The following is a 57,671-nucleotide window of genomic DNA, read 5'->3' as shown; positions in this document are numbered from 1 at the left end:
ACCCGGAATAAGCCGACTTGCGGGATCCGAGATATCGGACAAGCGCCATTGATCCCCGAGAATATACGACCCGGAGTTACCGCCATCCCAAAACGGGCGGCTCAGCTCGTAATTGATGTTATAGGTTCCGAACGCACCGCCCGTAAAATCCATTGCGATGTCGATACCTTTCCAATCAGCTGTGAAATTCAATCCGAAATTGAGGTTGGGCATCGACCCGCGGGCATACCCGATCGGACGCTCGTCCTGATTGTTTATTACGCCGTCCCCATTGAGGTCTTTGTACTTTATATCGCCCGGGCGCAGTGTGGTATTACCCTGCCCGTCTATGTCTACCGGATAACCGGCGATCTCTTCCCACGAACGGAACTGCCCATCGGAAAGGTAACCCCAGGTAATATTTGCGAAACGCTCGTTGAGCGAACTGCGGTATTCGTGCCAGGAGTTTCCGAAACGGGGCAAATATTGATGCCAGTCGTATTTTCGCGAATAGGTAAAGGTAGCGCCGATAGAATAATTGAAGTCCCGCACTTTGTCGTGCCATGTAATCTGTCCGTCGAAACCTTTGAACATGTCGGAGTTGAGATTCTCTTCCGGCAGGCTGAATCCAGCCTCATTGGGAATAAGGACATCGTAGCGGCTCGCTTTCAGACCGTCGGCTTTACGCTGGAAATAGTCGATCGATCCGCTCAGCCGATTGTCGAAGAACCCGAAGTCGACACCGACGTTGAAGAGCTTGATCTTCAGCCAGGAAATATTGGTTACCGGTAATCCGCGCGGGGCCGCACCGACGATATTGGCTCCGTCGAGAACAGCACCGCCCGAACCGTAATTGTAGCCGGACAAGTATTCAAACGGCCCGATCAGGTCATCCTGGCCGACCATGCCGTATGACACACGGAATTTGAGGTTACTGAAAACTTTCGAAAAACCGGCATTTTTCCAGAAATGCTCCTCGGAAACGTGCCATCCGAACGAACCCGAAGGAAAAAAGCCCCAGCGATTGCCCGGTTTAAACCGCCACGAACCGTCGTAACGTCCTGCGAATTCGAACAGATACCTATTGTCATAGTTATAATTGAGCCGCGTGGCAAAGCCCACTCGTGCCGTTTCCCGTTTCCGGTAGTCGTCGTATTTTTCCAACGAATTATAATCTATATAGGTAATTGAATTAGCTGCCGGGCGCGACCATGTAAGGAACCCGGGATTTTCCGTCCGGAAAAATTCACCGACCAACACGCCACCGACGGTATGTTTTCCAAAGGTTTTTCCGTAGATAAGCTGTGCCTGTCCTGTTACCTGCTCTTCCATATTGACGATACGTTCACGGAAGGGATTCGTCAACTCATAAGCCACGGGATAAGTGTTCGTCGCCGGATCGTAGGAGTAGAGTTTATACAGGTACTCCTGATTGTTATAGAAGCGATCTCCAAGATAATACCCCAACATACCGGTCAGTTTCAACCCGTCGACAAGTTCGTACTCGGCGTTGAGAGCCAGTTGCCCGACACGGACTTTGTCCGAATAATACCCCGAAATATCATAATTGAGAATGGCGAAGTTCGATGACATGACATTCGACGTGATCTGCGGATACATGGGATTGTCATTCGCATACGGCCCTTTGGTCGGAATATTACGGTAGATGGCAAAAATGGCCTGCCACACATCGTCGCCCCCCGGTACGCCGGGATGCTTATCCTGCTCAATACGCCCGTTGAAGCGAGCACCCACCTTTAATTTCTTAGTCAGCTGGATATCGACATTGAACTGTGCATTGTAACGCTCGAACTCCCCGTAATTATGAATCGTATTCTCATCGTATGTCCGGCTCAGGGCGATATAATAATTCACCTTCCCCGATTTGCCGGAAACATTGACCCCGGCGTAATTCTGCGGAGCATGCTTATTCACCACCATGTCGTACCAGTTGTAACTGCGCTTGGTACCGTTGCGGTATCCCTCCAGGTCTTCGAGGGTATAGGTCGGGGTGCGTCCCTGGATCACATCCGACTGGATATGCGCCCGCACGAATGTTTCGGCATCGGCCGGCTTGGGGAACCGGAACCACGATTTGCTGCCGTAATAGCCGTTGAACGATACGGTATGCGTATCGGTAGCATTCTTTCCAGACTTGGTTTGTACGACCACGACTCCGTTTCCGGCCTCGAGTCCATAAATGGCAGCTGAAGCGTCCTTGAGTATGGATATCGACTCGATATCGTTGAAATCCAAATTATTGAAGGCGCCTTCATTAGAATGCAAACCGTCGATAATGTACAACGGGGTTCCCAGTCCGCGGATACCGATCGTAGTACCCCGTCCGGGACGCCCGTCCGTCTGCCTGAAATTCACCCCGGCAATTTTCCCGGCCAGGGCAGTCGTCGCATGCGTCGCAGCACTCTGCCCAAGCTTCGAAGCTCCGATCGATGAAATAGCCCCCGTCAGCGATTGTTTCTTTATCGGATTGCCATATCCGGTGATAACAACGTCTTCGATGAGCGTCTTATTCTCGACAAGTTCGATCGTAAAATCCGTCTTTGCCCCTACAACCAATTCCTGCATTTCATATCCCAGGAAAGAGATCTGCAACACGTCTCGGGGAGCTGCATCAATGGAAAAGTTCCCCTCTGAATCCGTCAAAGTACCGCGCGTCGTCCCCCGAACGACAATACTGGCTCCGACAGCAGGAAGGCCATCCGGTGTCAACACATGCCCCGAAACTTTCTGCGCAGGATTTTGCACTTCATACGCAGAGGATTCGGATGGAGATGCGGATACCCGGACAAATACCGTCCCGGGTATACCTCCTCCAAACAAGAACAGAAATAAGATAAATGTTCTTTTCATAAGTGAAGTTTTAGGTTGGGTTAATAAAAGGAGTTCTGGTATTCAATCCGGCTCTGCCGGAAAGTATCATATAAGGTTCGGTTTTTCCCGCACAAACGACAAGATAACATATCGTTCCTGATTCGGGCATATGTTTTTTCAGTTTGCTAAGGCAAATGTAAATTATTAAATTTATATATGCAAATAATTTCTAATAAAAATGATTGTTTTATTTTTACAATTACATCAACAATAAATTTACAATAATATGAAACACCCTTATGAACACACCTGTAATTAACACACAACAGCCCATATATGGCATTATCAATCATCGCAGTGCTAATCCCATCAACACAGCGACACAAGGAACACGCATCAACATTATTTACATATATATTACATTTTACCACTTCCCAAGTATCACAAAACTTTTCATTTACATTTTTTTTACTACCTTTGTAAAGTTTTTAAAACAATCTGAATGGAACCAAAAGCAAATTTCAAGAACATTCTCGAAGCAGTCCGCCATGACATCCGCAACAACATGCCGGCAGGCACCCTTCTGCCGACTGAAACTGAACTTGCGGCACGCTACAATGTGTCACGACCAACGATCGCCAAAGTATATAACACCCTCCAAAAGGAGGGATATGTCTTGAAAAAACAGGGTATCGGGACTACGGTGATCTACCAAGGGATAAACCATAAAACAACATTCGGACTGTTATTGCCGGGGCCAGGCGAGTCGGAGATTTTCGCAACGATCAGCGACCGATTCATGGAACGGTCGCAAAAAGGGGATTTCGAGTGCATCTGGAATGGGGCGACTTCGGGCAATGCGGAAATCAGGCGCGACCTGACGGAGAAAAGTTGCGAAGAATATATCGAACAGAAAGTCGACGGGATCTTTTTCGCACCGCTGGAACGCATTCCGCAAGGCAACGAACTTAATAATGAGATTTGCCGCAGGATCCGCGAAGCTGGCATTCCGCTCGTGCTGATCGACCGGGATATTGTAGAGTTCCCGGACAGAAGCGAATTCGACCTCGTCAGCCTCGACAACCTCAATGCAGCTTACACCATGGCTGAACATCTGATTTCTGCCGGGTGCGACCACCTGCTGTTCTGCTTCCGGCCGGATTCGGCGGGATCGGTGCGTATACGGCAATTCGGAGTTTCGGCTGCTGCACAAAAACAGGGATTCCATTTCGGTTCCGAAAATGTATGCTGCGGCAATCCGGAAGACATGGATTTCGTCCGTGAATTAGACATCCGTCCCGGACATACAGGCATTGTATGTGCAAACGATGCAACCGCTGCCGTGCTGATGTCATCCCTCGGTGCCCGTGGCATTAAAATAATGTCAGACGCCCTTCTTTGCGCATTCGATGACATGAAATATGCCAAGCATCTGAAATATACACTGACCTCCTACCGCCAGCCTTGCGAACAAATAACGGATGTCGCCATTGAGCTGATGCTCCGCCGCATGAAAACGCCCGACGCACCGGCACTGACCATCAATCTACAGGGGGAAATATGCCCGAGAGATTCCAGCCGGTTCGCAGAAATCGAGTAATACCCACTATAATCAGCTACAAACAGGTATCTCAAGGAACAACCGTACAACCTACAACCTCATGATTCGCTTTCAAAAAATCCTCGTCTGTTCTTGCCTCATAGCCGGGCTATGGAGTTGCAAGACAAAATCGGAATGCATTCCCAACACGCTCCGCCCATCGGCTTACCCTTTGATCACGATCGACCCATACACAAGCGGATGGTCTTTCACGGATAACCTCTATGACGACGTAACCCGCCATTGGACAGGCGATAAATTCCCACTGATCGGAGTCGTAAAAGTCGACGGGCAGCCATACCGATTCATGGGACAGGAAGAGCCCGCCTTCAGCATCCTTGTCCCGACAGCCGAACAGGGGGCATGGGAGGGAGCTTACACCAAGACGCAACCGAGCGGGAAATGGATGGAATCGGATTTCAATGACAGCAGCTGGCTCCGGGGCAAGGCTTCCTTCGGCACCCACGCAAGCGCTTCTTCGGTACAGACCGAATGGGGCGGCGGCGAAATCTGGGTGCGGCGTACGGTAGATCTCCCCGAAGACATAGCCGAACACACAGTCTACCTGCAATATTCCAACGATGACGATGCAGTAATCTACGTCAATGGCATCGAAGTTGTCAACACCCCGGATTGCCATTTGCGAAATAAAATAAAATTACCGGACACAGCAGCGGCTACCCTACACCCAGGACGCAATGTCATAGCTGGATATTGCCTCGACAGGGGCGGGAATGCACTGTTGGATTTCGGATTGGCCACCGAACGGGACGAAAAGGCCTGTTTCCCGGAAACAGCCATGCAAAAATCTGTCGACGTACAAGCCACACAAACTCATTATACCTTCAGCTGCGGCAGTATCGATCTTAAAGTGACATTCACGGCACCCTTGCTCACAGATGACCTCGATCTTTTGTCGCGCCCGGTCAATTACATTACCTACGAAGTCGTATCGAACGATGGCACTGCCCATGACGTGGCTCTTTATTTCGAAGCGTCGCCCGAATGGGCCCTGCATGAGCCTGCAGAATCTTCCAGCGAGGGGTTCGTGCGGCAAGACCTGTGTTTTCTGAAAACAGGTTCGGTATCGCAACATATACTGGGTCGCAAAGGCGACCACGTGACCATCGATTGGGGTTATTTCTACCTCGCCGCAGACAACATCCGGACGGCATACCGCATAGGCGAAGCAGCACAGATACGCAAGGCGTTCCTCGCCGGCAATATGGAGTCATCGGCCGCAACGCGCACGCATACGACCCAAAAATTAGGACTGACACGTGACCTGGGACGCACAAAAGCAGCTTCGGGATATATAATGGTCGGATACGACGATCTGTACTCCATCCAGTACTTCGGAGAGAATCTACGTCCATATTGGAATCGCACAGGAAACCTTACGATCACGGATGCATTTGCGGCAGCAGGGAAAGCCTATCCGGAATTAAAAATCCGCTGTGACGAATTCGACCGCAGATTGATGGAAGAAGCCATAAAAGCAGGCGGGCGAGAATATGCCGAATTGTGCGCTACGGCATACCGCCAAGCTATTTCCGCACATAAACTCGTCGAAGCACCAAACGGCGACCTGCTACTGCTCTCGAAAGAGAACTTCAGCAACGGGTCTATCGGCACTGTGGACATCACTTATCCGTCGGCACCGCTCTTCCTTTACTACAATCCCGAACTGGCAAAAGGGCTTCTCAACCACATTTTCTATTACAGCGAAAGCGGACGATGGACAAAACCGTTCCCGTCACACGACATCGGCACCTATCCACTGGCCAACGGACAAACCTATGTAGGGGACATGCCTGTCGAAGAAGCCGGCAATATGCTCATCCTTACGGCCGCCATCGCCCATACCGAAGGAAATGCGGCCTATGCAAAGAAACATTGGGACGTCCTGACTACCTGGACAAACTATCTCGTAGCGAAAGGACTGGATCCAGAGAACCAGCTCTGCACCGACGATTTCGCAGGACATTTCGCACACAATGCCAATCTTTCCGTCAAAGCCATTCTGGGAATCGCCTCCTACGGTTATCTGGCACACATGCTGGGAGACACACAAACTGCCCGGAAGTATACGGACAAAGCCAGGGAATTAGCCGGTTACTGGATGGAAATGGCTGACGATGGCGACCACTACCGCCTCACTTTCGACAAACCGGGCACCTGGAGCCAGAAATACAACCTTGTCTGGGACAAACTTTTCAAATGGGAAGTTTTCCCAGAAAGCGTCCGCAAGAAGGAAATCGCCTATTATCTTACAAAACAAAACCGTTACGGCCTTCCGCTGGACAATCGCGAAAGCTACACCAAGACCGACTGGATCGTATGGACAGCGACACTGGCCGATGACCAGGAAGCATTCCGTGCGCTCATTTCGCCAATATGGAAGTTCGCAAACGAAACCACCGACCGCATCCCAATGTCAGATTGGGTTTATACAGAAAAACCGCAACACCGCGGATTCCGCGCTCGTTCGGTCGTCGGAGGCTACTGGATTAAGTTATTGGAAACACAATACGGGCAATAGCTCCGTATTGAAATCTGGATGAAACCATTCAAATAGAGCCGGGGCGGGGTTACTCCGCCCCGCGCTCGTAGGCGTCGATCATCGAGCCGCGGGTGCGGTTGACGATCCGCGCACCGAGCGACGCGGCATAGTCGCGCAGTACTTCATGCCCGCGGAAGAGTTCGGCGACCTCGGCCAGGTATACCGACATCGTATAGGGCACGTGCGGCACCTTCATGTAGATGGGCTGCGGAGCCGGGGGAAGGGTATCGTAATAGTGGCGGTCGGCACGGCACAGGCGGTTCGCATCGTCGACGCAGAGCCCGTCGAGCAACGTATGATCCACCCCGTAGAGCTCGATCCGCCGGTAACCCAGTAACAGGGCGACGTATTCGCCCACCTGCACGACCGTGCCGAAATTGGCGCTGCCCAGGCCGTGGCGGAAAAGCCAGAAGCCGACGCTGCCAAAACCGCGGTAGACCTGCGTATGGAAGCGAACGATGCGGATACGGGGGTTGGGCAGCGCGGCGCGGTAGTCGAACTTTTCGGGATTATAGAACTGTACGTAGAGCGTCATCGGCCACGTGACCTTGCTATCGAGTGTGCGGTAGAGCGCGGCCACGCGGTCGCGGCATTCGCTGTCGCGGAAGAACATCGGGTCGGAAAGGACGTAATAACCCGGTCTGACCACCTCGAAGCGGTCGTCCTCGGCAAAAAAGTTGACCGCCATGAAATCCTTCGCCTCGTATTCGCGGCGCGCGATCAATCGCGGCAGGTCGTCCGACAACGAAGGGCCGTTGCCCAGAATGACCATCCCGCGCGACGGGTCGCCCGTCGGGCCCGCACGGCGGATATAGTTGCGGAAATTCTCCTTGACGGCCATCACGGCGAAGTAAAGCGCCGTGTCGAACGTATTGCGGATGAATGCGATGAGCTTCTCGGATGCGGTCATGAACAGGGTTTTATTTGCAAATGTAGCAAAAGATCGGTATCTTCGCAAGAAACCAAACCGTAACAAATGGCATCGGCAACCATCTCGGTCATCATACCCCTCTACAACAAGCAACGCGAAATCGGCGACACCCTACGCTCGGTGCTCGCACAGACTTTGCAGCCCACGGAGATCGTCGTCGTGGACGACGGATCGACGGACGGGAGTGCCGGCGCCGTGCGTGCCATCGCATCGCCGCTCGTGAAGCTCGTCACGCAAGCGAACGCCGGGGTCTGCGCGGCACGCAACCGCGCCATCGCCGAGTCGACGGGCGACCTGATCGCCCTGCTCGACGCCGACGACACGTGGGAACCGGGATTCCTGGAGGAGATCGCTTCGATGGCGGCCGAATTCCCGGGCTGCGGGATTTATTCGACAGCCTTCAACATCGTCAGCCATGACGGGCGGTTCCCCGCCCCCACCCCCACGGAGCGCGGCGTGGTCGCCGACTTCTTCCGCGACTCGGCGCACCGTTATATCTCGATCCCGTCGGCCAGCGTCGTCCCGCGCGCGGTATTCGAAACAGTGGGCGGATTCCCCGAGGGAATGAAGATCGGCGAGGATCTCTACATGTGGATCAAGATCGCCCGGCGCTACAAGGTCTGCTTTTCGCCCAAGCCGCTGGCAAACTATTCGAAGGTGGCCTCGAACCGGTCGTCAGCCATCTACACGCCCGAGCGGACGCGCTACTCGTTCGAGGAGCTTTACGACCCGGCGGCGGCAGACGGATACAACGAGTTTGTGGCCCGCGCAGCCCTGGGAAAAGCGCTCATCATCAGTGCAAAGGGGGGCACGAAGGATGCGGCGAGGGCTATCCGGTTCTTCGGCTACACGAAGACTTACCGCCGCACGCTGCACAAGGTACGCATCCTCAACGCCCTGCCCCGCAGCTGGCGGGGGCCGCTGATCGGGCTTTACAACAGCCTGGCCTGGCGCATCGCCCGGAAAGGGCTCTGAGCCCCGAAAATTCCGACAGCATGAAATACCTTTCGAACCCCTCCGTCGTAAAGGGTCTTTTTACGGCACTCCTCCTGCTGGCAGCATCCGTCGCCCGGCCCCAATCCGCAAATCCGGACACCCCTTCCTACACGATGCGCTCGGGCGGTATCGAACGCAGCTACAAGCTCCACCTGCCCCAGGGGCTGCCCCAAGGCGCCCCGCTGGTGGTCGTCCTGCACGGTTACGGCGGTAACAACGACCCGGGCCGCTTCGGGCTGAACGCCGCGGCCGACCGCCACGGCTTTGCCGTCTGCTACCCGCAGGGCGCGAAGGACGGCCGGGGCAAGACATGCTGGAACGCAGGCTACCCGTTCCAGGCGGACATGGCCGTCGACGACGTGAAGTTCATCGCACAGCTGGTGCGCCACCTGCAAAAACGACACGGGCTGAGCCGCCGCAACGTATTCTGCACGGGCATGTCGAACGGCGGGGAAATGTGTTACCAGCTCGCGGCGCAGCGCCCCCGCCTGTTCGCGGCTGTGGCACCCGTATCGGGGCTGATGCTCGAATGGCTTTACAAGGCCGACGATTCCACGCACCCCGTGCCCCTGTTCGAAATACACGGCACGGCCGACCGCACGTCGGCGTGGGAGGGCGACCTCGACAATAAAGGCGGCTGGGGCGCCTACGTCGCCGTGCCGATGGCCGTACATTACTGGGCAGCCAAGAACAAATGCACCGGCATGCAGACGGACACTATTCCCGGGCGCACGCCGGAAAACGGCCGCAAGGTCATCACCCACCGCTTCACGGGCGGCACGGGCGGCAGCGAAGTCTGGCTCTACGAGATCGTCGGCGGGAAACATTCGTGGGGCGAACAGGACATCGACACGGGCGAGGAGCTCTGGAAATTTTTCAGCAAGTTCGTGAAATAGACGGGACGGCAGCCGGCAGGGGTAAGGGGCTTGTGCAACACCTCGCAGGAGGAGATGGTCTACATATGTATCCAATCCCGGGAAAATTCGCTGGAAGAACACACCTACGACGACGGAACCCGGGTCGCATGCACTCCCGGGTGGGAAACCCGCTAAAAAAACACCCGGCTTTACGTCCATGCGTAAAGCCGGGTGCCGGTTTACCTCTCCCCCCCCTCACGGGGCCGGGTCGTTGCAGATCAGTTCGCGAAGGTCAGCCCCTTGTCGTCGGCGTCGATGCGGATCGGCTGCTCACGGTTGACGTCGCCCGCAAGGATGCGCTTCGACAGGTCGTTGACCACATAGCGCTGGATGGTACGCTTCACGGGACGCGCACCGTAGAGCGGGTCGTAACCGGCGGCAGCGATCCATTCGCGTGCCTTCTCGCTGTATTCGAGGCGGATGCCGTTTTCGGCAAGCATCCTGCGCACGACACCGAGCTGGATGTCCACGATGCGTTCGATATCCTTGCGCGTCAGCGGCTCGAACATCACGATCTCGTCGATACGGTTGAGGAACTCGGGCTTGAGCTGCTGCTTGAGCAGGTCGATCACATCCCGGCGGGTCTTCTCGACCACTTCGGGGGCGAGTTTCTCACCGTTGAACACCTCCGCGAAATTCTCCTGGATGACCTGCGAACCCATATTCGAGGTCATGATGATGATCGTATTGCGGAAATCCACCGTACGGCCCTTGTTATCGGTCAGACGGCCGTCGTCGAGCACCTGCAACAGGATGTTGAAAACGTCGGGATGGGCCTTCTCAATCTCGTCGAGCAGCACGACCGAATAGGGTTTGCGGCGCACGGCCTCGGTGAGCTGGCCGCCCTCGTCGTAACCGACATATCCCGGAGGCGCCCCGACCAGACGCGACACGCTGTGACGCTCCTGGTATTCGCTCATGTCGATACGCGTCATCATCGAGTCGTCGTTGAAGAGGAACTCGGCCAACGCCTTGGCCAGCTCGGTCTTGCCGACACCGGTGGTGCCGAGGAAGATGAACGAGCCGATCGGTTTGCGGGGGTCGTTCAGCCCGGCGCGCGAACGGCGCACGGCGTCGGAAATGGCGGCGATGGCCTGCTCCTGCCCGATGACGCGCTTGTGCAGCTCGTCCTCCATGTGCAGCAGTTTTTCGCGCTCGGAAGCCAGCATGCGCGTCACGGGGATGCCCGTCCAGCGCGACACCACCTCGGCGACGTCCTGCGCATCGACCTCCTCCTTGATCATCGAGCCGTTGGCCGACGCCAGTTTGTACTCCTCCTGGAACGCGGCGATCTCCTTCTCCGCCTCCTGGATCTTGCCGTAGCGGATTTCGGCCACCTTGCCGTAATCGCCCTGGCGCTCGGCCTGCTGCGCCTCGATCTTCAGGGCTTCTATTTTGTCCTTGTTCGACTGAATCTTTTTCAAAAGGTCGCGCTGCCCCTGCCACTTGGCACGCATCTCGGCGTCACGGGCCTTGAGCTCCTCGATCTCCTTGGTGAGGTGCTCGACGCGCTCCTTGTCCTTCTCGCGGCGGATCGCTTCGCGTTCGATCTCCAGCTGGCGCACACGCCGGTCGAGGGTGTCGATCTCCTCGGGCACGGAGTTCATCTCCAGCCGCAGCCGCGAGGCCGCCTCGTCCACCAGGTCGATGGCCTTGTCGGGCAGGAACCGCGAGGTGATGTAACGCGTCGACAACTCGACGGCGGCCACGATCGCCTCGTCCTTGATCCGCACCTGATGGTGGTTTTCGTAACGATCCTTCAGGCCGCGGAGGATCGAAATGGCATCCTCGGGACTCGGTTCGTCGACCATGACTTTCTGGAAACGGCGTTCGAGGGCCTTGTCCTGCTCGAAATACTTCTGGAACTCGTCGAGCGTCGTGGCGCCGATCGTCCGCAGCTCGCCCCGCGCAAGTGCAGGCTTGAGGATGTTGGCGGCGTCCATCGCACCCGACGACTTGCCGGCGCCCACGAGGGTGTGGATCTCGTCGATGAACAGCAGGATGTCGCCGTCGCTGGCCACGACTTCCTGCACGACGGCCTTCAGACGCTCCTCGAATTCACCCTGGTACTTCGCACCCGCGATCAGGGCACCCATGTCGAGCGAGTAGATCACCTTCGACTTCAGGTTCTCGGGCACGTCGCCGTCGACGATCCGGTGTGCGATACCCTCGGCGATGGCGGTCTTGCCGACACCAGCCTCACCCACGAGGATCGGGTTGTTCTTGGTACGCCGCGAGAGGATCTGCAACACGCGGCGGATCTCCTCGTCACGGCCGATCACCGGGTCGAGCTTGCCCGAACGGGCCTGTTCGTTGAGGTTGATGGCATACTTGCCCAGCGCATCGAACTGCTGCTCGGAGGTCTGGGAATCGACCGTAGCGCCCTTGCGGAAGGTGCGGATCGCCTCAAGGAGTTCCTTCTCGGTGGCGCCGCTGCGCTTGAGGATGTCGGCGGCCTGCCCGCGCTCGGCGATAAGCCCCAGCAGCAGGTGCTCGACCGACGCATATTTGTCGCCGAAGTTCCGGGTAAAGTCCACGGCACGCTGGATCACCTTCGAGGAGTCCTGCGAAAAGAACTGGTCGCCGCCGCCTTCGACCCTCGGAAGGGACGCGACGGCACGGTCGGCCTCGTCGCGCAGGCCGCGGACATTCACCCCGACACGCCCCAGGAGGAACGTAGCGAGCGAATCGTCCTCGCGGACAAGCACGCTCAGAATATGGAGCGGCTCGACAGCCTGCTGTCCGCGCTCCCGGGCAAGAGTCAATGCACTTTGCAGAGCCTCCTGCGCTTTTACAGTTAACGTATTGATGTTCATATCTCTGATAATTTGTTTTCTAACTTTCGCAGATTATCTCCGCAAAACGCCTGCCAACCCCGATTTCCGGCCAATGTGTCATTCTTTGTCACTCCCGGGACTGACACGAGGCGCCAAAACGGCAGCTGTTTTGCAGAAGAGTTACACAATACGGCATAAAACAGCAGAACATCGCCCGAAATGTATTATCTTCGCAACACCTAACTCTCACTCTTCACGTTCATGACATATCGTAAACCCCCGTTCCTGCTGCGCAAATGGCAGCAGTTGCAGATGCGCTATTATGCATACCGCAATCCGGAAAAGCTGGTCAGGATACGCTACCGGCAACGATTCGGCACCGACCCCGACCTCGAAAACCCCCGAACCTTCAACGAAAAAATCCTCTGGATGATGCTCCATGCCGACACCACCCGCTGGTCGCAACTGGCCGACAAGTACCGCGTCCGCGAGTATGTCGAGCAATGCGGGCTGGGATGGATGCTCAACGAATTATACGGTGTATGGGAATCCGCAGAGGAGATAGACTTCAGCGGGGGGGGGAATCTCCCCGACACGTTCGTGCTGAAAACCAATAACGGCTACGGACAAGTTATCATCGTGAACGACAGGCAAAAAGCCGACATCCGGTCGATCCGCCGTACACTCAACCACACCCTGCGAAAGAAATTCGGCCGCATGACGGCCGAACACCACTATTTTGGTATTAAACCCCGCATTATCGCCGAACGCCTCCTTCCCTCAGAACCAGCATTCGGCAATTCGCTCATCGACTATAAATTCTACTGTTTCGATGGCAACCCCTATTGTTGCATGGTCTGCTACAACCGTAAATCGCCATCCGACGTCAAAACAGGATTGTACGATGCCAGGACATGGAAAAACATAGGTCATTACGTCACCGGAAAATATTACGACCCACATCAGTGTGATATCCCGCGTCCGGCATCCCTCGACCGGATGCTCGATGCGGCCAAACGGCTCTCATCAGGATTCCCCCAAGTACGGGTCGACCTTTACGAAGTCGCCGGCAACCCCGTATTCGGGGAACTGACATTCACCTCATCTGCAGGTATGGATACGGGATTCAGCCAGGAGTTTCAGGAATTGATGGGATCGCAAATATCCCTGCCGCCCGCCAAGCGGACGCAACCGTCGCACCCGGGACTGCTCGGGCTCCTCGGACTGCGGAAGGCCGCCGCCAAATAAAAACGGCAGGCAGCCCGGAGAGGCGGCTGCAACAGGCTGCCCGGCCCGCCATGCACAGCCCTTCGCCCGGGTATGGGGAGAGGGCTGTCATTTTGTAGGCGGGTTTCATTTTTAATTTAATTCTTAATTCGTATCTTTGCGCTACTATGAGTGATTTTATCGTCAGCGCACGGAAATACCGCCCCGCGACCTTCGCCTCGGTCGTCGGACAGAAACATATCACCTCCACGCTTAAAAATGCGATCGAGCGCGGGCAGTTGGCTCACGCCTACCTGTTCTGCGGCCCCCGCGGCGTAGGCAAGACCACTTGTGCCCGCATCTTCGCAAAGGCCATCAACTGCCTGAACCCCAACGGATCGGAGGCCTGCAACGAATGCGAATCGTGCCGTTCGTTCAACGAAGGGCGCTCGTTGAACATCCACGAGCTGGACGCCGCGTCAAACAACTCGGTGGAAGATATCCGCACACTGATCGAACAGGTGCGCATCATCCCGCAGGTAGGGCGCTACTCGGTATTCATCATCGACGAGGTGCACATGCTCTCGGCGGCGGCGTTCAACGCCTTCCTCAAAACGCTCGAAGAGCCGCCCGCACATGCGATCTTCATCCTCGCAACGACCGAAAAACACAAGATCATCCCGACCATCCTCTCGCGGTGCCAAATCTACGATTTCAACCGCATCCGCGTCGAGGACGGCGTCGAATACCTCAAATACATCGCCTCGCAGGAAGGCATCGCGGCCGACGAAGAGTCACTCAACCTCATCGCCCAGAAAGCCGACGGGGGCATGCGCGACGCCCTGTCGATGTTCGACAAGGCCGTGTCGTTCTGCGGCAAGGCGCTCGATTACCGCAACGTCGCCCAGACGCTCAACGTCCTGGACTACGACACCTACTTCGGCGTCACGGAGATGCTGCTCGCGGGCAACTATGTCGACACGCTGGTGACGTTCGACAGCGTGCTGTCGCGGGGTTTCTCGGGGCAGACCTTCATGGCGGGGCTGAACCGCCACATGCGCGACCTGCTGATGGCCAAGCGCCCCGAAACGCTGCGGCTGATCGAAATGACCGGGACGCTGCTCGAACGATACCGGACGCAGGCGGGCGCCTGCGATGTCGAGTTCCTGTTCGGAGCCATCTCCTGCCTGACGGAGCTCGACGGGAAGATCCGGCAATCGTCCAACCAGCGGTTGCTCGTCGAGCTGGGCCTGATGAAGATCGCAGGGCTCGGCCAAAAAAAAAATGACTCTCTGACATCTTCCGGGGAATACCCCCTTCCTACCCTCACCCCCCGCACGGCGGGCTCCGCACCTGCGGCGGCTCCGGCAGCGGCCGGGCAGCCGGCACCGCGTCCGGCGGCAATTGTCTCCGGCAACCCCGGAGCCCCGGCAGCCGCAACGGCTACGGCACAACCAGCAGGGGTTTCGGCGACCGGAAATCCGGCAACGAACGCCCCGGCGGCAAATGCCTCCGGCAACCCGGAAGCCCCGGCAGCCGCAACGGCTACTGCACAAGCGGCAGAGGTTTCGGCGACCGGAAATCCGGCAACGAATGCCCCGGCGACAAGCGCCTCCGGCAACCCCGCAGCCCCGGCAAGCGCAACGGCACAACCGGCAGCGCAAGCAGCAGGAGCCGCAACGGCACCCCCTTCCGCAGCGACGTCCGCAGCAATGCCTGCCGCGTCCCCGGCCGGAAGGCCGGCAGCGGGTACATCCGCCGGCCCGACTGCACAGGGAACACTCCCGGCACAGCCTGCGCCGGGGATGAAACGGCGGCCGCTGATCTCGGGCGCGTCGCTCTCGGAGCTGCTCGCCTCGGCAGGCGGCGATCCCGACGAGGAGCCGTCGGACGGCGAGACGCCCGACGAACCCGAAACCGTGCGCATAGACCCGGACTGTGCCGAAAAGTTGGAGCACGCCCGCAGCAGGATACTGAACCTCATCAAGGAGAAACGCCCGCGCTTCGTGCCGGCCTTCGAGTTGATGACCTTCCGCGACAACACGATCTCGGTGAGCGTACCGACGACGGAGCTGCGCGAGGAGATCCTGCGCAGCAAGACCGGGATGCTGATGCGCATCGCCGAACTGGCGGGCATCGAGGGTATGATCGAACTGGAGGTCGCAGTGAACGAAGAGATCCGGGCGGCACGCCCGATCAAGCTCGAAGACCGCGTCCGTTACATCACGGAGAAGAACCCGCTCGTCGCGGAGCTCCGCAAAGCATTGGACTTGGAAGTAGAATAAAAAGAACGAACAATAAAAATGGCAACAAAGAATTTCATCGAAGAACTCGAATGGCGCGGGATGATCCACACGATCATGCCCGGCGCGAAGGAACAACTCGAAAAAGAGATGACGACGGCCTACCTGGGCATCGACCCCACGGCCGACTCGCTGCATATCGGCCACCTGGTGGGCGTAATGATCCTCAAGCATTTCCAGATGTGCGGGCACCGTCCGCTGGCACTCATCGGCGGTGCGACGGGCATGATCGGCGACCCTTCGGGCAAGTCGCAGGAGCGCAACCTGCTCGACGAGCCCACGCTGCGCCACAACCAGGAGGCGATCAAACGCCAGCTGGCCAAACTGCTCGACTTCGAGTCGGACGCCCCCAACGCGGCCGTGCTGGTGAACAACTACGACTGGATGAAGGACATCTCGTTCCTGGAATTCATCCGCGACATCGGCAAGTGCATCACCGTCAACTACATGATGGCCAAAGACTCGGTCAAGAAACGGTTCAGCGGCGAGGGCGACGGCATGTCGTTCACCGAGTTCACCTACCAGCTGGTACAGGGCTTCGACTTCCTGCACCTCTACCAGACGATGAACTGCAAGGTGCAGCTGGGCGGCGCCGACCAGTGGGGCAACATCACCACCGGCACGGAGCTGATCCGCCGCAAGCTGGGCAACGAGGCCGAAGCGTTCGCCATCACCTGCCCGCTTATCACCAAGGCCGACGGCACGAAATTCGGCAAGACCGAGAGCGGCAACGTATGGCTCGATGCGCGCTATACCTCGCCCTACAAGTTCTACCAGTTCTGGCTCAACGTCAGCGACGAGGATGCCAAGCGTTACATCCGCATCTTCACGCTGTTAGACCGTGAAACCGTCGAGGCACTGACCGCCGAACACGAAGCCGCACCCCACCTGCGCATCCTGCAGAAGCGGCTGGCACAGGAGATCACCACGATGATCCACTCCAGGGAGGAGTACGAAAAGGCGGTCGAAGCCTCGGCAATCCTCTTCGGCGGCTCGACGTCGGAGGCGCTGCGCAAAATAGACGAAGGAACCCTGTTGCAGGTGTTCGAAGGCGTGCCGCAGTTCCGTATCGCCCGCGCCGAGCTGGGACTGCCGTTCGTCGATCTGTGCGCCGAGAAGACGCAGGTGTTCCCCTCGAAGGGCGAATGCCGCAAGATGGTGCAGGGCGGCGGCGTGTCGCTCAACAAGGAGAAGGTCGCCGACCCGGCACGTACGGTGGGCGAGGCCGACCTGATCGCCGGCAAATACCTGCTCGTACAGAAGGGGAAGAAGAATTACTACCTCGTAATCGCCGAGTAGCATGGAATACCGCATCGTTCTGACGCGCATGGAATTCCACGCGCTGCACGGCTGCTACGAGCTGGAACGCAAGGTGGGCAACCGCTTCACGGTCGACCTGGAACTGACGGCCGAACTGGGCCATGCGGCCACGGACGACGACGTGCGCAAGACGGTCAACTACCTGACGGCCTACGAAGTCGTCGAGATGCAGATGCGCATCACGCAGCACACCATCGAGCGGGTGGCGACGAACATCATCGAGGCGGTTTATGCCACCTTCCCGCAGGTGCGGCACGTAAAATGCACCGTCTCGAAACTGGCGCCGCCGCTGGGCGGGAAGCTCGAGAAGGTGAGCGTCGTGCTGGAGAAATAGGACGGGTGTGCGCACGCATGCGCACACCCGTTTGCGATAATAAACAGGTTAGGTTATGCATCACAAGAAGAGTCGCGCCACCTTGGGTGGCAAATTGAGCGCCGTGCTGGTCGCTGCGGGCAGTTCCGTCGGGCTGGGCAACATCTGGCGCTTCCCTTATGTAGCCGGGGAGAACGGCGGCGGGGCATTTCTGATAATCTATGTCCTTTGTGTCCTGCTGCTGGGACTGCCGCTCATGATCGCGGAATTCACCGTGGGGCGTGCCTCGCACCGCAACGCCGTGGGTGCCTACCGGGCGCTGAACCCGCGGTGGAGCTTCCTGGGATACAACGGCGTGCTGGCGGCATTCCTGATTCTGGGTTTCTACTTCGTGGTTTCGGGCTGGACGGCGGAATACATGGTACACTCGGTGACGGGCAGCTTCGCCCGCGTCTCGACCGCCGGGGAGTACAAGGATATTTTCGAAACGTTCATCAGCAACCCCTGGCGACCCGTATTGTATACCTGCCTCTTCGTGCTGGCCACCCATTTCGTAATCGCCTTGGGCGTACAGAAAGGCATCGAACGCTCGGCCAAGATCCTCATGCCGCTGCTGCTGCTCATCCTGATCGTGCTGTCGATCCACTCGCTGCTGATGCCGGGCGGGGAGGCCGGGCTGAAGTTCCTCTTCGCCCCGGATTTCTCGAAGGTGACCCCGTCGACGGTGCTCGTCGCACTGGGGCAGGCCTTCTTCTCGCTCTCGATCGGCATCGGCACGATGGTGACCTACGCCTCGTATTTCAAACCCGACACGAACCTGCGCCACACGGCGCTCAACGTCACGATCCTCGACACGCTGGTGGCCGTACTGGCCGGCGTGGTGATCTTCCCGGCCGTGTTCAGCGCCGGTATCGAACCCACATCGGGCCGGGCACTGGTCTTCATCACCCTGCCGAGCATCTTCAACAGTATGCCGCTGAGCATGGTCTGGTCGTCGATCTTCTTCCTGCTGCTGGCCGTCGCGGCCCTGACCTCGACCATCTCGCTGCACGAAGTGGTCACGGTCTACCTGCACGAGGAGTGGCACCTGAGCCGCAAGGCCGCCGCATGGCTCACGACCGCCGCCACGGCCGCCCTGGCATCGCTGGCATCGCTGTCGCTCGGGGCGCTGGGCAGCTGGAAGGTCTGCGGGCTTTCGCTCTTCGACTCGCTCGACTTCCTGACGGCCAACATCCTGCTGCCGGCAGGCGGGCTTTTCACCTGCATCTTCGTGGGCTGGAAGCTCGACCACCACATCCTCAAGGCGCAGATCACCAACAACGGAGAGTTGAAATTCCGTATCTACGGGCTATTCAGCTTCCTGCTGCGCTACGTCTGCCCGGCAGTGCTGCTGCTGATCTTCCTCGACAACCTCGGGGTATTCTGACAAGAGGCGACAAGCGTTTCCCCGGCCCCGGACTTTCCCAAGTCCGGGGATTTTTTATTTCCGCGGCCGGGGCCGGAGGGAGGCCGTGCATTTCGATTCAAAACCATTCTTTCACAAAAAAGCAGATATTTCGTCCAATTTTTTTGTGTTTTATTTTGGAAAATAAAATTAAAGATTTATTTTTGTTTCATAATGAAATTAAAAATATTACACATCACAATTAAAACGCGGACAAAACTGACAAAACAAGAAACCCCCTAAAACGGCACGAGACTCATTCCCGGGCCGTAAAAGGCAAACCGCGGGCAGCACCCGCGGCCTGCATCCGTCCTCAGGGACAAGCTTTCGCAGCGGCAGCCGGCTGCCAGGGTATGAAAAAAGGATTACATTCCGGTGACAACGACGCACGAAGCCAATTATTAAAATATTTTTGCAGCCGGAGCGACACAGGCTCCCACCTATTTAATAAAAAGACAGAAACACCAAGAAACCATCAGCACAAACCCGACCATGAAAAACCTGTTACTTTTCCTGCTGGCCTGCTGCCTCTGTGCCGCAGCCTCCGCCCGCCCGATACGGGGATCGGTCAAATGCGGCGGAAAGCCGATGGGCGGCGTGACTGTAACCGACGGTTATACGTTCGCGCAAAGCGACGAGCAGGGCATATTCACGCTCGATGCCGACGACCAGGCGCTGTTCATCAGCCTGGTGACCCCGTCCGGCTACCTGGCTCCGCTCGAAGGGGGCATCCCGCAATTCTACCGCACATACGACCCGGCGGCCAAACGCTACGACTTCGAATTGCAACCGTGGCCCGGCTCGGGCGAATGCTACGAACTGCTGGCGATCGCCGATCCGCAGCCCAAGACCGAAGAGCATTTCCGGCGGTTGCGGAGCGAGGTCATGCCCGCATTGCAGGCGGCAACCGATAACGGGAGAACGCGGGGCTCGAACCAGGCCGCTATCGTGCTCGGGGACATCGTATGGGACTCCCCGGAACTCTTCGCAGGCGTGAAAGCGGAGTTCGCCAAGCTCGGGGTACCCGTATACGGCGTGATCGGCAACCACGACCATGACCTGAACAAATATACCGACCGCGAGGCGACGGAGAATTACCGCAGCCATTTCGGCCCCACCTATTATGCATTCGACATGGGGCGCACGCACTATATCGTACTCGACGACATCGTTTACCACGGCGCGAAGAAATACGAGGAGCGGATCGACACGATGCAACTGCGCTGGGCAGCCGCCTATGCCGAACGCCTGCCCGCAGGGTCGCGCGTCTGCATCGCGATGCATGCCCCGGCCATGAAATCGTGGCTCGGGAACCGCGTCATGGAGTCGGCCGAAGGGCTGATGGACGCCTTTGCGGGGCACGAACTGCACTTCATCACCGGGCATACGCACCTCAACTCGAATTACGACATCCGCGAGGGGGTCATGGAACACAACGTAGCGCAGGTCTGCGGCAACCTCTGGTGGGATCCGATCAACTGGGACGGTACGCCCAAGGGCTTCCAGCTGTTCCGCGAATGCGGCGGGGAATTCTCGTGGGAATACCGGAGCCTCGGCGAGTCCCCGGCACGGCAGATCCGCGTATGGCACCCCGGCCAGGTGGCCAAGCACCCGGCCAGCGTCGTGGCAAAGATATGGAACTGGGATTCGTACTGGACGGTCGTATGGTATGAGGACGGCCGTTACCGCGGCGCCATGCAGCGTACGACGCTCGACGACCCGGATTATACCGCGCACATCGACTCGCTGAAGGCCGCCGGAAGGAAAATCTCCAAAGTCCAGCGCCCACGCCCGACGAACTTCTATTTCACGGCACGCCCCTCGGCATCGGCCCGCGAGGTGGAGGTGGTCGCCACCAACCGATTCGGCCGCCGCTACTCGGAGCGCATCGCACTCGGGCACACCGACTGACGTACAGGACACCAACACCAAAATCATCAATAGCCTATGAAAAAACTGATTACTTTAATCGCCGGGTTGCTGCTCGTCACCCTGCCGGTCGGACTGGCCGGTTGTGACGACAGCGACAAGGAGATCTACAACGATGGCCGGCTGGTCACCGATGTAGTTATTCCGACCTCGATGACCGTCTACCGCGGGATGGAGGTTTCCGTTTCCGGCTACGGCTTCGCCCAGGGCGACGCCATCGCGTTACGCGCCGGTGAGGATCTCCCGGCAGCGACCACGGTAGCATCGGAAAAACTGCTGACGTTCGTCATACCCGACGGCGCGGCAGACCAGACCGTCTATAAGGTCGTGCTCAACCGGGCACAGGACTACCAGGTGCTCGGATCGAGCAGGATGACCGTACAACTGGCCATCGACGTCGACCTGGGCAAGACCATCTCGGGCAACTGGGGCGGCGACGCCGTGATCCGCGGCCGCGGGTTCATGGCTACGGACAAACTCTTCCTGGAACAAGGGGGGGGGAAATTCGAAGCGCCGGTCAAGGGTGCTGACGATTCTTCGCTGACCTTCACCATTCCCCAGAACGCCGCCGACGGCGACTGTGAATTCACCCTGCAGCGCGGAGCAGAAGAGCAGGCACTGGGCTCCGCCAAACTCAACCTCTCCCTGGGCGGCGTCACCGTACCGGACAAGGAGGGCGCGACGATCAAGGGTATCGTCCACCTGGCAGGACAAGGCATCGCCGACGTCCTGGTCTCGGACGGAGACCTGATCACCAAGACCGACGCCAACGGTTTCTATTGGCTCAATTCCGAAAAACGCAACGAACTCGCCTTCGTCATCCTGCCTGCGGGCTATGACGTCCCCACCGTCAAGGCGATGCCCCAGTTCTGGCAGCCCTGCACGCTCGACGCAAACACCGTCGAACAACTCGACTTCCAGCTGCTCAGGGCCGACAACGACTCCCACACCATGCTCGTGGCCACGGACATGCACCTGGCCAACCGCAACTCCCCGAAAGATTACGTCCTGTTCGCCGACGGCTTCGTCAAGGAGCTGACATCGGCCTACAACTCCGCCGCACCCGGAAAGGTATACTGCCTCAACCTGGGCGACTTCTCGTGGGACGGCTACTGGTACGACAACAAGTGGGCGCTGCCCGAATGCAAGCAGAGCGTCGAGGACTTCAACTTCCAGATGTGGTCGGTGATGGGCAACCACGACAACGACCCCTATGTAGCCTCCGATTTCGGCGCCGAAGGCCCCTACCGCCAACACATGGGCCCGGTTTACTACGCCATGAACATCGGCCGGATACACTACATCATGCTCGACAACACCGAGTACCTCAACACGGGCGGCTCGCAGGGTACGGTCGGTTCGCACAATTACAACCGCCGCTTCGACGACCGGCAGCTGGCATGGCTCAAGGAGGAACTCACCCATGTCGACAAATCGACCCCGATCGTCGTGGGATGCCACTGTCCGCTTTACTCGTACAGCGGAAGCGGCGGCGTGAGCGTAGCGCTCCAGACCCAGGCCGACATCGACAAAATCCTGAGCTGCTTCGCCGGCTTCAGCAACGTGACTTTCCTCACGGGGCACACGCACGTGAACCGCAATATCCAGTCGCCGACCTATGCGAACGTCTACGAGCAGAATATCGCGGCGGTCTGCGGCACCTGGTGGTGGACGCAGCAGTACGGCAACAACAACGTCTGCACCGACGGTTCGCCCGCGGGTTACAAGATCTTCACGGTCGACGGAACCGACCTTAAATGGCAGTACAAAGCCACGGGGCTTCCCATCGAAAAGCAGTTCATCACCTACGACATGAACGAGGTCAAGGAGTACTGGGCCACCGACGCCACGGCACTCAAGGCCTTCGCCGCAGGCAACGACCTCCGAAACCGCGACAAGGATTATTCGACGGTGGGCGAAAATGCCGTCTACATCAACGTCTGGGCCTATGAGCCGGGCTGGACGGTTTCCGTGACGGAAAACGGAACGCCGCTCGCCGTGAAACAGGTCTGGAGCAAGAAAGACCCGCTGCACAGCATTTCGTACGACATCCCGCGCGGCGCGGTCAACAACGGCACGCTCACCTTCCCCTCGACCTCCTGCATGCATATGTTCGAGGTTACGGCCTCTTCGGCATCTTCCACGCTGGAGATCTCGGTTACCGACCGCTTCGGCAACGTCAGCACGGAGTCGATGACCCGGCCCAAGGCGCTCACGACCGACGTGACCAAATAACCCTCAAAAAACCTTAAGACAATGAAGCGTATAATGAACAAATGGTTGTGGTCGTTATTATGCGTCACGCTCCTGGGAGCCGCGGCGTGCAGCGACGACGACACCGAAGGGGATTCGGGGAACCCCATCCCCCCGGCACTCTCCACCGAAAACCTGCCCGATGCAGGGCTGAAGTTCCTCTATTCGGCACTGACCCCGCATACATTTACCATGAGCGTCGACGCGCCCTGGGAGATCACCAAGACCGCAGGCTGGTTCGTCGTCACCCCGAACAAGGGCGAGGCGGGCCAGAATATCCAGGTCACCGTCACCCCGACCCTGAACCAGGGCGAGGCGCGCGACGGCGAATTCACCATCCGCGCCAACAGCGGCAACAACCTCCATCCCTGCCTGACGCAGAAGAGCATCCCGCTTTCGCAGGACGCCTACCTGGCGGCCGGCATCGTGCTCACGGGGCTCGACGAACGCCTGCTGGCATTCGAAGCCGAAGATACGGATCCGGTGGTCTTCACCGTCGAGGCATCCTACGACTGGACGCTCACGGTGGAGAACGAGACCTGGCTGACGGTCGCCCCCAAGAGCGGCAAGGCCGGCTCTGCGGCCGAAGTCACCATCACGCCCAAGGCCAACACCACCGACGAACGCCGTGAGTCGAAGATAACGATCACGGCCGGCGACGCCGAATTCGGGGAGAACACCGCCGAGGAGATCATCGAGCTGGTTCAGGCGCCCTACATGCCCAAGGACACGCATACCGAGGGATACGTCTTCTTCAGCGACGACTTCCAGTGGATTCCCGACAACTGGGTGAGCCCCTACACCAAGTACGGCTGGCCGAGCGTGTCGATCGACGGCACGAACGGCAACGAGTTCGCCCTCTCGACCGACGGGATGAAAGAGGCCGTAGCGGCCAAGGGTTACATCTACACGCCCTCGGTATATGCCCGTTACGAAGGCCATGTCAAGCTGGGTAAGACCGCCAACATGGGCGCCATCACGATCCCCGCGCTCACGGGCATCGACGCCGGCAAGGCCGCGACGCTGCTCGTGCAGTTCGACGCAGCCGCCTATTCGTCGGCAGGCGGCACGGTGGACAACGGCGACGACCACATGGACGTCACGATCAAAGGGCCCGGCACGATCGGCGACCTGGTGGAAACCACCGCGCTGGTCGAGGTGAAGAACGTCTGGGAGTGGACGCGCTACTCGCTGATCGTCTACGGCGCTACGAACGAAACCCGCATCACCTTCGGCAGCGAGCGCGAAGTGAAATGCCGCCTCTACCTGGACAACATCACCGTGACGCGCGCCAAGGACGAGAACCCCGAAGCCCCGGCACCGGAGGCACTCGTCACCCCGTTAGACAAGGAGATCGTCAACACTTCCGATCCGAGTCTCTTCGATGCCAACAGCATGGTGGTCGCCGAAGGCGGCACGCTGACCTGCTCGGTGCGCGTCAACAAGGCCTGGACGGCAGAGACCGACTGCGACTGGCTGACGATCACCACCGTACGCTGCGGCGACGCAGACCCGTCGACGGTAACGGGCGCGAACAACGGCGCATCGCTCTCGAACGGCGTGGCGACCGTCAAGGCCACGGGGCTGCCCTACGTCACCACCAAGGTGGAAGTAGGCAGGAACTCCGGAGGCGAAAGCCGCACGGGCCATATCATCATCAAGTCGGAAGGCGCAGAGATCGAGAAGGTTGCCGTCACGCAGGCTTCCGGGGCACAGATCACCATCGAAGGGCTGACGGACAATACGCTGGAGCTCAGCGACAACCCCGCAGAATCGGGTGCCGAGGTGAAATTCACGGTCAACGCCCCCTATCCCTGGACGATCGCCCCATCGGGCGCTGCGGCATGGTACGAGGTGAGCCCCGGGCAGGGTGCCGCCAACACCGACGTGGAGGTAACGGTCAAGGCGCTTGAGCAGAACCTCTCGTTCCGCCGCTTCGGCGAGTTTACGATCACGGCGGCCGAGGGCGATGCAACCCTTACCGAGAAGATCGCGCTTTCGCAGCAGCCCGTATCGCCCGGAACGGTGAAATGGGACTTGGCGTCTCCCGTACAATGGTCGTTCTCGGAAGAGGATATGGGCAACTACGCCCAGGACTTCAAGGGCGGGCCCGACAGCCCGTACAACACGGTGCTGGCCCAATCGGGGCCGGGGTACCTATCCTATACACACACGGCACCGAGCGATCCCGACAAGAAATGCGAACGCATCGTCGGCAGTACGGGCCATCCGTACATCACGGGCGGCTGGCCGGGCGACTACTGGACGTTCGCCGTCCCGGTGACGAACCTCGACGCAGGCACCAAAGTCCGCTTCACGGCGATCACCCGCACCTCGGCCACCGGCCACAAATTCTGGCGGATGGAGTACAACGACGGCGGCACCTGGAAACCCGCCGCGGCATTGCAAACGACCACGGAAACGGGGGAAGAGGTCTCCTACACCCACGCCATGAAAGCCGACGGGAAGACCAACATCACGGTCGACGTGACGGTCACCTATGCCAATGCGATCTCCGGCGGCAACATCGAATTCCGGTTCGTCTGCGCGGCCAACTGGCAGGCCAGCGGCAAGGGCGCACTCACCAAGCCCAACGGCAGGACGATGCGCTGGGCCGGAGCCGGAACGGCCGACAGCCCGAGAATACAGATTGTTCCCTAAACCGACCTTGACGGCTGCGGCCGCCCGCAGGACGACCGCAGCCGTTCGACAGAAACCCGAATCAAAAAAATCAACAATATGAAGCTTAAAACATACATACGGAATGCTTTGGCAACCGCGGTAATGTTGCTGGTCGCTTCGGCCGCCTGGGCCCAGAGCCGCAACATCACGGGCATCGTGTTCGATACGGACGGCAAAAGCCCGCTCGTCGGGGCCACCGTCATCCTGAAGGGGAGTGCGACGGGTACGATTTCGAACGCAGACGGAACCTATACTATCCATGTCGGCAGCGACAACGACGTGCTGGTCTTCCAGTCGTTGGGTTATGACCCGCAGGAGGTCACGGTCGGAAGCCGCACCACGATCAACGTCACGCTGAAAGAATCGGCGCAGAAGATCGACGAAGTGGTCGTCACGGCACTCGGCCTGACCCGCTCGGAGAAATCGGTCGGCTATGCCGTTTCGAAAGTCTCGGGCGACGAACTCACCAAATCCATATCGAGCAACTGGGTGACGGGGCTCAACGGCAAGGTCGCCGGTATGTCGATGTCCTCGGCGGGCACCGGCCCCGGCGGTACGGTACGTGTGACGCTGCGCGGCGACACGTCGCTCAACTACGGCGCCAACGAAGCGCTGTTCGTCATCGACGGTATCCCGATGAGCAACGGCACGGTAGCCTCCGGTTCGGGCGCCAACTATGCCAACAGCAACGCCCCGGTGGACTTCGGTAACCCGATCTCCGACCTCAACCCCGACGACATCGAGAACGTCTCCGTCCTCAAGGGCCCCGCCGCAGCCGCGCTTTACGGTTCGATGGGCCAGAACGGCGTGGTGCTCATCACCACCAAGTCGGGCCGCGAACAGCGTGGTATCGGCGTTACCTACAACGGTTCGGTGACCTTCGAGACCGCAGGCTTCTGGCCCGAATTCCAGGAGGAATACGGCCCCTCGGCCGTCACCACGTCGCTCACCAACCGCGTCGCATCGGCATGGGGCCTTCCCGGCACGATGACCTACGACGGGCAGCCCGTCCGCCAGCAGATCTCGCGCTACACGTACGGCGAGCATTTCGACTCCAGCAAGCTGCGCTATCTCTACATGTCGAAGAACTGGGAAACCGGGGAGTTCACCCCCCTGCCGTGGGTATACGCCGACGACTGGTTCACCGGCCTCTTCGAAACGGGCGTTACGTGGAGCAACTCGGTGACCATCGACGGTTCGACGGGCAAGGGTACGAGCACGCGCTTCTCATTCACCGACCTGCGTAACGACTGGATCACGCCCAACTCGGGCTACGAACAGCAGACCTTCGCACTGGCCCTGAACCAGAAGATCAGCAAGGCCATCAAACTGGCGGCAAAGGTCAACTACATCCGCAAGAACAGCGACAACATGCCCATGTCGGGTTACAGCCAGGGTTCGCCCATGTACGGCCTGATCTGGGGCTACAACACCAACCCCATCTCGGCTTACCGCGACGAGTACATGCAGGGCCGTTATACCTATGCCAACTACCTGGCAGGCAGCGGCGAAGACAAATACAACACCACTTCGGGGCTTATCTACAACAGCCTCGAGGGCCACAACCCCTACCGCACACTGTACGAGGAGCTGAACAAACTGGATCGTGACCGTTTCTTCGGCAACGTGAGCATCGACTTCACGATCCTGCCCGAGCTGACCTTCACGCTGCGCGGCGGCTTCGATGCCAATATCGAATGGCGCTCGCAGCAGAAACCCTTCATGTCGCTCGACAACCGCTACGGCATGTACCGCGAGAAGACCATCCGCCGCTACGACTACAACTCGGACTTCCTGCTCAAGTACAACAAGCTGTGGGATCGCTTCGGCGTCACGGCGGCATTCGGCGGCAGCGTCCTGCGCAATAAATACTACTCGACCACCATCACCGCCTCGCAGCTGAGCAGCGAAGGCCCCGGCATGTATTCGTTCGCCAACGCCGCGGTAGCCCTCGACACGTCGCCCTACCGCAGCAACCGGCAGACCAACAGCCTTTACGGCTTTGTCAACCTGTCGTGGGACGACACCTACTTCCTCGACGTCACGGCCCGCAACGACTGGTCGTCGACGCTGGCTCCCTCCAACTGGAGCTATTTCTACCCGTCGGTATCGGCCAGTATCCTGCTCGACAAGGCGTTCAAGATCAACTCCCCTCATGTCAACATGATCAAGCTGCGCGGTTCGTGGGCACAGGTGGGTAACGACACTTCGGTCTTCTCGCTCTACGACGACTACTCGACCACGGACTATCCGGGCGGCGTCACGCTGCCTACGGCCAGCAACTACCCGTACATCCTCCCGGAAAAGACCAGCAGCTGGGAAGTCGGCCTGGAAACCAAGTTCCTGGGCAACCGGCTCAATGTCGACGTGGCGCTCTACAAGACCAGCACCCGCAACCAGATCATCAGCGCCGAAACGAGCGCCGAAACCGGCAGTACGTCCCGCAAGATGAACGCCGGCCTGATTACCAACAAGGGTGTCGAGGTCACGTTCCGCATGGTTCCCGTCCGCACGAAGGACATCAACTGGGAGATCAACGGCAACTGGTCGCTCAACAAGAACAAACTCAACGAGCTGCAGAACGGATGGGATCCCGCAACGCCGTTGCAGACCTCGACCTCGACGACCATCGGCAGCCGTATATTCGTCTACTCGTACGTGGGCAAGTCCATGCACCAGCTCTATTCGGCCAGCCACTACGAGTACGCGCCGGAGGGTTCGACCTACACGGACGAAAACGGTAACCAGGTCGACTGCTCGGGCATGCAGATCATCAACGCCAAGACCGGCTACCCGCTGCTGACCAAGGAGACCGACTCCAAGAAGTTCGAGCACCTGGGCAGCGTAATCCCCGACTGGAAGGCAGGCTTCGGCACGACGTTCCGCTACAAGAACCTCTCGCTGAGCGCGCAGTTCACGGCGCAGGTCGGCGGCGTAGCCTACTCGGTGACCAACTTCGCACTCTCGTACCAGGGCAAACTGAAGAACTCGCTCGCCGGACGTGACGACGGCCTGGTTCTGCAGGGCGTCAACGCCGTGGACAACGGCGACGGCACGGTTTCCTACCAGAAGAACACCGCCGTCACGGAGAACATCTACACCTACTACCAGTCCTACAAATGGGTGCGCGACAACGGCCGTGAAAACACGTTCAGCACCGACTTCCTCAAGTTCAAGGAGCTGCGCATCGACTACCAGCTGCCGAAGCACCTGATGGCCAAGACCCGTTTCCTGCAGGGCGCGTCGATCGGGTTCTTCGCCACCAACCTCTTCTGCATCACCGACTGGCCGCAGTTCGACCCCGAGGCGGCAGGTCTGGTCAACGGTACGAACATTTACCCCGGTATCGAAACCGTCACCTTCCCGATGACGCGTACCTACGGTATCAACATCAAACTTCAGTTCTAAAACTGCGAACGCCATGAAATACGCAAAATATATCCTGATACTCGCGCTGCTCGCCGCATCGGGCGCATGTACGAACGATTTCGAGGATTACAACACCAATCCGAACAAACAATCGGAAGGGTCGGTAGCCCCCATCGCGCTGCTCGAACCGCTGATTTACAGCTCCACGAACAGCTATTCGTCCTACATGCTGAGCATCGCCAACGAGATTTCGCAGGTCACCGTGGCCAAGTCGACACCGCGCCGCGAACACTGCTACAACCTTGCCGACGGCAATTTCAAGGCCATCTGGAACCTCGGGTACAAATGGGCCGGCAATGCCAAGCACATGTACGACCTGGCCGTGGCGCAGAACCAGCCCAACTTCCAGGCCATCGGCCTGACGCTGAAGGTCTATAACATGTCGATCCTCACCGACATGTTCGGTTCGATCGCCTACCGCGAGGCGCTCAAGGGCGGCGAGGGCATCAACACCCCGCATATCGACTCGCAGCAGGAGGTCTATACGGCCATGCTGGAGGAACTCGAGCTGGCCAACTCGCTCTACAACGCCAGCCTGGGGCTGGACGACCCCACCAAGGACGGCATCTACGGCGGCGACATCGCCAAGTGGCAGAAATTCACCAACACGCTGCGCCTGCGTCTGCTGATGCGCGTGAGCGGCCGTAACAACGCCTTCACCCCCACGGTCGGCGAGCAGATCAACCAGATCATCTCCAACCCGGGCAAATACCCCGTCTTCGAGTCGAACGACGACAACGCCACCGTGAAGTTCTCCGGCAGCGCGGAGTATTACAAGACCTATTTCAACTCCAGTTCGTTCCCCGACGACAAGAGCCTGTCGAGCGACCACCACATCGCCGCACAGCTGCTCGACCTGCTCTACGACGCTTCGGACGGCTTCGTCGACCCGCGCCTGCGCATCTGGATCAAGCCCCGCTACATCCAGTATCCCAGTGCGACCGAGCCCGACGTGATCCGCGAAATGATCGGCGCCGTCTCGGGCTGTACGATCAACTACAACGGCATCACCTCCATCAGCGAACGCGAACCCTACCTGCATTACGAAACGCTGGTGGGCGACACGCGCCCCAACCACATGCTCGACTACGACGAGCTGCTCTTCATCAAGGCCGAAGCAGCGATGAACGGCTGGATATCGGGCTCCGCCAAGGAGTATTACGAAGCGGCGATCACCGCGTCGTGCCAGAAATGGGGCGAATACGGCATTTACGCTTCCTACCCCGAACTCAACGCGTCGAACAAGATCGAACTCAAGACCGTAGCCATCACGCAGAAGAACATCGCCGCACTGCTGGCGAGCGACCAGGTAAAATGGAACAATACCCAGCAGCGCCTCGCCGAGCAGAAATGGCTCTCGCTGTTCTGGGTCATCGGCTTCCAGATGTACCACGAAATGCGCCGCACGGGGTATCCCGAGTGCAAGACCGGCATGGGAACGATCGAGCTGAACGCCACGGGCGGAAAGTTCATCGCCCGCTATCCCTATCCGTCGATCGCGATCGCCAACAACCGTGCAAACTATACGGCCGCATTCGAGGCACAGGGCGGTACCATCAACGACAACACCATGGTCTTCCCGATATGGTGGAGCGGCCAGGCCGTCGCCAAGGATGCCGGGCAGCCGTGGGAACACTCGTTCCGCAAGAATGTCATCGCCGAAGAGAACCTATAATCTAAAAACGAACGCACTATGAACGCGAAAAACATATTCCGCAACATGAGGGGCCTGGCCATGTCGGCGCTGCTCCTGATCCCGGCGGCCTTCGTCTCGTGCAGCGACGACGACACGGAGGGCGGCAGCCCCTACTTCCGGCTGGAGAATACCGTCGTATCGAGCAAGCTGGTGACCGCCTCCTCCGACCTGGGTTTCGACGCCGAGGCCATCATCGGCGACGCCACGCTCGAACTGATCCGTTACGACATCCGTTCGAACTGCAACTGGAGTGTCGAATGCAACTCCACGGACGGAGACTGGATCAAATTCTACCCCAAGACAGGCCAGGGCGACGGCAAGGTACGCTTCTGCCTGGAGGACAACGATGCCAACACCCCGCGTTCGGCGACGGTCGTATTCCGCTATGCGGACGGCAGGCAGACCGAAACGACCCTCGTCGTCAACCAGAGCGCCAACAAACCTTACATCAGGTTCGTCGTCAACAACATCGAGACGAACGAGATCGTAGCGGGACGCTATGCCGCCCATTACGACATCAAGGTCGCGTCGAACGTGACGCCGTTCTACGAACCCGAAAAAGCCGAATGGGCAACCTTCACCGAGACGGGCAACGGGACTTTCACGCTCGACATCGAGGAGTATCCCGAGCAGCCGGCATCCCTGAGCCGTGATTTCAGCATCGCCTTCAAGGGCAGCGGCCAGTACAAGGACATCAGAGCCGACCTGAACATCCTGCAGGACATCACGCCGCAGATCGAGATTACGAGCGAGGACATCGGCGACGACCTTGCACTGCCCCCGTTTCCGGCCTACCAGCCCAATGCATTCACCTTCAAGGTGAAATCCAACTGGGACTGGACGATTTCGGTTGCCGAGAACGCATGGATCGAGGTCACGCCCTCGGCCGGCGAAGCGGACAAGGAGTATGTCATGACGGTGAAAGCGACCAGCAACCTCTCGCTCGACGAACGCTCCGCTTCGTTCTCGATCATCTCGGACGAGGTGCTCGGCACCAAAGCCGTCAAGGAGATCTTCGTGACACAGGAAAGCCTGGCGGAAGGCGGGCCGCTGGAAGGTCTGGACGCTCCGGTAAAGTGGTTCTTCAACGGTGCATCGGGCACGGACTACACGGTTCCGAAAGAGCAGTTCGAGCAGAACAACAAGCTCATGGCCTCGTCGGGCGTAGGTTATATCTCCTACTTCCACACCTTCAACTCCGACGGCAGCCTGCACCCCAACAGCACGCGCATGATCGGCGGCACGGGACAACCCTACGTCACGGGAGCATGGAAGGGCGACTACTGGTTATTCGAAGTTCCGGTCAAGAACTTCAAGTCGGGAACGAAGGTTCGTTTTACGGGTCTCACACGTATCTCCGGCACCGGACAGAAGTACTGGAGCCTGCAATATATGGACGGTACGAGCTGGAAACCGGCGACCGACACGCAAACCGCAACCGTCAACGGGGAACAGATCACCTACACGCATCTGGTACCGACGGCCAACATGCAGATCGACGTGACGATGACCTTCGCACGCGGCATTAGCGACGGCAGCGTCAAGATCCGGTTCTATTGCGAAGCCAATACCACGGGCGGTACGGAACCCAACGGCGGTACGATCCGCTGGGCAAGTTCCGCCGATAACGGGTACAACGACAGTCCGGTCATTCAGGTTGTCGAATAACACCGGGCAATCTCCACAGGGTACAGGGAGGCCTTCTGGCCTCCCTGTCCTTTTATTCCGGCCCCGGGCGCCCATTGCCGAAGGCCGGGCCCATCAGGCCCAAGGTGAATCAGGCCCAAAGCGCATCCCCATCCGTCCATGCCGTGCGCGGCAACCCGGGGCATATCGGGCAGCAGGAAGGGATGCACGGAAACGGAAACGGGCACACGAGTTCAACGCGCACAGCGTACGGCGCTGGACACACGCGGTTCACGGTACGAGGCTCACCGTCTCTCAGCACACGGCGCACAGTCTACAATTCACAGCGCACAGTTCATGATTTGCAGTTCACGGCTCACGGGCGCAAACGATAGCGATACGCACCACCGGAAAAGCCGCAAAAAAGGGAGCCGTGCGAGGGCTCCCTTAAATGTCTGTATCAAAGTTCGTCAGTTGATGTTCCGCCGGTCGGGTTCGTGGTCGGGGGAAGCGGCTTCCATGTCGATCTGCAACTTGACCATGTTGATGGCCGTCGCAGCCGCTTCATCGCCCTTGTTGCCGTGGCGGCCGCCGCAGCGGTCGAGCGCCTGCTGCATGTCGTTGACGGTCAGCACACCGAATGCGATCGGCATGTTCCACTGGATCTGCAGCTGGGTGATACCCTGCGTCACGCCCTGGCAAATGAAATCGAAATGGCGCGTATCGCCCTGGATGACACACCCGAGCGCAATCACCGCGTCGACATCGGTATATTCGGCGAAAAACTGTGCGCCGAGCGCCAGTTCGAACGTCCCGGGGACATATTTGATCTGGATGTTCAGGTCGGGGCATCCGGCGGCACGCAACGTGCGCACGGCGCCTTCGAGAAGGGCTTCGGTGACCTCGCGGTTCCACTCGGCCACGACGATGCCGAACCGCATCTCGGCGGCCGAAGGCAGGGGTGAATCGAATTGGGAAAGGTTATGATTCTTGGTCGCCATAGTCCCCGGTTATTTTATGCTGCCGAGAAGTTTCTCCGCGTCGCGCGCGTCCATCGACGCAGGGTACGAAGTCAGGATCCGCTCGTAGTATGCGGCCGCTTTCGCGCCGTTGCCCTGAGCCTGCTCGGCCAGACCGGCTTTGCGGAGGTACATCGGAGCGGTGAGGTTGTTGTCGGCAGCCGCTACTGCTTTGTCGTAGAATTTCACGGCCTTGGCGTAGTCCTTTTGCTCGACGGCGATGTCACCCTGCAACCCGTAGTTCTGGGCGTTGATCAGCGCACCCGGGATACCCTTCACGGGCGAATACCTGGCCAGGAATTCGGCGGCATTCTCCAGGTCGCCGGCCTTCAGGTAGCAGATGCCGGCGTAGTGTTTGGCAAGATTGCCCGAAGGGGTCGAGCCGTACTTCTCGATCACTTCGAGGAAGCCAGCACCGTTGGCATCGCCTTCGAGTGCCAGCGCATAGTCCGCATTCTGATCCTCGAAACGGTACTGCGCCTCGGCGATCATCTCGGCGGCCTTCTCGGCACGCGGCGACACGACCAGTGCGCGGTAGCCGAAAACGAGGGCTGCGAGCACCAGCAAGCCGAGGAAAACATACGACAACATGCGGCCGTTCTTCTCGAAGAAAAACTCAGTTTTGTTCATTGCTTCGCCGAGGGTTTCCTGCTCGGCGACATGCTGTTTTGCCATAAAAATCTATCTTGTTTAGTTTATAATTCCGTACGTTAGGCAGCAAAGATACAAAACTATTCACAATGTACAATGCCGCATCCCGTTTTTTTGCAGCATCGGACAGATGCGGCACCGCATTGCCCAAATAAATTTGGCATTGCGCCCGGCTTGCACTATCTTTACAGAACACAGGCGGCGCCTTGGCAATGCCCAAATAAATTTGGCATTGCGCTCGGCTTGCACTATCTTTGAACCATGTATCTGAAGAAAATATCGCTGCTCAACTTCAAGAATATCGCACAGGAGGAACTCGCCCTGTGCCCCGGCATCAACTGCCTAGTGGGTGACAACGGGGCGGGCAAGACCAACATCATCGACGCGGTTTATTACCTTTCGATGTGCAAGTCGTCGCTGGCGATGACCGACGGGCAGAGCGTCCGCCACGGCGCGGATTTCTTCCTCGCCGAAGGACAGTACCTCACCGATGCGGGCAAGACGGAGAGCGTCGTGTGCTCGTTCTCGCGCAAGGGCGGCAAGGTGCTCAAACGCAACGGGAAGGAATACGAACGGCTGTCGGATCACGTGGGGCTGATTCCGGCCGTGATCGTGTCGCCGGCCGACAGTGCGCTCATCAGCGACGCCGCGGACGAACGCCGCCGCTACCTCAACGGCTTCATCTCGCAGCTCGACCGCACCTACCTGGCCGCCGTAATGCGTTACAACGGCGTGCTGGCCGAACGCAACCGCCTGCTCAAGAACATGCCCGACGAAACGATGCTCCGCATTTACGACATGCAACTCGTCGAGCAGGGCAACCGGATACACGCCCTGCGGCGGGAGTTCACGCAACGGCTGCAACCCGTCGTCGCGGACTATTACCGCACCCTCTCGGGCGACCGCGAGCAGGTCGAACTGCACTACAAGTCGGAGCTGAACGACCGGCCGTTCGACGAACTGCTCCTCGCGGCACGGCAGAAAGACCTCGCCAACGAATTCACCACGGCAGGCATCCACCGCGACGACCTGGTGCTGAAAATCGGCGGCTACCCCCTGCGCAAATACGGGTCGCAGGGGCAGCAGAAATCGTTCCTGATAGCCCTCAAACTGGCGCAATACACCATCGTCGCCCGGGAAAAGGGCGAAAAACCGATCCTGCTGCTGGACGACCTCTTCGACAAGCTCGACGCCGGGCGCGTGGAGCAGTTGATCCGCCTCGTGTCCGAAGATTCGTTCGGGCAGATCATGATTACCGACTGCAACCCCACACGGCTGCGTACGATCCTCGACAAGGCGGGCGGCGAATATGCGCTTTTCACGGTCGGGAACGGGGCGGTGACGCAGGGGAATGCAACGGCAACGGCTGCCGCGGCTGACCCGGACAAAGGATCGGCCGGGAACCAGCCCGGGAATGCGGCAACGGACAAGGCCGCGGAACCGGCGAAGGATAAGACACAGGGACAAACCGGGTCTGCGGCCGCGGAACGGACGGAAGGGCAAACCGGGGAATCGCCGGCGGGAGAACCCGCGCGGCCTTCGGAACCAGCCCCGGCACCGGAGCCTGCCGAAGAACCGGCAGCAGAACCCGACGGCAACGGGGCACGCCCCGGGGATGCAGCATCGGAAGGAGGACGGCCATGAGACGGACGAAGACCATGCTGATGGGCGACCTGCTGGAGGAGTTTTTCAAACGCCCCTATGTCGCGGCGAAAGTCGCCGAAGGGAAACTGCCCGACACCTGGCGCGAGATCGTGGGCGACCGCGCCGCGGAGGTTACGACCGAGCTGAAAATCGAAAACCACATCCTCTATGCCCGCATCCAGTCGAGCGTGCTCCGCTCGGAGCTTTTCTACCAGCGCGAGGCGCTCAAGGAGGAGATCAACCGCCGCTCGGGCGTGCGGCTGGTCAATGCCGTGATCATCCGGTAAAACACACAGCCGCCACCGCCCGGCAAACACAGGGCTGCCGCAAGACGGGCGGTCAAATACAGGGCTGCCGAGCTCCGGGCCGCAGGAAACAGAGCTGTCGGAAACAGAGTTGCTTAAATCAGGGCTCACCGGAAACAGGCTCACCGAATCAGTACCCTCGGAGTCAGGGCTGCCGAAAACCGGGAGCCGGACGCCGCGGGCAAATCCCCGGCCAACGCCGGTGAATCTCCGGCCAAGCCCCCCCGGCCACGACAGGCGAAGCCCCGGAAACAGCAGCCCCGGAAATCAGGACAAAAAAAGGTGCAGAACAATCCTGCACCTTTTTCTTTTCTACTTCGGGGGAAGCCCGCAGCCTCGCTCCCGATTACTGGATGATCGCGGCACGGTTGGCGGCCTGGACCTTCTTGAACGGATCGGGCGAGTTGCCCTTGCCCTCGTAATTCAGCTGCTTGGGGTTGACGCCCTTCGATACGAGGAAGTCGAATACCCGCTTGGCACGGTGCTCGGCGACGCGCTTGTTTCCGGCCTTGGTTCCCGTCTGCTGGTCGGCATGGCCCACGATCTGGTAAACCATGTCCTGCGGGCCGTTCTTGATCTTCTCGGCCACCAGCTCGAGGCGGGTCTTCTCCTGCGGGGTCAGCCACGACATGCTGTAATCGAAGAGGATGATCGAAGTATCGGCTGCAACCTGCTCCTCGGCGGCAACGACGGTAGCGGCCGCGGCGGCAGTAGCTGCCGCAGCTGCGGCATCGGCCGTGGCGGCGAGCTCGGCCTGCGAGGCGGCAAGCTGCTGTGCCAGCTGGGCATTCTCGACCTCCATGGCGGCGGCAGCGGCCATGCTGGCGGCTACGGCGTCCTGGAAAGCCTGGATGTCCGCAACGGTATAGCCCGCAACACCGCGCTGCCAGCCGCGCTTGTTAAAGCGGTAGGTGAAACCTGCCGTAGCGCTGAAGCCGAACAGGTAGGAGCCGTCCATCGCAACGGGGCTGACCCGCGAAGGCGCTATCAGCCCTTTGAGTTCGATATTGAAATCGAACGACGGCGAAATGCGGAACTTGTTGAGCCAGCCCAAAGTGAACGCGAACGACTGGTGCGTACCCGAACCGTTGTTCTCGTGGCTCTTGTCGGTGAAGTTCGAGGCCATATATCCGAAACCGGCGAACGGCACGGCATAGTAGGCTCGGTCTTCACGGTAACCCCCTGCCCAGTTGGAGAAGTTGAGCATGAAATCGGCATGCACGAACAAATAGGGCCATTTCGCCTTGCCCAGCACATCGTCGAAATTGGCGAACCGGCCGCCCTGCAGCTGGAGGCGCATACCGGTCACCGGATGGAACCATTTGGTAAGGCCGAAGTTGGCCTCGAAATTGATACGGTCGCCGAAACTCCCCTGGTTGGTACCGTTGGAAAGGGCCGTACCGGCACCGCCTCCAAGCGTAATTTCCCAGTTATCCCAGAAACCGTTCGACACGAAACCGGCAAAGCTCGGTTTTTTGGGCGTATCCTGCGCCCACACAGACGTAGCCAATGCCACGGCTGCCAACAATAGAATAAGTTTTTTCATGGTCAATAATATTTAATCCCAATAATAAAGTTTCTCTTTTCCCGAAACCGTTAATTGACAGGCCATAGCACAAAAACAGCGCCGAAACCGCACAAAAAAGGCTGGAAACGTATGTTTCCAGCCTTTTAAGCTCAGGATTAAATCCTTACGGAATCAACCACACTTCGAATAACCGCACGACATGCACGTAAGACAGCCATTCTGGTAGGCCATATTCTCCTGTCCGCAGCTCGGGCACTTGCCTTTCGACTTGGTGCCGTCGACGATATACTGCTTCAGGGCGCGGCAGACGCCCGTCTTCCACGTATTGATCGACTCGCTGTTCAGGTGGAGCGATTCGATCAGCGAGACGGTCTTCTCGATCGGCATGCCATGGCGCAGGACACCCGAGATCAGCTTGGCGTAGTTCCAGAACTCCTCGTCGAACAGACGCGAGATACCGCCGATGGTATTCGTATAGCCGTAACGGTCGGTATACTGGAAGTCGTAACGTTTGGTGCCGTCCTCTTCGCGTACCTTTATAATATAGCCCTTGTCGATCTTGCGGGGGATATACATGGCGTCCTCCTCGATCTTACCGGTGAAGACCTCGTAGGGGCGGCCGTCTTGCAGGCCCACGAAGGCGATCCAGTCCTCGGTGCCGTTCTTGAAACGCACGATGTCGGCCGGGATCGACTTGGGACGCTTGGGCACCTGTCCGGGATGCTCCTCGCACTTCTGCTTCTTTTTGGAGCCCTTTTCGAGCAGCACACCGTCGCGGCAGCCGTCGCGGTAGACCGTGACGCCCTTGCAGCCGCATTCCCAGGCCGTGCGGTAAACCTGCGCCACGAGCCCCTCCGAAACATTGTTCGGCAGGTTGACGGTCACCGAGATCGAGTGGTCGACCCATTTCTGGATCGCACCCTGCATCTTGACCTTGGCCACCCAGTCGATGTCGTTGGCCGTAGCCCCGTGGTAGGGCGAAGCGGCCACCCACTCCCCGAGCTCCTCGTCGGAGATCGTCGCGAGCTTCGACGTGTCGTATCCGTTCGCCTCGAGCCACTTCACGAAGTTGTGGTGGTAGACGTTGTATTCCTGGAACTTTTCGCCCGTTTCATCCTCATAGTCCACATGCGTGTCCTTGTCGGAGGGGTTGATCTTGCGGCGGCGTTTGTAGACCGTGCGGAACACCGGCTCGATGCCCGACGTGGTCTGCGACATGAGCGACGTGGTACCCGTGGGGGCGATGGTCAGCATGGCGATGTTGCGGCGGCCGACCTTCTCCATCTCGGCGTAGAGTTCCGGGTCGGCCTCGCGGATGCGGGCGATCATCGGATTGTCCTTCTCCTTGGCTGCGTCGTAGACCGGGAAGGCACCGCGCTCGGCGGCCATCTTCACCGAAGCCCGGTAAGCCTCGACAGCCAGCGTCTTCTGCACCTCGACGGCGAATGCGATCGCCTCCTCGGAACCGTATACCAGTCCCAGTGCGGCGAGCATGTCGCCTTCGGCCGTGATGCCGAGGCCCGTACGGCGGCCCTTCTGCGCCATGCCGAGGATCTTCTTCCACAGCTCCAGCTCCACGCGGCGCACGTCCTCGTCCTCGGGGTCGGCGGCGATCTTCTCGATGATCTGCTCGACTTTTTCCAGTTCGAGGTCGATGATGTCGTCCATCATGCGCATGGCCATGGCCACGTGCGACCGGAACTTGTCGAAATTGAACTTCGCATCCTTCTTGAACGGGTTGTCCACATAGCTCAGCAGATTGAGCGCCAGCAGGCGGCACGAATCGTAGGGGCAGAGCGGGATTTCACCGCAGGGGTTGGTCGAAACCGTCACGAAGCCCTCGTCGGCATAGCAGTCGGGCACGCTTTCGCGGATGATCGTATCCCAGAACAGCACGCCCGGCTCGGCCGACTTCCAGGCATTGTGGATGATCTTGTCCCAGAGCTTCCGGGCGTCGATATCCTGCTCGTATCGGGGGTTGTCCGAATTGATCGGGAATTGCTGGTGGTATTTCTTGCCGGCGATGGCGGCACGCATGAACTCGTCGTCGATCTTGATCGAAACGTTGGCGCCCGTGACCTTGCCCGTGTCGACCTTGGCGTCGATGAAACGCTCGGCATCGGGGTGCTTGATCGACAGCGAGAGCATCAGCGCACCGCGGCGGCCGTCCTGCGCCACCTCGCGCGTCGAGTTGGAATAGCGCTCCATGAAAGGCACGATACCCGTCGACGTGAGCGCCGAGTTGAGCACCGGGCTGCCCGTGGGACGGATGTGCGAGAGGTCGTGCCCCACGCCCCCGCGGCGCTTCATCAGTTGCACCTGCTCCTCGTCCATGCGGAAGATGCCGCCGTAGGAGTCGGCCGGATGCTTGTGCCCGATCACGAAACAGTTCGAGAGCGAGGCCACCTGGAAATTGTTGCCGATACCCGTCATCGGGCCACCCTGGGGGATCACATACCGGAAATGATCCAGCAGGCCGAAGACCTCCTCGCGCGACATCGGATTGGGATACTTGCGCTCGATGCGCTCGATCTCGGCTGCGATACGCTCGTGCATCTGTCGGGGTGACGTTTCATAGATATTGCCGAAAGAGTCTTTCAGGGCATATTTGCTGACCCATACCGTCGCGGCAAGGTCGTCCCCGTCGAAATACTTTTTCGACTCGGCAACCGCATCGTTGTAATCGACTTTCTGCGGCGCTTCGGGTTTTACGGCTTTAGACATAACTGTTATTGCTTTTATTTCAGATTTTTAGCGTCGATCCGGGCGAAACCCGGTTCTACAAAATTCATTCTTTTCTATGGAATAACCCAATGCACGGCACCAAACTTATCCACAAATTATTTACAAAAAGGCAAAACATGCGCCCCACATTTATGGGGCGCACATTTGCTGCGGACGGGATGTCCGGCAACGGCTATTTCGCCGCGACGGCGTCGATCTCGACCAGCGCCCCCATCGGGAGTGCGGCGACCTGGTAGCATACGCGCGCGGGCATTCCCGAGGTGAAGAACCCGGCGTAAACGGCATTCATCGCGGCAAAGTCGCCGATGTCCTGCAACAGGACGGTCGTCTTGACCACATCGCCGAGCGTATAGCCGGCCTCTTCGAGGATATGGCGCAGGTTGGTGAGCGACTGCCGCGTCTGGGCCTCGATGCCTTCGGCCATCTTTTGGGTCGCTCCGTCGATGGGGAGCTGTCCCGAAACATAGAGCGCTCCGCCGGCCTCCACGGCCTGCGAATAAGGGCCCACGGCCTTGGGGGCGTGGGGCGATGCGATAATCTTCTTCATAGCGGGGTGTTTTTCAAATTCCACACAAAGATAAGATATATTCCGTATATTTGCACAACACATTTAAGAATATGCTATGAAGATTTTGCTGAGAATCGCGGTTATCGCAGCCGTAGCGGCACTCGCCGCGGGTTGCTGCAAATGCCGTTCCTACCAGAAGAAAAACCGCCGGCCGCTCGTCGGCACCGAATGGCAGCTCGTACAGTTGAACGGCAGGGCGGTCAAACCCCAAGAGGGCAAGTTCAACCTGACGTTCCTCGCCGAAGAGAACCGCTTTGCGGGGGTCGGAGCCTGCAACCGCCTGATGGGCAAATACGAAACCACAGACAAGGGCGCGCTCAGGATCGGGCCGATCGCCTCGACGATGATGGCCTGCCCGGGCATGGAACAGGAGGACGCCTTCACCAAGGCGCTCGAAGCCACCACGCACTACGATATGGACGGGCCGATGCTGCTGCTGCTGAGCGACGGCGAACTGAAAGCCGTATTCCAGGCCAAACCCTGAAACACCTGCCGGGCAAGGGCCGGAATAGAATATAAATAGGAACGGAAGGAATCGCCAAAATCGTTTTGCGGTGCGATTTCTTCCGTTCTTGTCTTTTCAGCCGCCCGGGTCGCAGATGCAAGCCCCCCCCGGCAGCACACCCCGAAACGACAGGACGGGGCAAGCCCGGCAGCCCGGCAACTCACCGGCCGGCAAGCCAGGATCCGACCTCATCGGGCGCAGCATTCTTCAGCAACACCCGTTTATTTCTGTCGAGCAGATAGATAGCAGGCACCGTCCTCAAATCGTACACCGCATCGTGCATAAGCGTTTGTTCTTCGTCGATAGCGTCGATCCACCCCGTCGGGCAGACCGTCTCCTTCCACACTTCGGGGTCGGTTCCGATGCATACCGAAACAACGGCCAGCCGCTTGTCCCGCAGCAAACCGGCCACAGCCGAAGACGAGGCCAGATAGGCTTTGGCACGCCGGCAATCGGCACAATCGGGAGCATTGAAATAGAGCAGCGTATATTCGGCTCCGATCTCCGACAGACGCCCGCGGCTGCCGTCACGGCACCGGAACGTGAAATCTTCGGCACGGTCGCCGGGGCGGTTTTTCGACATCACCGCCAATCGGGTGCGGGGGCCGATTTTCTCCACCTCCTCCAATAGGGGGCTATCGAGCTGCGCCCGCAGGAACAACGCGTACAACTCCTCGTTGTACAAAGGAGAAGCCGGCTCATCAAGGTATTTATCACCGAGCTCCATAAAATGGCAGAACATCCCCTTCGCCACTTCGGCACGGGCAAAAAGCGAATCGACAGCCGCGCCGGCACGGGGCGCATACGGCAGGATGCAGACAAAGTCGGCAAAAGCCTGCTCGGTGATCTCCGGACGGCGAACAAGCGTCGTATCCGCAAAATCAAAGCGATCCCAATAATGCAGCGCCAGATAATCGGCCCTCTCGGCAGGTTCGGTCAGCGCGGCGGGGACATCCGGCAGGCGGAATGCAGCTGCCCGCAGGGGCTCCTGTCCGCATGCCCCCTCCCCGGCCCGCAGGAGAATGACGGCACCCAGGAGGCCAACGACGGGAAACTTCATCGCCACACACCTTAGTTATCCTGGATAGCGACCAACCGGAAGCGCATGGCCACTGCACGATCCTGTCTCAGATCGGCCGGATAGGTATCGAGCTCCGTCAAACTGTGCAATCCCCGGCCGAACTGGTAGGTATAGCTGTCTTTCGTCCCGGTGCCGTCACCGCCCGCATCCGGATCGGCAACCACAGCATTCGAAGTCCAGTACTGCATGTAGGGCAGTACCGGGTGGTTCGGATCCAAATCCCCGGCAATCGAGGCTTTCTCTATGACCTGCCAGCCCATAATGCTCGGAACGGCCCAATGCAAGTCGGTTCCGTTCGCTCCCGGATCTGAATTATGGTCGGGGAAGGTCTTATTATTAAGCAGGTCGTTGATCGTGCCCGAAGGAGATTGAAAATAAGTCGGCAAGTACCACAATGTCGTTGCATAAATCAATGCGCTGCCACCGTGCTGTTTACCCCAGGGAAGGTATTTCACGGCAACGTCCCGGTGGTTCCCTCCGTGCCCGGGGTATATGTCGGGATCGAACGGCCCTTCGCTGATAAGATGGTACGTATTGGCATAGCCGTTATTGGCGTTATAATCCAATTCCTCTCCGTCGAACCCCCACGGCATCGCCTCACGATCCACCCGGTCGATATACATCGTTATCGGTTGATGACCGTATTCTTTTACGATATAGTCTCCGTATGCCTCGTACCGGATGGGTTGGTATTGCACTATCTTAAAACGAGTGAGTTCTTTTGCGTTAGATCCGTCATCGTCCATTAGCACCACGTCTACACTCCGTATACCGTCCTTAAACCCTTGGTCACCATAGATATCCTCCAGGTTCGGATCCCATGGACTGATAAATATCCACAAAACAGTTCTGCCGTCATCGGTTTTGGACACCTGTGTTTCGGCAGGCCATCCACCCAATGAACCCCAGGTGCCCGAACCGTCGCCCGCATCATTGAAATAGTGGACAAACATTGTAGTTCCAGCAGACGAATTTTCCGTCTTCACGTAGATACGGGGACTCTCCAACCCCGAGATGTCGATGGGATAATACTCGCCGGAACCGCCTACGATAATGTCGCCGGTCTCGATCACGACGTTCCTCAGGTCGCTTTCCACGCGCCACGTAACCTGGGAGCCATCCACCGTCAGATCCCCGTTTTCATCGACCTGGCCGCCTTCCGTGACGGCATTGCCTTCGAGCTGCAAGGTGACCTTATAATAGTGGTCGCGCAGCACGTCGAAGTTCCGGGAGACATCGTCCCCCAAGAAGAAGCGGAACCTGACGGTTCCCCCGTATCGGGTTGTACCATCGGTATTCCGGCGCAAATACAACGCCTCGACTTCGAGATAGGAGCAGGTCGCAGTAGACCGATCCTCGAGCAGGTTGCCCCATTCACCCGCCATCCGGCACGCAGATGGACGTTTGAGGCGTGGATCACGGATACCATCCTCGTGGCCGAAAGCATCGCCTCCATGGTCATTTTCGAACATGAAAAGCGGGGCGATGGTTCGGTCGGAAACATCGAGGCTCTCGTCATCGCCGGCGTAATGCCCGCCGGCGTAAGTCTCTGCCGAGGCTGCCCACGACGGAGCCTGCCCCTGGTCAGAAGAGAGCGTTGCGTCCCCCACGACCATCGGCCAGTTCAGCTCGCCGCCGTCGCCCTTCTGCTCGCCGATTTCCTCGATGCCGAGGGTTTCGTCTTCATAGGGTTTGTTCGCCATGCCAAGATAGCACTGCACCGGCACCCTGTGCAGGCTGATCCTGCGCGGGACGATGGAAACACCCGCGGCCAACCTCGACCCGTCGATACCTACCGTAATCATGGCTACCGTACGCCGCAGTTCGGCGGAGAGGGACAACCCCGTCTGTCCGGTATCCGGATGGGTATGGGTTCCGGCATGCCCGGCTTCGGCAAACATCATACAACCATTGACAGGAATGCCGGGGAAACCCTCGGATGATTCCTGTTTCAGAGCTTTCAGAAGCCCGACGGTAGTCACCGCAGCCTTGTCGATCTTTCGGCCGTAATTGGCGACGATATAAAATTTTTTTCGGGTCAGCCCATACCGACCCGTAAACTCTTCGGAAAAGTGGATCGTTATATCCTTTCCCTCTTCCATCTCGACGGCCGGATCTCCGTTCTGCGATCCGTCGGCATAATAGACCTCGAACAGTGCGGAATCGTCGCTTCCGCCATCTGCGGCGACGATGTTCAGATCGCGGATCTTGTCGAAATCGCCGGCGCCGGCACGGGTCATGGGATCCACGACGACAGGTTCGGGCACAATCACGCGCAGGGTGACCGTTTTTCCTTCGTCCGACTGCGACCTTTGCGGCATCAGTTCCATCCTGTCGCACGACGAAATGCAAAGCGCTGCGGACAGGACGCTCAGGACGAAAAACGATATGCAGGTTCTTCTTCTCATGGCTCGATACCTTAAAATTCAGGTTTCACTTCATCGACATACCATTCGGGAACGGTAATCGACACGCTCCCCGACTTGAACTCGATGCGGATCGGGATCAGCACCTCTTGCCTGGTGCAGTCGATGACATCCTCGTGCATCGCGAGGAATTCGGCAAAGTTGACCTCGGCCAACGGCTCACCGCCCGAAGCGGGCCGCACGCAAAGCGCCACGTCCTCGTGGTTTTTATGGCGCATAATGTTGGCACGGGCGGTCAGCAAAGCCCTGCCGACGTCGTATTTGCTTTCAAGACGATAGGTGGTCGCTTCTCCGCAGGCGCGGTTCTCGAAATCGGTACAGGGCGACACGTTGCAGAGTTCCAATACGAGCGTCCCGTCTGCACGCTGCCCGGTGGCTGGCACACCGGCGACCTCGACCGACACCTTATAGTGCGAACTGGCAAAACCGACGACCTGCGTCCGGTCTTCCCGCCCGGCATCGTACGGCTCAGCCGTATAGGATGCGGAAGCGTAATAGAGCGAATCGTTGCCGGCGACCACCTTTCCTGCAAGGTAATCCCCGGCGGCGAACCTCATCTGGTCGAACCGGCGACAGTCCAGATTGTCGACTTCCGTATGGTGCGTATTAGCTAAACAAACGATCCGGTAATCGCCCGGATCGAGCGGCGGCAGCACGGCCGTACGGTTTGCGACCTCTTCTTCCGACAAGACCCCGGAGCCGACGCAGTCGTTGTCCGCATCGAAGACATACATCTCGACACGGCAGATTTTCGACCCGAAAATCTCGGCCGAACCGTCGCCTTTATAGCTCAGCACCAGCTTATCGGTATTATGGCAATCGCCCAGATCTTCGCGGATACACGACGCGCAAAGCCCTGCGAAAAGCAACAGGCACCCGGCGATATTCGTTGTTCTCATAAGTCTGTCGGTTTGTGTTGTAAAAACGCAGGCGGAGCCGGAGAGCCGGTCGATCCCGCCTGCGGAATAAGGATAAATCAGTTGAATACGGGCGTGAGGTCGGCATGTACCGTCCACTTGGCCACCTTTACGGTAACATCAATACATTTGTCAGGCTGTTCGAAATCACTGTCGTTGAATATGAAATTCACCCGGTAAATATGGCCGCGTTCGAACTTCGTAAGGTTCCCGCTCGCATTCTTGAGTGCTTTGGTCGCCAGGTACAGCGGAGTGCCGGCATCATTGCCGGAGGCATCGGCATGGCCGGTAGCCTGCATGAGCAACTGGGGATAGCCATCCGACGTGACAGCATCGACAAGCTCACTCCCGGCCGTGAAGAAATGGTAGTAAGATTTCTTTTCGTTTTTGTTCGCAGCCGGTGTCAGCAGGGCCCCGTTCAGGTTTTCATAGTACCACTGATCTCCCGTAAGGGTTGCAAAATGGTCGAATATCTCTGTTTCGTCAGTTTTGGCTTTCTTCAACTTCGACATCGTACCTTCGGTCAACTCGGCCTGGGCGTAGTAATTGTTGATCGCGAATTTCTGGAGTTTGATCGCGCTGTAAATCGGGCTGTCCCCGAAGTTACATTCGATGCCTGTCACCTCGACACGTGCGACGAGGGGTTCGATATTCACCGTGGCTTCATAAACAGGGTTCGAATGGTCTGCATGCTGGGCGGACAGAGTCAAAGCCTCGGATTCGCCGTATAGCGTGAGTTCGTCCACATCCTGCTGCCCGTCGATTGCCAACTGCTCGGCAAGGTCGGCTTCGGCAGCAGCCGTCAATCCCGTCGTACCGGTCTTAATCACCTGTCCGTCATCACCCCGAACATTGCCGATAACGATTACCTTGTTTACACCTGCAGGCAGGAAATGGAAAGATTGTTCCAAGCCCACATCGCCCCCGACCACAAAGAAATTCTGTGCGTCAGTCTGCGGGTCGTCGGCTTTTTTCCCGCGATAGAGGTTGGTGCCATCGGAAAAGAATACCTGATAGTTGATCAGGTTGATTTCGGTTTCGGACAGATCCCCCTCGCCGTCAGGTATGGCGGAACGGGTGCCCGACAATACGTTGGCCAGCGAAATGGTCACGCTCTTGAGCGAGTTGTCTCCCGTGCCGGCTTCATCTTCCTTGTTGCAGGAAGCGAAAGTCATCGCAACTATTGAAGCTGCAAGAATCAAGTTAGAAAATTTCATAGAATTGAAGAATTTAGTGAGAATGAAATGAAGTGACTTGTTCGTATCGTTATCTTATCTGTTCCATGTTTTTCCGCGCTTCTACGCACCCCGCAGCGACGGCCTTTTCGAACCACCGGACAGCTTCGTCCTCCTCTTCGAGCATCATGTGGCAAACACCGATCGGGTTCCAGGCACGGGGATCGTCACCGTATTCGCGCAGGAGTTCCAGTGCCTCGGCGTATTTCCCGGCGCGGATCTGCGTGTTAGCGACGTTGATCGCATCGGCCGCGACATCGTTCAACACATCGTAATAGACGGCCACATAGCAGGCATTGCGCAGTTCGGGGTAAAAGTTTTTCAGCATATAGCGATAAGGCTTACCGCCTGCCAGCCTCTGAAGGGCAACCTTCCGGTCGTTCCCGGCATCGTTGTCCAACACTGCCAGCACTTCGTCACGGCATTCCATATCCGAAGCAGCGACCATACGGCGCAGGTCATCCCAGTTCTCGACACCGTTTATCAGTTGGAAATCCGCATCGCACAACTCCGGGACTGCCTTTGCAATATAGGTTTTGAGGGCTCGGGCACGCTCGCCGCCCAACCGGGTATTGAGTGCGAGGGCGCCTTCGGGAGACGCGAAACCCGTGATTTCCACCCCTCCCAGACGCAGTTTTTCCGTACTGCCGATCTTGCGGATGCCTTCGACGATCTTATCCAGCGTAGCCTGGTTGCCAAATTTATCGGGATAAAGTTCGGTATCCGCCACCGGAAAGAAAACCCGGATCTCATTGCGGTCGAAAGCCCAGCGCCTGTGTGCCTCCACAACCTCGAACCGAGCCGGATCGGCGGCGATCTCCGCAACGGCGGGAACGGGCGGTGTATAGACCGGAACATCCGCCAGCAGGGTCTGGTCACCGTCATGGCAGTCGCAGGCACAGCCGACCATCCGGCGTTTGATGCCCAGCGACGCCGTGCGCATCCACTTCTCATAGGGAACGGCTGCCGCATAGGCGCAACTCCCGCCTTCCAGTATCTGGTTCGGAGCGAGGCTCCACGTGCGGTTCCCGGACAGCGCCTGCTCCTGCCGCTCCCTCTTATAACGGATCTTACCGTAGATTTCCGCCTGCGGCAGCCATACGGTGTCGGCACCGTTGCAGAGATAGGGTGTCAGCACCATCTTGTAGCGATTTTTCAAGGTTTTCGGTGTCGTGTGAATATCGAACGCCACCTCGACGCTGTGTTTTACCCGTTTCACGGACTCGCCGGCAATATCGACCTGGGCGGTCAACGAAACCGGCAATGCGAGGATGAATATAAGTGAGGCTGTCTTTTTCATACCCTGATGCGCTATTTGATCATATAAATAATGGAGATACCCGCCTTGGTCGGGCCGAAGTAGTGCTTGTCCTGACTGCCCCTGAATTTGCCGCAGGTCGCACAGTCGTACTTATCGTAGTTCGTATAGACGTAACCGAAGCCCAGCGTCGCCTCGAGGTTCCACCGTTTGCCAAGTATCCAGTTATAACCATAGGAGAGGCCCAGGCCGGTCGCCCAGCCCTGATAACGGTGGTCTTTGGTGGACTTGCCCCGGAACGGAATGCGAACCCCGCTCAGGTTGTAAAAGGCATAGCCCGAATGCACCCCGAAGAAATGGCCGTTGAAACGCTCGCATAACCAGTAGCGGAACTCCGGCATCACCATCCAGTGCCGGATCTTCCGGTTCGCCTCCCGGTCGAGCGTCCAGGGATTGTAACCACCCGCAAGGTCGAGCGTGGTGCGTTTGCCAAGACCGAACTCGAAACCGAGGTTCGGGGTTGATGTCGCCCAATAGAGGATGTTGGTCTTAACACCGATATCCTGTGCCCATGCACGGCCCCCGGCCCAACAGATGGCAAGAAAAAAGATAAGTATGGTTCTTCTCATATTCCTTTGCTATTATCTCGATCCGAAAATCACGATTATATAACAACTCCCCATTAACAGCGCCGGAACAGGAGTGGCTGCCCGTCATATATCTCCGTCCCGGCGCGGAAAGCAAAACAAAAACAAGCGACTGGATTACAGAAAGATAATTACAGGAAAAACGCTTCGATAAGTGACAGTCTTTTCCAAAAAGACTGCGCACATTCGTCAACAGGACAAACATACTGGTATTTAAGACATTGCAAGCACATGCACGGAAGAAATGTTTAACCAGCAGATTCGATTTGTAAAACTGTGAAACTTAAAATACAAGCAACTGTATTGCAAGCATATAATAGCCACACAAAGAGAATATACGATGAAACAGTCCGTAAAAACCACCGATCCCGTATGGGGAACATTCCATGCGACCAACTGCCCGGCCGGTTGCATGACCTGTTCCGCCGCAAAAGACCATTCCGTTGCAAAATTCACTCGTACGCTACTCCCTGAAGCACAACTGCTGCCACAGGCCGACTACCGTTCGCACCGCATTCTTTTCCTGCTGTCGGGGCATCTACATGTACGCATCGGCAGGAGCGGCAGCCATTATCTTCTGGATCGCCAGTGCATCTTTTTAGCCCGGAAGAGGGAGATTGCAGTATCGGCGCTCCGGGAAAGCGATGTGATCACTCTCGATTTCAACAATCGGATGATACTATGCAACAACGACATACTGGCCAGCATGGCGACGATAGATTCTGCGGATGCAGCAGGTTCGCCCGTATTGCAGGTCGTACCCGAGATTCTGGCATTCTTCGAGGGGATGGGGCCCGCCCTTGATCCCGTCGGGATGTACCTACCCTGTTACCATGTAGTCAAGGAACACGAGCTTTTTTTGATGATGCGCTACTTCTACGGAGATGCCAGACTGAGATGTTTCTTCCGCGATGTAATCCGTCCCAAGGATGATTTCCAGACATTCGTGCTGAGTTCTTACCGCCATGCGGAAAGCATCGCCGAACTGGCGCGGATGGCGCACATGAGTGAAAGTTCCTTTATCCGCAAATTCCGCGACACGTTCCGCGAGTCCTACCACAGCTGGCTGGTGAAACAAAAAGCCGCAGACATAGAACATGCAGTCCGGAGCGGGATCAGGGACAACGACCGGCTGATCCGCATGTTCGGATTCAAGAGTTACCTCGCCTTTTACCGCTTCTGCCAGCGTTATTTACATTGTTCGCCGTCGGCCCTGAAAACAAAATGCACCTGAGGAACAGAGCCTTCAGGTGTGAAAATGACAAAAAACAGATATGTGTTTGACCGATTTTGGTATGGGGGGGGGTAGATCGGAATATCGAAATAAGCACTATCTTTGCATTAGAAACAAGGGGCGGAAGCCGCCTCAGAAAGGTGAAAAAAAGGCTTTTACAGTCTTTTTGGAAAAGACCGTATCTTGCTGTATATCCCGCCGTCTATACAAATAACCGTCTTTACGGCAAAGTTATTATTTTTTTACCATCCCCGGCTCTTTTCCGTGCTTTTTTTCCGCCTCCCGGCAGCACCTTTCAGCAGCCCTGCGACGATTTCGTTCGCGGCATCCACCGTACTGTTATCCAGTTCGTCCAAATAGATCTGGGTCGTTCTTTCGGACGTGTGCCCCAAACCGACGCTGATGACCGAGACCGGGATACCCTGTTTGCGGGCAAGGCTCGCCCAGCTATGCCTCGCAACGTTGAAAGAGAGTTTGACCGGAAGATCCAGGCGTTTGCACATATCCCGGAAAAAGCGCAGGTAGTGGGACAGGCTGTATTTATAACGCAAATAGAGTTTCTCGTCGAACAGCCTGCGTTCGCCCGTCGTCGTTCCATTATACACGAGCGGGCGCAGTAGACCGTCCGCGCCGAATTCGAGCAGCACTGGCAAGGCCCAGGGTGAACATGTTTCCCGGTAACGGTCGAGGATGGACTGCACCTCGGGAATGATCCGCACCGAATAGGTTTGGCCGGTCTTGCGACGGCGGTAATGAATCATACCGTCCCGGATATCCTCCTGCCGCAGGTAGGCCATATCTACGAACGACATTCCGCGGCAATAGAAACTGAACATGAACATGTCGCGGGCACAATTCAGCTTGTAGGAGTCCGGAAATTCGGACTGCGCGACACGGCGGATCACTTCGGTGCTCACGGCCAGCTTGCGAGTTTTCTCGATCCGGATGGGCACGGCATCGAAAGGCGACCGGCCCCGGGTTACATAACCGCGTTTCTGAGCCTTGTTGTAAACGGCACGGAAATTACTCATGTAAAAAGACACCGTATTGGGTTGCAGGGGAATTTGGCGAAGGTGCTGTTCGAAATCAAGCAGCAGGTTCTCGTCCACGTTATCGAAATGGATACGGCGGCTTCCGACGAACTTTTCGAAGGCGATCAGCGTCGCATTATACTTATTGGCCGTACCCTGTGCCCCCTCTTTGCGCAACTCCTCGATCTGCCGTGTGAAAAAGGTATGCACGTAACGGTTGTCGTAACGCCGGTGGTAGGCCTGCGTGACATCCCGAACCGTAAACGGTTTCCCTTCGCGCTGCAGTTCGGACAGGATGCGCTGCACCTCTTCCTTCTGTTTCTCCAGAAAAACATTGACCTCGTGGATGAACGCCGTATGGGTTCTGCGCCGGGATGTGGCGGCGGCTTTTCCGCGCAGGTGGTCGAACTCCTCGGGCAACAACCGGTAGGGCGTGAAGATCACGCCCCGGCGGCGCTCCCGGATCAGTTGTATGACCAGCGTATAGCGACCGTCACGGCTCCCGCTGCGAATATTCAGCATCGGCCGCACGCTCATATTGGGATGCCTGAAGCTCCCGCGCTGTTCCTTGTCTTGGTTCATAATACCTCGTCTGTTAAGGGTTTAACTATCGATATCCCGTACCCCCGGCATTCCCGCACCAGAATACCCCCGGCGCCCACAGCAAGGGGACAAAGTCCATAAGCCCCGTTATCGGGAGCCTGAGTGAAAATAAAGAATGTCTTTGTCATATCATATTCGTTTTTTGTCATTCGGCACACAGCATGAGGCACCGGACAAATACGAAACCGGAAAGGCAGACGCTACGGGAACTACAAAGCGGTTCTCGAATCAAGTAAGGGTTTATCCGCCAAAGAAGGTGGTGGTTAGTATCGGGGAATGGTCGTCGGATCATGGCCGGGGGGGGGCGGTTCCCGAAAGTCCGGCCGGCAGATCCTCCCATATTAATTCTATGGCTCCCGTTGCGGCTGAGGAAACGCCTCCCCCCGGAAGGTCGTCCCGGTTCCGCATTGTCGGTCATGCCGACATAGAACGGAAGAAGGAATCCATTTAGTATACGCCCGGGGAGGTGTCTGGTTACGCGCATTCGGCTTCACACCGCAGAGATTCCGGATGACAGACATTTCCGGACAGGAATCTCTTGCCGGCCTTCCGGAAGAAAAGGCGCCAACCCGCAGCCCATCAAAACCACAGATACGGCCGGCAATATACCATCCACAGAAACGGACATCGATCCGCAGCCCGAAGGCGGCGACCTCGCGGATTTCCGCCGATGGGTACAGACGCACCTCCGGAAATACGAATGGCGGCCAACCGAACAACCCGAAATATACGGCCGTGTCGTCATTTCGTTCGTCATCGACACTACGGGATGCCTGGGCGATATCCGCTACTCAAAACCGCAAACCAAGAATTTTCGGAAGAGGCTGTCCGCGTACCGGAACTCTCCCCTCGCTGAAAATCGGGGCACCGCCGGACAAAGGACGGGAAGGTCAGCCCCCGGTGAAATATACGATGCCGTTCGACTCCCGGCCATAAATCGAAAACAGGGGCCGGTTCAAATGAACCGGCCCCTGCCGCAACAGTATGCAACCGCCGCCTATTTCAGGTGCGGATTCAGGCTGCGCCACTCTTCGACGGGCGGAATGATCCCCATCGAGATCACCTCGTCGCGCAGTTTGCAGAGGTGCCCGTAGCTGTCGGCAAGGGCCTTGTTCTCCTCGGCCGTACCCTGCACGTCCTTATAGCTGACACCGTCCTTCGTGATTTCGGTCTCCATCGCCATCAGGATATGCTTGAACAGGTCGTTGTGTACGAACACGCCGGCCGGGTAGCCGAACGGCCTGCCGCCCATCGCCGCAGCGATCATGCAGATCGACAGGTAGGCCGGGCTCTGGAACGACGAACGTCCGCGCAGGTCGATGATGTGCTTGCCGCCCTGGATCACCCGCTGTTGCAGGTCGTGCCAGTCGCCTTCGGGCATCTCGCGGCCGATCAGCTCCGACAGGGGGCGTCCGGCAACGAGCGTCGTCGAAGCGAAGACCGCCATCTGCTCGCCGTGGCCGCCGTAGGTGCGGCAGTTGCGGATCTCATCGGGCGAAATCCTGAAATATTTGGCCAGCTCGCTCCGCAGGCGCGTGGAGTCCAGCGCCGCGAGGGTCGAAAGCTGCGACGGGCGGATACCCGCATAGATGAGCGTCACCAGCCCCGTAATGTCGGCCGGGTTGAAGACCACCACGACGTGTTTCACATCGGGGCAGTAAGCCTTGATGTCCTTGCCGAACTGTGCGGCGATCTCGGCATTGCCCTTGAGCAGGTCTTCGCGCGTCATGCCGGCCTTGCGGGCCGCGCCGCCCGACGAAACGACATAGGCCGCTCCCGAGAGCGCCTCCTTGACATCGCTCGTCCAGGTGATGTTCACCCCTTCGAACGCACAGTGGTAAAGCTCCTCGGCCACGCCCTCGAGCGCCGGAGCATAGGGATCGTAAAGGCAGATGTTGGGCGTAAGGCGCATCATCAGCGCCGTCTGGGCCATGTTCGAGCCGATCATGCCGGCCGCGCCCACGATCGTGAGCTTGTCGTTTGTCAGAAATTCCATAACAGAAATATTTTACATTGGTACAATCCTGTACCGGGGTCTTGCTTGCAGAAAAAGAACGTGCGACAGTTCCGGCCGTATTCCGGCGCATGCCGTGCCGCAGAGCAGGGGATTCGCCCGCAGTGCGCCCCGGCCGCAGGTCATTCGACCTCGCGGCGGTTCAGCAGGGCATGCGTAATGGTCAGCTCGTCGACATATTCCAGTTCGTCGCCGAAGCCGATGCCGCGGGCTATGGAGGTGACTTTCAGTCCCGGGAACTGCCGGAGGCGGTTCATCAGGTAGAAGAGCGTGGTTTCGCCCTCGACCGAGGTGGAAATGGCGAGGATCACCTCCTTCACGCCGCCACGGGCGATGCGTTCGGTCAGCAGGTCGATCTTCAGGTCGGAGGGCGAAATACCCTGCATGGGTGAAATGACGCCGCCCAGCACATGATACAATCCCTTGTACTGCCGCGTATTCTCGACCGACAGCACGTCGGCCACCTGTTCGACAACGCAGATCGTCGTATGGTCGCGCTCGTCGTCTGCGCAGATCGGGCAGACTTCCTCGTCGGAGAGGTTGTTGCACTGCGTGCAATATTTGACCTCGTTGCGGAAACGGTCAATGCTTTCCGTCATTTCAGCGACCGATTCGCGCTCCATCCGCAGGATGTGGATGGCCAGGCGCAGCGCCGTACGGCGCCCTACGCCCGGGAGTTTCGACAACTCGCCGACAACGTCCTGTAAAAGCCTCGACATTCAGATGATTTCGATTTTCCGTCCTTCGACCCAGCCTTTCTTGCCGTCGGCGATCACGACCTCGCACCACCCGTCGAGGCGGTCGGTGATCGTCACGACCGTACCCTCGTGCAGCACGAAGAGGTCGGTCGACGACTTGTCGGGCGAACTCTTCACCGCCGTGGAGGCGGTCATCACCACGGCCGAAGTATCGTCGAGCATCTCACGGCGCTCCCCCACGGCGAACCACGTGGTCAGCATGAACAGCAGCGCCGCGACGACCGTGCCGTAGAAACCCGCCTTGCGCAGCGAAATGCGCTGTGCCAGCAGGTAGACCAGGAACAGCCCCAGCATACAGGCCAGCAGTGCGAGCGAAAGCAGGCTCCACGCCGTGCACCCCATCGTGTGGCGGATGTCGCGCATCCACGTGACGAAGAAGAACTCGGGGATGTCCTCGATGTTATCTTTCGTGCGGGCCTCGGCGACGCTCAGGTTGTAACGGATGTCGTCGTTGCCCGGCGCAAGGCGCAACGCCCGGTTGTAATAGAGGATGGCCTTGCCGATACGGTCGTCCTTGAAATAGGCATTGCCCAGGTTATAATAGAGTTTCATGGAGCTCACCCCGCGCGAAAGCAACTCCTCGTAGGCATCGGCGGCCGCATGGAAATCGCCGTTGATATAGGCCGTATTGGCTTTGTCCCACAACTGTTCCGCAGTCTGCTCCCCGGGGGCCTGCACCCCGGCGGGGACTTCCCGCGAAACCTGTTGCAGGCTGTCGGCAGGCTCCTGCGCAAAGGATACTGCGGCCAGGCCCAGCGACAACAGAAAACATCCGATTATTCGTTTCATAGCGTTCTTATCTTTTTATCACCGCTTCGATTCGGGAAATGATGTCCACGCCCTCGGCGTACACCTCGCTCATCTGTGCCGATGCCGCGGGCGAATACTGCGCCTCGTCGCACTTGGTGATAATGGACGTGAAGCGCTGCGACTCTTCGGCCGACACGCCGCGCTTGTGCAGCTCCTCGCGGACGTTCTCCTTGGTGAGGTTGGCCACCGGGATGTTGAACTTGTCGCCCATGTACCCCCACAATGCCCGGAGCATCTCCTCGTAGAACGCATGGCGGTTCTGCTCCTCCATATAACGCTTGGCGACCCTGAAACGCTGCACGGCGACCTTGTTGGCACGCTTGCCCCGCACCAGGGCGGCGTTCTGTGATTCGCGGATCTGCTTGCGCAGCGCCACGTAGACCGCCGTGAAGAGCGCCAGAATTCCCACCAGCAGCCCCCAGTAGGCAGCCCCGAAAAGGAACGGCTCGCGCACCGGGCGCAACTGGGCATTGCCCAGCTTGATGAAACGGATGTCCTGCCCGAGCATCTTGACCTCCTCCTTGGACATGCCGCGTCCCTGCACGACATAGGCATCGCCTCCGCCGCCCTTGGCATCGGGCGTGATCTCCAGTTCGAGCGGACGCGAGCGCAGCGTCATGTACTGCATGCGCGCCGGGTCGAAATAGCTGAATTCGACGGGCTCGACGTCGTACGTGCCTTCGGCGCGTGCGATGAAGGGGTATTCAAACTGGCGGTAGCCGGAAATCCCGGCCGCCGAGGCGTTGATCGACTCGGTCGTCTTGACGTTATACTGCTCGAACGAGGCGGGCAGCGTCAACTTGGGAGCCTGCACGAACGTGAGGTTGCCCGTACCGGAGATCTTCACCGTATAGGTCGCCGCAGAATTGGCTGCCAGCCGGTCGGGCGGCAGCACCGCATCCATCGTGAAACTGCCCACGGCGCCGCTGAAGCTGGCGGGGGCGCCCGCCGGCAGCGGTTTGACCGTGACGTTTATCCGCGGGCTCTGCACCTTGCGGGGCACGTTCACGAAATCGTGACCTCCCCCGAAGAAGGGATCGAGGCTGCGGCGGCTCTGGATGATGACCTGCGCCACGGCGGTGATCTCGGCGGGCTCGATGACGAGCGTACCGGCTTGCTGCGGATAGAGCAGGTACTCTTTGGCTACGAGCGTCTCGTAGACCTTGCCGTTGAAGGTTTCGCGTTCGCGGCGGGCGTTCTCGGTATTGAGTTCCTGGGCCCAGAAGCCGTTGAACGAAGGGAATTTCACATCGTTATACCCCACTACCGGAACCCGTTCGTAAAGCTTGAAGGTCACGCGCAGCGGCTCGCCTTTGAAAACCGAAGTCCGCGATACGATGGCCCGCAGCAGGATGTCGTCCTTGGCGACCTTGCTCTGCGCCGCACTCTCGGAGGAGGCTTCCTCCCGGCGCTGCGGCTGTCCGCCGGCGGCGGAACCGCCGCCTCCCGGCGCCTTGCCCTCGTCCACCACCTCGATCGCCAGCGGCTTGGTACGGTAGGTCGTACCCTCGACCGCTATCTCGGCGGCGCCGACCGTAACGTTGCCTGCGCCCTGCGGCACGAGCACGTAGGTGATCGTGTAGTTGATAACCCGCGTCATCGCATTGTTGACGATCTGGATCGACTGCCCCCGGGCCTCCGCAGGCCCGGCAATCACGTCGAACCCCTCGAATGCGGGAGCCTTGAACGTGCCGTCGTCGGGCATGGCGTTGAGGGCGAATTCCACGCGGAACGGTTCGCCGACAGCGACCGTCAGCGGAGAATTAGCCTCAAAAGTGACCTTCTCGGCAGCCGATGCCGAGAAGATCGCCAGCACGAAGAGTGCCGTCAGGGATATTTTCGCAATGAAATCTCTCATTGAGCTTTACAATAAAACCTTCTTTCAGATTTTACAAC

At 58.4% G+C, this 57,671-nt stretch carries 38 protein-coding genes (1 of these 38 only partly in view); 19 read left to right on the top strand and 19 right to left on the bottom strand.

Going from position 1 to position 57,671, the window contains the following annotated elements; all coding sequences use genetic code 11:
* A protein-coding gene (locus NQ559_RS08680; protein WP_083923851.1) for a SusC/RagA family TonB-linked outer membrane protein crosses the window boundary here: on the bottom strand, positions 1 to 2,850 show its 5' portion. It extends 297 nt beyond the left edge of the window; 2,850 of the gene's 3,147 nt are visible here — the first part of the coding sequence; its start codon is at positions 2,848 to 2,850; its stop codon lies off the left edge, out of view.
* A 463-nt stretch (positions 2,851 to 3,313) separates the two neighbouring features.
* Between NQ559_RS08680 and NQ559_RS08675 the strand changes: the two genes are divergently transcribed.
* Both NQ559_RS08675 and NQ559_RS08670 read left to right on the top strand, forming a co-directional pair.
* Positions 3,314 to 4,411: a GntR family transcriptional regulator gene (locus NQ559_RS08675; RefSeq protein ID WP_018696127.1), complete on the top strand. Its 1,098-nt coding sequence runs from the start codon at positions 3,314 to 3,316 to the stop codon at positions 4,409 to 4,411.
* Between the two features lie 61 nt (positions 4,412 to 4,472).
* Entirely contained in the window at positions 4,473 to 6,953 is a 2,481-nt protein-coding gene (locus tag NQ559_RS08670; RefSeq protein WP_033395230.1) for a glutaminase family protein, read from the top strand.
* A gap of 49 nt (positions 6,954 to 7,002) precedes the next feature.
* Here the strand turns inward: NQ559_RS08670 and NQ559_RS08665 are convergent, their stop codons facing one another.
* On the bottom strand, positions 7,003 to 7,884 hold the full coding sequence (locus tag NQ559_RS08665; RefSeq protein ID WP_018696130.1) for a hypothetical protein: 882 nt from the start codon (positions 7,882 to 7,884) through the stop codon (positions 7,003 to 7,005).
* A gap of 66 nt (positions 7,885 to 7,950) precedes the next feature.
* Here NQ559_RS08665 and NQ559_RS08660 point away from each other — a divergent pair, with 66 nt between their 5' ends.
* On the top strand, positions 7,951 to 8,880 hold the full coding sequence (locus NQ559_RS08660; protein ID WP_018696131.1) for a glycosyltransferase family 2 protein: 930 nt from the start codon (positions 7,951 to 7,953) through the stop codon (positions 8,878 to 8,880).
* 20 nt (positions 8,881 to 8,900) lie between these two features.
* Entirely contained in the window at positions 8,901 to 9,797 is an 897-nt protein-coding gene (locus tag NQ559_RS08655) for an extracellular catalytic domain type 1 short-chain-length polyhydroxyalkanoate depolymerase (RefSeq protein WP_018696132.1), read from the top strand.
* A 239-nt stretch (positions 9,798 to 10,036) separates the two neighbouring features.
* Here NQ559_RS08655 and clpB read toward each other — a convergent pair whose 3' ends face one another.
* Positions 10,037 to 12,634 (bottom strand): ATP-dependent chaperone ClpB, encoded by a 2,598-nt coding sequence (clpB, locus tag NQ559_RS08650; protein WP_018696134.1) that lies wholly within the window; start codon positions 12,632 to 12,634, stop codon positions 10,037 to 10,039.
* Positions 12,635 to 12,856: 222 nt separating this feature from the next.
* Here clpB and NQ559_RS08645 point away from each other — a divergent pair, with 222 nt between their 5' ends.
* The 11 genes from NQ559_RS08645 to NQ559_RS08595 all read left to right on the top strand — a co-directional run bounded on the left by NQ559_RS08645 (position 12,857) and on the right by NQ559_RS08595 (position 32,838).
* Positions 12,857 to 13,843 (top strand): ATP-grasp fold amidoligase family protein, encoded by a 987-nt coding sequence (locus tag NQ559_RS08645; protein ID WP_018696135.1) that lies wholly within the window; start codon positions 12,857 to 12,859, stop codon positions 13,841 to 13,843.
* Between the two features lie 146 nt (positions 13,844 to 13,989).
* Positions 13,990 to 16,086, top strand: a complete 2,097-nt coding sequence (gene dnaX, locus NQ559_RS08640) for a DNA polymerase III subunit gamma/tau (RefSeq protein ID WP_018696136.1) — start codon at positions 13,990 to 13,992, stop codon at positions 16,084 to 16,086.
* Between the two features lie 18 nt (positions 16,087 to 16,104).
* Positions 16,105 to 17,403, top strand: a complete 1,299-nt coding sequence (gene tyrS / locus NQ559_RS08635) for a tyrosine--tRNA ligase (protein WP_018696137.1) — start codon at positions 16,105 to 16,107, stop codon at positions 17,401 to 17,403.
* Between the two features lies 1 nt (position 17,404).
* Positions 17,405 to 17,758, top strand: coding sequence for a dihydroneopterin aldolase (folB, locus tag NQ559_RS08630; RefSeq protein WP_018696138.1), 354 nt, complete (start codon positions 17,405 to 17,407; stop codon positions 17,756 to 17,758).
* Positions 17,759 to 17,813: 55 nt separating this feature from the next.
* Positions 17,814 to 19,163, top strand: a complete 1,350-nt coding sequence (locus NQ559_RS08625; protein WP_026318412.1) for a sodium-dependent transporter — start codon at positions 17,814 to 17,816, stop codon at positions 19,161 to 19,163.
* A gap of 510 nt (positions 19,164 to 19,673) precedes the next feature.
* On the top strand, positions 19,674 to 21,092 hold the full coding sequence (locus NQ559_RS08620) for a calcineurin-like phosphoesterase C-terminal domain-containing protein (protein WP_018696140.1): 1,419 nt from the start codon (positions 19,674 to 19,676) through the stop codon (positions 21,090 to 21,092).
* Between the two features lie 36 nt (positions 21,093 to 21,128).
* Complete coding sequence (locus tag NQ559_RS08615) at positions 21,129 to 23,345, top strand: calcineurin-like phosphoesterase C-terminal domain-containing protein (protein ID WP_259802313.1); 2,217 nt, start codon at positions 21,129 to 21,131, stop codon at positions 23,343 to 23,345.
* Positions 23,346 to 23,366: 21 nt separating this feature from the next.
* A complete protein-coding gene (locus tag NQ559_RS08610; protein WP_018696143.1) occupies positions 23,367 to 26,024 on the top strand; it encodes a BACON domain-containing protein in 2,658 nt (885 codons plus the stop codon).
* A gap of 78 nt (positions 26,025 to 26,102) precedes the next feature.
* Positions 26,103 to 29,453 carry a SusC/RagA family TonB-linked outer membrane protein gene (locus tag NQ559_RS08605; protein ID WP_018696144.1) on the top strand — a complete coding sequence of 1,117 codons (3,351 nt, stop codon included), beginning with the start codon at positions 26,103 to 26,105 and terminating at the stop codon, positions 29,451 to 29,453.
* Positions 29,454 to 29,466: 13 nt separating this feature from the next.
* Positions 29,467 to 31,149 (top strand): SusD/RagB family nutrient-binding outer membrane lipoprotein, encoded by a 1,683-nt coding sequence (locus NQ559_RS08600; protein WP_018696145.1) that lies wholly within the window; start codon positions 29,467 to 29,469, stop codon positions 31,147 to 31,149.
* A gap of 18 nt (positions 31,150 to 31,167) precedes the next feature.
* On the top strand, positions 31,168 to 32,838 hold the full coding sequence (locus NQ559_RS08595; protein WP_018696146.1) for a BACON domain-containing protein: 1,671 nt from the start codon (positions 31,168 to 31,170) through the stop codon (positions 32,836 to 32,838).
* A gap of 428 nt (positions 32,839 to 33,266) precedes the next feature.
* Here NQ559_RS08595 and ribH read toward each other — a convergent pair whose 3' ends face one another.
* Together ribH and NQ559_RS08585 are read right to left on the bottom strand one after the other, a co-directional pair.
* A complete protein-coding gene (gene ribH, locus NQ559_RS08590) occupies positions 33,267 to 33,797 on the bottom strand; it encodes a 6,7-dimethyl-8-ribityllumazine synthase (RefSeq protein WP_018696147.1) in 531 nt (176 codons plus the stop codon).
* Positions 33,798 to 33,806: 9 nt separating this feature from the next.
* Positions 33,807 to 34,490 (bottom strand): tetratricopeptide repeat protein, encoded by a 684-nt coding sequence (locus NQ559_RS08585; RefSeq protein WP_018696148.1) that lies wholly within the window; start codon positions 34,488 to 34,490, stop codon positions 33,807 to 33,809.
* A 237-nt stretch (positions 34,491 to 34,727) separates the two neighbouring features.
* On the opposite strand from NQ559_RS08585, the gene recF reads away from it, so the two are divergent.
* Both recF and NQ559_RS08575 read left to right on the top strand, forming a co-directional pair.
* Positions 34,728 to 36,110 carry a DNA replication/repair protein RecF gene (gene recF / locus NQ559_RS08580; protein ID WP_018696149.1) on the top strand — a complete coding sequence of 461 codons (1,383 nt, stop codon included), beginning with the start codon at positions 34,728 to 34,730 and terminating at the stop codon, positions 36,108 to 36,110.
* A gap of 14 nt (positions 36,111 to 36,124) precedes the next feature.
* Positions 36,125 to 36,397, top strand: coding sequence for a DciA family protein (locus NQ559_RS08575; protein ID WP_018696150.1), 273 nt, complete (start codon positions 36,125 to 36,127; stop codon positions 36,395 to 36,397).
* A gap of 364 nt (positions 36,398 to 36,761) precedes the next feature.
* Here the strand turns inward: NQ559_RS08575 and NQ559_RS08570 are convergent, their stop codons facing one another.
* The 3 genes from NQ559_RS08570 to NQ559_RS08560 all read right to left on the bottom strand — a co-directional run bounded on the left by NQ559_RS08570 (position 36,762) and on the right by NQ559_RS08560 (position 41,235).
* Entirely contained in the window at positions 36,762 to 37,961 is a 1,200-nt protein-coding gene (locus tag NQ559_RS08570) for an OmpA family protein (RefSeq protein WP_022333859.1), read from the bottom strand.
* A gap of 153 nt (positions 37,962 to 38,114) precedes the next feature.
* Complete coding sequence (locus NQ559_RS08565) at positions 38,115 to 40,667, bottom strand: adenosylcobalamin-dependent ribonucleoside-diphosphate reductase (RefSeq protein WP_018696152.1); 2,553 nt, start codon at positions 40,665 to 40,667, stop codon at positions 38,115 to 38,117.
* Positions 40,668 to 40,860: 193 nt separating this feature from the next.
* Positions 40,861 to 41,235, bottom strand: coding sequence for a RidA family protein (locus NQ559_RS08560; protein WP_018696153.1), 375 nt, complete (start codon positions 41,233 to 41,235; stop codon positions 40,861 to 40,863).
* A 76-nt stretch (positions 41,236 to 41,311) separates the two neighbouring features.
* Here NQ559_RS08560 and NQ559_RS08555 point away from each other — a divergent pair, with 76 nt between their 5' ends.
* Entirely contained in the window at positions 41,312 to 41,740 is a 429-nt protein-coding gene (locus NQ559_RS08555) for an META domain-containing protein (protein ID WP_018696154.1), read from the top strand.
* A 181-nt stretch (positions 41,741 to 41,921) separates the two neighbouring features.
* Here NQ559_RS08555 and NQ559_RS08550 read toward each other — a convergent pair whose 3' ends face one another.
* The 6 genes from NQ559_RS08550 to NQ559_RS08525 form a co-directional block, all read right to left on the bottom strand.
* Positions 41,922 to 42,821, bottom strand: coding sequence for a DUF5106 domain-containing protein (locus NQ559_RS08550; RefSeq protein ID WP_018696155.1), 900 nt, complete (start codon positions 42,819 to 42,821; stop codon positions 41,922 to 41,924).
* An 11-nt stretch (positions 42,822 to 42,832) separates the two neighbouring features.
* A complete protein-coding gene (locus NQ559_RS08545; RefSeq protein ID WP_018696156.1) occupies positions 42,833 to 45,250 on the bottom strand; it encodes a hypothetical protein in 2,418 nt (805 codons plus the stop codon).
* Between the two features lie 11 nt (positions 45,251 to 45,261).
* Complete coding sequence (locus NQ559_RS08540; protein ID WP_026318413.1) at positions 45,262 to 46,167, bottom strand: FimB/Mfa2 family fimbrial subunit; 906 nt, start codon at positions 46,165 to 46,167, stop codon at positions 45,262 to 45,264.
* A 77-nt stretch (positions 46,168 to 46,244) separates the two neighbouring features.
* Positions 46,245 to 47,402 carry a hypothetical protein gene (locus NQ559_RS08535; protein WP_083923853.1) on the bottom strand — a complete coding sequence of 386 codons (1,158 nt, stop codon included), beginning with the start codon at positions 47,400 to 47,402 and terminating at the stop codon, positions 46,245 to 46,247.
* Between the two features lie 49 nt (positions 47,403 to 47,451).
* Entirely contained in the window at positions 47,452 to 48,720 is a 1,269-nt protein-coding gene (locus NQ559_RS08530; RefSeq protein WP_083923854.1) for a hypothetical protein, read from the bottom strand.
* Between the two features lie 11 nt (positions 48,721 to 48,731).
* The gene (locus tag NQ559_RS08525) at positions 48,732 to 49,307 is read right to left on the bottom strand and encodes a DUF3575 domain-containing protein (RefSeq protein WP_018696160.1); all 576 of its coding nucleotides are present in this window, start codon (positions 49,305 to 49,307) and stop codon (positions 48,732 to 48,734) included.
* Between the two features lie 358 nt (positions 49,308 to 49,665).
* Between NQ559_RS08525 and NQ559_RS08520 the strand changes: the two genes are divergently transcribed.
* Positions 49,666 to 50,559, top strand: coding sequence for a helix-turn-helix transcriptional regulator (locus NQ559_RS08520; RefSeq protein WP_018696161.1), 894 nt, complete (start codon positions 49,666 to 49,668; stop codon positions 50,557 to 50,559).
* Between the two features lie 242 nt (positions 50,560 to 50,801).
* Here NQ559_RS08520 and NQ559_RS08515 read toward each other — a convergent pair whose 3' ends face one another.
* From NQ559_RS08515 to batD, 5 genes are all read right to left on the bottom strand, one after another.
* Positions 50,802 to 52,172 carry a tyrosine-type recombinase/integrase gene (locus NQ559_RS08515; protein WP_018696162.1) on the bottom strand — a complete coding sequence of 457 codons (1,371 nt, stop codon included), beginning with the start codon at positions 52,170 to 52,172 and terminating at the stop codon, positions 50,802 to 50,804.
* A gap of 1,018 nt (positions 52,173 to 53,190) precedes the next feature.
* Positions 53,191 to 54,189 carry a malate dehydrogenase gene (locus NQ559_RS08510; protein ID WP_018696164.1) on the bottom strand — a complete coding sequence of 333 codons (999 nt, stop codon included), beginning with the start codon at positions 54,187 to 54,189 and terminating at the stop codon, positions 53,191 to 53,193.
* 140 nt (positions 54,190 to 54,329) lie between these two features.
* Positions 54,330 to 54,926, bottom strand: a complete 597-nt coding sequence (gene recR / locus NQ559_RS08505; protein ID WP_018696165.1) for a recombination mediator RecR — start codon at positions 54,924 to 54,926, stop codon at positions 54,330 to 54,332.
* Positions 54,927 to 55,754 carry a tetratricopeptide repeat protein gene (locus tag NQ559_RS08500; protein WP_026318414.1) on the bottom strand — a complete coding sequence of 276 codons (828 nt, stop codon included), beginning with the start codon at positions 55,752 to 55,754 and terminating at the stop codon, positions 54,927 to 54,929.
* Positions 55,755 to 55,761: 7 nt separating this feature from the next.
* The gene (gene batD, locus NQ559_RS08495) at positions 55,762 to 57,633 is read right to left on the bottom strand and encodes an aerotolerance protein BatD (protein WP_018696167.1); all 1,872 of its coding nucleotides are present in this window, start codon (positions 57,631 to 57,633) and stop codon (positions 55,762 to 55,764) included.
* Between the last annotated feature and the right edge of the window lie 38 nt (positions 57,634 to 57,671).

This window comes from Alistipes onderdonkii, assembly GCF_025145285.1.
Lineage (GTDB): Bacteria > Bacteroidota > Bacteroidia > Bacteroidales > Rikenellaceae > Alistipes > Alistipes onderdonkii.
This window is presented reverse-complemented; position numbering and strand designations above follow the sequence as displayed.

Coding starts and splice junctions, on each gene's coding strand:
- NQ559_RS08675 (WP_018696127.1), top strand. CDS start 3,314: ATGGAACCAAAAGCAAATTTCAAGAACATTCTCGAAGCAGTCCGCCAT.
- NQ559_RS08670 (WP_033395230.1), top strand. CDS start 4,473: ATGATTCGCTTTCAAAAAATCCTCGTCTGTTCTTGCCTCATAGCCGGG.
- NQ559_RS08665 (WP_018696130.1), bottom strand. CDS start 7,884: ATGACCGCATCCGAGAAGCTCATCGCATTCATCCGCAATACGTTCGAC.
- NQ559_RS08660 (WP_018696131.1), top strand. CDS start 7,951: ATGGCATCGGCAACCATCTCGGTCATCATACCCCTCTACAACAAGCAA.
- NQ559_RS08655 (WP_018696132.1), top strand. CDS start 8,901: ATGAAATACCTTTCGAACCCCTCCGTCGTAAAGGGTCTTTTTACGGCA.
- clpB (WP_018696134.1), bottom strand. CDS start 12,634: ATGAACATCAATACGTTAACTGTAAAAGCGCAGGAGGCTCTGCAAAGT.
- NQ559_RS08645 (WP_018696135.1), top strand. CDS start 12,857: ATGACATATCGTAAACCCCCGTTCCTGCTGCGCAAATGGCAGCAGTTG.
- dnaX (WP_018696136.1), top strand. CDS start 13,990: ATGAGTGATTTTATCGTCAGCGCACGGAAATACCGCCCCGCGACCTTC.
- tyrS (WP_018696137.1), top strand. CDS start 16,105: ATGGCAACAAAGAATTTCATCGAAGAACTCGAATGGCGCGGGATGATC.
- folB (WP_018696138.1), top strand. CDS start 17,405: ATGGAATACCGCATCGTTCTGACGCGCATGGAATTCCACGCGCTGCAC.
- NQ559_RS08625 (WP_026318412.1), top strand. CDS start 17,814: ATGCATCACAAGAAGAGTCGCGCCACCTTGGGTGGCAAATTGAGCGCC.
- NQ559_RS08620 (WP_018696140.1), top strand. CDS start 19,674: ATGAAAAACCTGTTACTTTTCCTGCTGGCCTGCTGCCTCTGTGCCGCA.
- NQ559_RS08615 (WP_259802313.1), top strand. CDS start 21,129: ATGAAAAAACTGATTACTTTAATCGCCGGGTTGCTGCTCGTCACCCTG.
- NQ559_RS08610 (WP_018696143.1), top strand. CDS start 23,367: ATGAAGCGTATAATGAACAAATGGTTGTGGTCGTTATTATGCGTCACG.
- NQ559_RS08605 (WP_018696144.1), top strand. CDS start 26,103: ATGAAGCTTAAAACATACATACGGAATGCTTTGGCAACCGCGGTAATG.
- NQ559_RS08600 (WP_018696145.1), top strand. CDS start 29,467: ATGAAATACGCAAAATATATCCTGATACTCGCGCTGCTCGCCGCATCG.
- NQ559_RS08595 (WP_018696146.1), top strand. CDS start 31,168: ATGAACGCGAAAAACATATTCCGCAACATGAGGGGCCTGGCCATGTCG.
- ribH (WP_018696147.1), bottom strand. CDS start 33,797: ATGGCGACCAAGAATCATAACCTTTCCCAATTCGATTCACCCCTGCCT.
- NQ559_RS08585 (WP_018696148.1), bottom strand. CDS start 34,490: ATGGCAAAACAGCATGTCGCCGAGCAGGAAACCCTCGGCGAAGCAATG.
- recF (WP_018696149.1), top strand. CDS start 34,728: ATGTATCTGAAGAAAATATCGCTGCTCAACTTCAAGAATATCGCACAG.
- NQ559_RS08575 (WP_018696150.1), top strand. CDS start 36,125: ATGCTGATGGGCGACCTGCTGGAGGAGTTTTTCAAACGCCCCTATGTC.
- NQ559_RS08570 (WP_022333859.1), bottom strand. CDS start 37,961: ATGAAAAAACTTATTCTATTGTTGGCAGCCGTGGCATTGGCTACGTCT.
- NQ559_RS08565 (WP_018696152.1), bottom strand. CDS start 40,667: ATGTCTAAAGCCGTAAAACCCGAAGCGCCGCAGAAAGTCGATTACAAC.
- NQ559_RS08560 (WP_018696153.1), bottom strand. CDS start 41,235: ATGAAGAAGATTATCGCATCGCCCCACGCCCCCAAGGCCGTGGGCCCT.
- NQ559_RS08555 (WP_018696154.1), top strand. CDS start 41,312: ATGAAGATTTTGCTGAGAATCGCGGTTATCGCAGCCGTAGCGGCACTC.
- NQ559_RS08550 (WP_018696155.1), bottom strand. CDS start 42,821: ATGAAGTTTCCCGTCGTTGGCCTCCTGGGTGCCGTCATTCTCCTGCGG.
- NQ559_RS08545 (WP_018696156.1), bottom strand. CDS start 45,250: ATGAGAAGAAGAACCTGCATATCGTTTTTCGTCCTGAGCGTCCTGTCC.
- NQ559_RS08540 (WP_026318413.1), bottom strand. CDS start 46,167: ATGAGAACAACGAATATCGCCGGGTGCCTGTTGCTTTTCGCAGGGCTT.
- NQ559_RS08535 (WP_083923853.1), bottom strand. CDS start 47,402: ATGAAATTTTCTAACTTGATTCTTGCAGCTTCAATAGTTGCGATGACT.
- NQ559_RS08530 (WP_083923854.1), bottom strand. CDS start 48,720: ATGAAAAAGACAGCCTCACTTATATTCATCCTCGCATTGCCGGTTTCG.
- NQ559_RS08525 (WP_018696160.1), bottom strand. CDS start 49,307: ATGAGAAGAACCATACTTATCTTTTTTCTTGCCATCTGTTGGGCCGGG.
- NQ559_RS08520 (WP_018696161.1), top strand. CDS start 49,666: ATGAAACAGTCCGTAAAAACCACCGATCCCGTATGGGGAACATTCCAT.
- NQ559_RS08515 (WP_018696162.1), bottom strand. CDS start 52,172: ATGAACCAAGACAAGGAACAGCGCGGGAGCTTCAGGCATCCCAATATG.
- NQ559_RS08510 (WP_018696164.1), bottom strand. CDS start 54,189: ATGGAATTTCTGACAAACGACAAGCTCACGATCGTGGGCGCGGCCGGC.
- recR (WP_018696165.1), bottom strand. CDS start 54,926: ATGTCGAGGCTTTTACAGGACGTTGTCGGCGAGTTGTCGAAACTCCCG.
- NQ559_RS08500 (WP_026318414.1), bottom strand. CDS start 55,754: ATGAAACGAATAATCGGATGTTTTCTGTTGTCGCTGGGCCTGGCCGCA.
- batD (WP_018696167.1), bottom strand. CDS start 57,633: ATGAGAGATTTCATTGCGAAAATATCCCTGACGGCACTCTTCGTGCTG.